The organism is Microcoleus sp. B4-C2, assembly GCF_036705265.1.
In the GTDB taxonomy this organism is placed as follows: Bacteria; Cyanobacteriota; Cyanobacteriia; order Cyanobacteriales; family Microcoleaceae; genus Microcoleus.
Genome location: NZ_JAUBUB010000023.1, coordinates 1 through 57,671, shown reverse-complemented (window position 1 = coordinate 57,671; position 57,671 = coordinate 1). Strand labels below are relative to the sequence as shown.

At 46.6% G+C, this 57,671-nt stretch carries 50 protein-coding genes (1 of these 50 running past the window's edge); 28 read left to right on the top strand and 22 right to left on the bottom strand.

What is annotated here, in order from left to right:
- The 5 genes from QUB20_RS10095 to QUB20_RS10075 all read right to left on the bottom strand — a co-directional run.
- A protein-coding gene (locus QUB20_RS10095; RefSeq protein ID WP_333245683.1) for a CHAT domain-containing tetratricopeptide repeat protein crosses the window boundary here: on the bottom strand, positions 1–90 show its beginning. It extends 4,668 nt beyond the left edge of the window; the window shows 90 of its 4,758 coding nt (coding positions 1–90); the start codon lies at positions 88–90; its stop codon lies beyond the left edge, outside the window.
- Between the two features lie 465 nt (positions 91–555).
- The gene (locus QUB20_RS10090; protein ID WP_333245686.1) at positions 556–1,398 is read right to left on the bottom strand and encodes a DUF1822 family protein; all 843 of its coding nucleotides are present in this window, start codon (positions 1,396–1,398) and stop codon (positions 556–558) included.
- Between the two features lie 3 nt (positions 1,399–1,401).
- Complete coding sequence (locus QUB20_RS10085; protein ID WP_333245689.1) at positions 1,402–2,100, bottom strand: hypothetical protein; 699 nt, start codon at positions 2,098–2,100, stop codon at positions 1,402–1,404.
- Between the two features lie 371 nt (positions 2,101–2,471).
- Positions 2,472–3,776 (bottom strand): precorrin-6y C5,15-methyltransferase (decarboxylating) subunit CbiE, encoded by a 1,305-nt coding sequence (cbiE, locus tag QUB20_RS10080; protein WP_333245692.1) that lies wholly within the window; start codon positions 3,774–3,776, stop codon positions 2,472–2,474.
- A gap of 407 nt (positions 3,777–4,183) precedes the next feature.
- Complete coding sequence (locus QUB20_RS10075; RefSeq protein WP_333241767.1) at positions 4,184–4,924, bottom strand: DUF1868 domain-containing protein; 741 nt, start codon at positions 4,922–4,924, stop codon at positions 4,184–4,186.
- Positions 4,925–5,097: 173 nt separating this feature from the next.
- Between QUB20_RS10075 and holA the strand changes: the two genes are divergently transcribed.
- Both holA and QUB20_RS10065 read left to right on the top strand, forming a co-directional pair.
- On the top strand, positions 5,098–6,075 hold the full coding sequence (holA, locus tag QUB20_RS10070; protein WP_333245695.1) for a DNA polymerase III subunit delta: 978 nt from the start codon (positions 5,098–5,100) through the stop codon (positions 6,073–6,075).
- A gap of 229 nt (positions 6,076–6,304) precedes the next feature.
- Positions 6,305–7,294, top strand: coding sequence for a hypothetical protein (locus QUB20_RS10065; protein WP_333241751.1), 990 nt, complete (start codon positions 6,305–6,307; stop codon positions 7,292–7,294).
- Between the two features lie 195 nt (positions 7,295–7,489).
- Here QUB20_RS10065 and QUB20_RS10060 read toward each other — a convergent pair whose 3' ends face one another.
- Both QUB20_RS10060 and QUB20_RS10055 read right to left on the bottom strand, forming a co-directional pair.
- Positions 7,490–8,524: a histidine kinase gene (locus QUB20_RS10060; protein WP_333245699.1), complete on the bottom strand. Its 1,035-nt coding sequence runs from the start codon at positions 8,522–8,524 to the stop codon at positions 7,490–7,492.
- A gap of 642 nt (positions 8,525–9,166) precedes the next feature.
- Entirely contained in the window at positions 9,167–10,567 is a 1,401-nt protein-coding gene (locus tag QUB20_RS10055; RefSeq protein ID WP_333245703.1) for an S-layer homology domain-containing protein, read from the bottom strand.
- A 69-nt stretch (positions 10,568–10,636) separates the two neighbouring features.
- Here QUB20_RS10055 and QUB20_RS10050 point away from each other — a divergent pair, with 69 nt between their 5' ends.
- The 6 genes from QUB20_RS10050 to QUB20_RS10025 all read left to right on the top strand — a co-directional run bounded on the left by QUB20_RS10050 (position 10,637) and on the right by QUB20_RS10025 (position 16,307).
- Entirely contained in the window at positions 10,637–11,191 is a 555-nt protein-coding gene (locus QUB20_RS10050; RefSeq protein ID WP_333245706.1) for a hypothetical protein, read from the top strand.
- Positions 11,192–11,671: 480 nt separating this feature from the next.
- A complete protein-coding gene (locus QUB20_RS10045; RefSeq protein WP_333052400.1) occupies positions 11,672–12,154 on the top strand; it encodes a BON domain-containing protein in 483 nt (160 codons plus the stop codon).
- Between the two features lie 391 nt (positions 12,155–12,545).
- Entirely contained in the window at positions 12,546–13,757 is a 1,212-nt protein-coding gene (locus QUB20_RS10040) for a histidine kinase (RefSeq protein ID WP_333241743.1), read from the top strand.
- Positions 13,758–14,203: 446 nt separating this feature from the next.
- Entirely contained in the window at positions 14,204–14,392 is a 189-nt protein-coding gene (locus QUB20_RS10035; protein WP_333208433.1) for a hypothetical protein, read from the top strand.
- 364 nt (positions 14,393–14,756) lie between these two features.
- A complete protein-coding gene (locus tag QUB20_RS10030; protein WP_333245709.1) occupies positions 14,757–14,897 on the top strand; it encodes a hypothetical protein in 141 nt (46 codons plus the stop codon).
- 348 nt (positions 14,898–15,245) lie between these two features.
- Positions 15,246–16,307, top strand: coding sequence for a pentapeptide repeat-containing protein (locus tag QUB20_RS10025; RefSeq protein ID WP_333052406.1), 1,062 nt, complete (start codon positions 15,246–15,248; stop codon positions 16,305–16,307).
- Positions 16,308–16,454: 147 nt separating this feature from the next.
- On the opposite strand, the gene QUB20_RS10020 is transcribed toward QUB20_RS10025, so the two are convergent.
- The gene (locus QUB20_RS10020) at positions 16,455–16,592 is read right to left on the bottom strand and encodes a hypothetical protein (RefSeq protein WP_333233245.1); all 138 of its coding nucleotides are present in this window, start codon (positions 16,590–16,592) and stop codon (positions 16,455–16,457) included.
- 107 nt (positions 16,593–16,699) lie between these two features.
- Here QUB20_RS10020 and speD point away from each other — a divergent pair, with 107 nt between their 5' ends.
- Positions 16,700–17,122, top strand: coding sequence for an adenosylmethionine decarboxylase (gene speD / locus QUB20_RS10015; protein ID WP_190743421.1), 423 nt, complete (start codon positions 16,700–16,702; stop codon positions 17,120–17,122).
- An 84-nt stretch (positions 17,123–17,206) separates the two neighbouring features.
- Here the strand turns inward: speD and QUB20_RS10010 are convergent, their stop codons facing one another.
- A complete protein-coding gene (locus tag QUB20_RS10010; RefSeq protein WP_333208431.1) occupies positions 17,207–17,803 on the bottom strand; it encodes a hypothetical protein in 597 nt (198 codons plus the stop codon).
- Between the two features lie 145 nt (positions 17,804–17,948).
- Here QUB20_RS10010 and queF point away from each other — a divergent pair, with 145 nt between their 5' ends.
- A complete protein-coding gene (gene queF / locus QUB20_RS10005; protein ID WP_333154950.1) occupies positions 17,949–18,368 on the top strand; it encodes a preQ(1) synthase in 420 nt (139 codons plus the stop codon).
- 37 nt (positions 18,369–18,405) lie between these two features.
- Here queF and QUB20_RS10000 read toward each other — a convergent pair whose 3' ends face one another.
- The 4 genes from QUB20_RS10000 to QUB20_RS09985 form a co-directional block, all read right to left on the bottom strand.
- Positions 18,406–18,567 (bottom strand): DUF2283 domain-containing protein, encoded by a 162-nt coding sequence (locus QUB20_RS10000; RefSeq protein WP_333245712.1) that lies wholly within the window; start codon positions 18,565–18,567, stop codon positions 18,406–18,408.
- Positions 18,568–19,071: 504 nt separating this feature from the next.
- Positions 19,072–20,484, bottom strand: a complete 1,413-nt coding sequence (locus QUB20_RS09995; RefSeq protein WP_333245715.1) for a cytochrome c biogenesis protein — start codon at positions 20,482–20,484, stop codon at positions 19,072–19,074.
- 340 nt (positions 20,485–20,824) lie between these two features.
- Positions 20,825–21,556, bottom strand: a complete 732-nt coding sequence (locus QUB20_RS09990; protein WP_333233091.1) for a cytochrome c biogenesis protein CcdA — start codon at positions 21,554–21,556, stop codon at positions 20,825–20,827.
- A gap of 582 nt (positions 21,557–22,138) precedes the next feature.
- Positions 22,139–22,843, bottom strand: coding sequence for a pentapeptide repeat-containing protein (locus QUB20_RS09985; protein ID WP_445299389.1), 705 nt, complete (start codon positions 22,841–22,843; stop codon positions 22,139–22,141).
- Between the two features lie 179 nt (positions 22,844–23,022).
- Between QUB20_RS09985 and QUB20_RS09980 the strand changes: the two genes are divergently transcribed.
- Together QUB20_RS09980 and QUB20_RS09975 are read left to right on the top strand one after the other, a co-directional pair.
- A complete protein-coding gene (locus QUB20_RS09980) occupies positions 23,023–23,337 on the top strand; it encodes a hypothetical protein (protein ID WP_333245718.1) in 315 nt (104 codons plus the stop codon).
- An 81-nt stretch (positions 23,338–23,418) separates the two neighbouring features.
- Positions 23,419–24,093, top strand: a complete 675-nt coding sequence (locus QUB20_RS09975; RefSeq protein ID WP_333291321.1) for a tetratricopeptide repeat protein — start codon at positions 23,419–23,421, stop codon at positions 24,091–24,093.
- Positions 24,094–24,181: 88 nt separating this feature from the next.
- Here the strand turns inward: QUB20_RS09975 and QUB20_RS09970 are convergent, their stop codons facing one another.
- Positions 24,182–25,519 (bottom strand): peptidylprolyl isomerase, encoded by a 1,338-nt coding sequence (locus QUB20_RS09970; protein ID WP_333245724.1) that lies wholly within the window; start codon positions 25,517–25,519, stop codon positions 24,182–24,184.
- 120 nt (positions 25,520–25,639) lie between these two features.
- Between QUB20_RS09970 and QUB20_RS09965 the strand changes: the two genes are divergently transcribed.
- Positions 25,640–26,191: a peroxiredoxin gene (locus tag QUB20_RS09965; protein WP_333245727.1), complete on the top strand. Its 552-nt coding sequence runs from the start codon at positions 25,640–25,642 to the stop codon at positions 26,189–26,191.
- 366 nt (positions 26,192–26,557) lie between these two features.
- Here the strand turns inward: QUB20_RS09965 and QUB20_RS09960 are convergent, their stop codons facing one another.
- Positions 26,558–27,097: a phosphate-starvation-inducible PsiE family protein gene (locus QUB20_RS09960; RefSeq protein WP_333052434.1), complete on the bottom strand. Its 540-nt coding sequence runs from the start codon at positions 27,095–27,097 to the stop codon at positions 26,558–26,560.
- A gap of 381 nt (positions 27,098–27,478) precedes the next feature.
- Here QUB20_RS09960 and QUB20_RS09955 point away from each other — a divergent pair, with 381 nt between their 5' ends.
- A complete protein-coding gene (locus QUB20_RS09955) occupies positions 27,479–28,081 on the top strand; it encodes a superoxide dismutase (RefSeq protein WP_333052685.1) in 603 nt (200 codons plus the stop codon).
- Between the two features lie 102 nt (positions 28,082–28,183).
- Here QUB20_RS09955 and QUB20_RS09950 read toward each other — a convergent pair whose 3' ends face one another.
- Positions 28,184–30,904 (bottom strand): bifunctional acetate--CoA ligase family protein/GNAT family N-acetyltransferase, encoded by a 2,721-nt coding sequence (locus QUB20_RS09950; RefSeq protein WP_333245730.1) that lies wholly within the window; start codon positions 30,902–30,904, stop codon positions 28,184–28,186.
- Between the two features lie 429 nt (positions 30,905–31,333).
- On the opposite strand from QUB20_RS09950, the gene pflB reads away from it, so the two are divergent.
- The 4 genes from pflB to clpS all read left to right on the top strand — a co-directional run bounded on the left by pflB (position 31,334) and on the right by clpS (position 37,967).
- Positions 31,334–33,562, top strand: a complete 2,229-nt coding sequence (gene pflB, locus QUB20_RS09945) for a formate C-acetyltransferase (protein WP_333245733.1) — start codon at positions 31,334–31,336, stop codon at positions 33,560–33,562.
- A 384-nt stretch (positions 33,563–33,946) separates the two neighbouring features.
- Positions 33,947–34,687, top strand: a complete 741-nt coding sequence (pflA, locus tag QUB20_RS09940) for a pyruvate formate-lyase-activating protein (RefSeq protein WP_333245735.1) — start codon at positions 33,947–33,949, stop codon at positions 34,685–34,687.
- Between the two features lie 124 nt (positions 34,688–34,811).
- Positions 34,812–37,442, top strand: a complete 2,631-nt coding sequence (gene adhE / locus QUB20_RS09935) for a bifunctional acetaldehyde-CoA/alcohol dehydrogenase (RefSeq protein ID WP_333245739.1) — start codon at positions 34,812–34,814, stop codon at positions 37,440–37,442.
- 231 nt (positions 37,443–37,673) lie between these two features.
- A complete protein-coding gene (gene clpS / locus QUB20_RS09930; protein ID WP_006633998.1) occupies positions 37,674–37,967 on the top strand; it encodes an ATP-dependent Clp protease adapter ClpS in 294 nt (97 codons plus the stop codon).
- A gap of 70 nt (positions 37,968–38,037) precedes the next feature.
- Here the strand turns inward: clpS and QUB20_RS09925 are convergent, their stop codons facing one another.
- Positions 38,038–38,538, bottom strand: a complete 501-nt coding sequence (locus tag QUB20_RS09925) for a plastocyanin/azurin family copper-binding protein (RefSeq protein WP_333245742.1) — start codon at positions 38,536–38,538, stop codon at positions 38,038–38,040.
- Positions 38,539–38,662: 124 nt separating this feature from the next.
- The gene (locus QUB20_RS09920) at positions 38,663–39,781 is read right to left on the bottom strand and encodes a tocopherol cyclase family protein (RefSeq protein ID WP_333241710.1); all 1,119 of its coding nucleotides are present in this window, start codon (positions 39,779–39,781) and stop codon (positions 38,663–38,665) included.
- Positions 39,782–39,878: 97 nt separating this feature from the next.
- Here QUB20_RS09920 and QUB20_RS09915 point away from each other — a divergent pair, with 97 nt between their 5' ends.
- Complete coding sequence (locus QUB20_RS09915; protein ID WP_333241708.1) at positions 39,879–40,460, top strand: Npun_F5749 family FMN-dependent PPOX-type flavoprotein; 582 nt, start codon at positions 39,879–39,881, stop codon at positions 40,458–40,460.
- A gap of 189 nt (positions 40,461–40,649) precedes the next feature.
- Here QUB20_RS09915 and cysE read toward each other — a convergent pair whose 3' ends face one another.
- Positions 40,650–41,456 carry a serine O-acetyltransferase gene (cysE, locus tag QUB20_RS09910; protein ID WP_333241706.1) on the bottom strand — a complete coding sequence of 269 codons (807 nt, stop codon included), beginning with the start codon at positions 41,454–41,456 and terminating at the stop codon, positions 40,650–40,652.
- A gap of 180 nt (positions 41,457–41,636) precedes the next feature.
- The gene (locus tag QUB20_RS09905; RefSeq protein WP_333052459.1) at positions 41,637–42,119 is read right to left on the bottom strand and encodes a hypothetical protein; all 483 of its coding nucleotides are present in this window, start codon (positions 42,117–42,119) and stop codon (positions 41,637–41,639) included.
- 550 nt (positions 42,120–42,669) lie between these two features.
- Between QUB20_RS09905 and mrdA the strand changes: the two genes are divergently transcribed.
- Positions 42,670–44,496 carry a penicillin-binding protein 2 gene (mrdA, locus tag QUB20_RS09900; RefSeq protein ID WP_333245746.1) on the top strand — a complete coding sequence of 609 codons (1,827 nt, stop codon included), beginning with the start codon at positions 42,670–42,672 and terminating at the stop codon, positions 44,494–44,496.
- A gap of 137 nt (positions 44,497–44,633) precedes the next feature.
- Here mrdA and QUB20_RS09895 read toward each other — a convergent pair whose 3' ends face one another.
- A complete protein-coding gene (locus tag QUB20_RS09895) occupies positions 44,634–46,388 on the bottom strand; it encodes a DUF3352 domain-containing protein (protein ID WP_333291319.1) in 1,755 nt (584 codons plus the stop codon).
- Between the two features lie 115 nt (positions 46,389–46,503).
- Between QUB20_RS09895 and QUB20_RS09890 the strand changes: the two genes are divergently transcribed.
- On the top strand, positions 46,504–47,130 hold the full coding sequence (locus QUB20_RS09890; RefSeq protein WP_333245752.1) for a Uma2 family endonuclease: 627 nt from the start codon (positions 46,504–46,506) through the stop codon (positions 47,128–47,130).
- Positions 47,131–47,299: 169 nt separating this feature from the next.
- Here QUB20_RS09890 and QUB20_RS09885 read toward each other — a convergent pair whose 3' ends face one another.
- Entirely contained in the window at positions 47,300–47,905 is a 606-nt protein-coding gene (locus QUB20_RS09885) for a pentapeptide repeat-containing protein (protein WP_333245755.1), read from the bottom strand.
- A 135-nt stretch (positions 47,906–48,040) separates the two neighbouring features.
- Here QUB20_RS09885 and purL point away from each other — a divergent pair, with 135 nt between their 5' ends.
- The 7 genes from purL (at position 48,041) to QUB20_RS09850 (ending at position 57,514) form a co-directional block, all read left to right on the top strand.
- Positions 48,041–50,602 carry a phosphoribosylformylglycinamidine synthase subunit PurL gene (purL, locus tag QUB20_RS09880; RefSeq protein ID WP_333245759.1) on the top strand — a complete coding sequence of 854 codons (2,562 nt, stop codon included), beginning with the start codon at positions 48,041–48,043 and terminating at the stop codon, positions 50,600–50,602.
- A gap of 227 nt (positions 50,603–50,829) precedes the next feature.
- Complete coding sequence (locus tag QUB20_RS09875) at positions 50,830–52,866, top strand: bifunctional serine/threonine-protein kinase/formylglycine-generating enzyme family protein (RefSeq protein WP_333245762.1); 2,037 nt, start codon at positions 50,830–50,832, stop codon at positions 52,864–52,866.
- Positions 52,867–53,109: 243 nt separating this feature from the next.
- A complete protein-coding gene (locus QUB20_RS09870) occupies positions 53,110–53,358 on the top strand; it encodes a type II toxin-antitoxin system ParD family antitoxin (RefSeq protein WP_333245765.1) in 249 nt (82 codons plus the stop codon).
- Complete coding sequence (locus QUB20_RS09865) at positions 53,355–53,681, top strand: type II toxin-antitoxin system RelE/ParE family toxin (RefSeq protein ID WP_333052477.1); 327 nt, start codon at positions 53,355–53,357, stop codon at positions 53,679–53,681. The genes QUB20_RS09870 and QUB20_RS09865 overlap by 4 nt, the downstream gene beginning before the upstream one ends.
- Positions 53,682–53,813: 132 nt before the next feature.
- Positions 53,814–54,089 (top strand): hypothetical protein, encoded by a 276-nt coding sequence (locus QUB20_RS09860; protein ID WP_333245769.1) that lies wholly within the window; start codon positions 53,814–53,816, stop codon positions 54,087–54,089.
- Positions 54,090–54,228: 139 nt separating this feature from the next.
- Positions 54,229–55,695 (top strand): amidophosphoribosyltransferase, encoded by a 1,467-nt coding sequence (purF, locus tag QUB20_RS09855; protein WP_333233350.1) that lies wholly within the window; start codon positions 54,229–54,231, stop codon positions 55,693–55,695.
- 733 nt (positions 55,696–56,428) lie between these two features.
- A complete protein-coding gene (locus QUB20_RS09850) occupies positions 56,429–57,514 on the top strand; it encodes a DUF3474 domain-containing protein (protein ID WP_333203554.1) in 1,086 nt (361 codons plus the stop codon).
- Positions 57,515–57,671: the final 157 nt, after the last annotated feature.

Here is a 57,671-nt window from a genome sequence, read left to right as displayed (position 1 = left end):
GTCATCCAAAATATCTCGTTCTTCACCATCAGGACAGGTACGTAGCATTTCAATTAGGTGACGATAAGCAGAGTTGAGCTGTTCTTTCATGCTACATTTTTTGGCTTAATATCAGTTTTGGTTTTATATCAAGTTTGGTTGCACCAGCGACATGATATAGAGGAGACAGCAATCCTGTTTCCCTACCCGGATTAATTTTCGGGAGACGGGGCACTGCGCCGTGTCGAAAGCTGTGGGTAATATTAATTCCAAGGGTAGGGGATTTGAGATCACAGGAGTGCAAGTATCTGTATCGTTACAAATATAGCAATCCTAAATCAGTTTCAATAACTGGTTAACTGGTTCCCAAGCTCTGCCTGGGAACCGATGTCCAGAGGCTCTGCCTCGGCTGCGACAAGGGAGGCAGAGCCTCCGGATATGCGTTACCAGGCAGAGCCTGGTAACGAGTATAATCATTTAGGATTGCTATATATAGGCAAGCGAGCATGATACTCACATTCCTAAAAAACGCTTTTTACAAAATGGGTATGTTCTCAGTTTTTTGAAAAAAAACATTTAAGTTTTTGTTTCAACTTCCCAAATTCCTGCTAATTTATTTAGCATTTTTTGGGCTAACTGTTGGAGGTGGAAATCTGCGGAGATAACTTTTTCTTCTCGACCAATTTCTCCCATAAAAGCCTGTTGTTCAGCAGAAGACTCAACTATTTGATGATGAGGATTAATAGGAAGACTAGCGACTAATACATCTGCTCCTGCATAGCGCCATTTAATGGGCTTAGTAGTTCGGTAAATGCGCTCTAATTGAGCGATAATTTCTGAAAAATTTTGTGTTTCTAAGAGTTGTCGCACTTCTACGGCTACTGGATCGTCACTTGTCAAAAACTGATTTCCTAATTCCAGACGATAGAGATGATCGATGAGAGCATCTAAGTTTTGGAGTTGGGCAATCTGGATCTGGCTTGGCAACGGAGAATTATCCAGTGATGGGGTAAATCCTAGCAGTTTCCCTGAGTCTAAATTTTCCCCAAATTCAACTATTACATAGCCGATTCTGTCTTCTATGGCTGCTGGTGGAATTACGATCGCACTTTCTCCAAACCAAACCGGGCGGCATTCTAATTTACCCATCCCTGGTAACACCAAATCAGCAATATCCCACTGGGCACGGACGACTGGATGCCAACTATCGCCTTGAATTAAATCGGGTTCGTAAGCTTGCCATTTGAGGTAACTATAGACAACATAAACTGCTAAAGTATTCACATAAACTCGTTTGGCAGCCTCATGCTTTGTCAATTCAGGAGCGAGTTGCAGAGTCTCGGCCGCAAATTTTCGAGCGGTGCGGTGAGCCTCAGTACCTAGTGGAACTGTCAATAGCGTTGGGTTTGTGCTTTGCATAATTTAATCCTCTCTTGTGTATCCTAGCTCTAATGCGATCGCTTGGAGCAAGGGGCGACAGTTCCTTTCCCAGTGTGATTTTAGAGTTTGGTAGTTGATGTTAAATTCTTTGGCGATCGCAGTAAACTTGTCAGGGGTGGTTTTAAACAGCACCTTTAATGTGAGAACTTGACAGTTACACTCTGGATGATTTTTAGGATGACAGGAGCGAAATTTCCCATCGGGGTCTTCTTGGACGTATTGTTCTAGCTGTTGAATAATATTCTGATAATTTTCTTGTTCTAAAAGTGCGATATAGCCATCCAAACCACTGCGGGTAGGAGGGGAAAAACTTGTTTCTGAAAGCACATCCAGCAACGCGGTTGTAGTATCTGAGCCTCCTATGAGGGCATCTAAACTGTAGGTGGGCGGTTGAGAAGGTAAATTCAAATCCTTAATGCGCCACTCTAGGTAACTATTTATCCATTGTCGCAGTCGTCTTGACACATTCGGATCGCTAAGCTTGAAGTTCGAGCAAATGCTTTTGTTCACCCATACCCAGGTTTTATTTAAGGCGTCTAAATAATCGGGATGTGCAGATCGCAGTAGTCCGGGAAGTTCCTGTAGTTCGGCGAGCAATCGGTTCATCGCTTTGCGCCTTTGGGAGCTGTTTTGGGGATACTCGCATACCTCCTCAATTAGTTGGCGCAGCATTTGATCCATGGGTGTTAAATTAATTATTTGAGTTCTAAACTCATTGTTGCACCGCTTGGAGATTCTCCGCTAACCAGAGGATGCTCTGTGTTCTGCGTGCACCCGAAAGTTAGAGTTAGATCGTGTCCGATCGATTAACCATAATATCCCGGTCGGGGCGGGTTTTTGAGATTGTCCATTATTGGCAGGTATTGTTGGTGAACCCGCCCTTACAAAAATCCCGATCGCTCGACCGGACAGGATATTATATCAATTGCGGTTTTCACTCCTCATGACTGTTAATTGTTGATTCGGGGTCGCAAAACTGAATGATGGTTGAGTGTTGAATGTTGACTCGATTGTACGCCCGACGATGAAGCGCGAATATCACAGATTTCAGATTAATTCAAGTGTCGATCGATCGTCACAATCGAAACTGGCCGCAACGCATCAAAACGAGTTGAATTCCCCCCAGCCACAGAACGCGACAACTGCACTTGCACGATTCGGTAACTCCAGTGCGGTTCCCGGCGCACCCGATCGCCCATCCAGCTCAAAACAGTAGCAATATCCTCAAAAGCATCCAAAGCCAACACGATCGAGCCTCCAGGGAGCAGCCGCAGCGCGCAAACGCCCAAAATTTTAGTCAACCCTCCCCCACTACCGCCAATAAAAATCCGGTGCGGAGGACGCAAGCGGTGCAAGATTTCCGGGGCGGTTCCGTGAATCGAGAACACATTTTGCAGCCCAAAACGGCCATAGTTGAACTCGATCGCAGAAGTGCCAAAAACCGTTTTTTCGATCGCATAAACCTCAGACTGCGGGAATAAACGAGCAATCTCGATCGACACAGAACCGTTACCAGCACCCACATCCCAGACAACTTGTCCCGGTTGCAAAGCCAATTGTGCCAAAACCAACACCCGCACTTCCCGTTCAACCGTCAAACCCGGCTTATCTCCACAACCGATAAAAGCTGCATCCGGTATTCCCAACAAAGGCAACTTTTCCAAATCCAAAGGTTCCGTCCCCGGCGGGGGTTCCCGCAGCATCACCACCACGCTCAGCGGTGCAAAAGACTCTCCCAGCAAAGCTTCCAGAGACTTGGGGCTTACCCGTTCCTCGGCAGCCCCCAAATTTTCGCAAACCCAAAACTTGTAGCGTGTCGGCAAATCTAGAGCTTTCACCAAACTTGCCAGTAAAGCCGGAGTATGAGCTTCGTCCGCCAGCACCGCAATCTTCTCCACACCGAGCTTCAGCTTCGCCGTCAGCTCCTCAAAATAGCGTCCTTGAGAGCCTACACAATGAGCATCTTGCCAAGGGATTCTCAAGCGGTTAAAAGCCAACTGCACAGAACTGACATGGGGGTGAAAAGTCAATTTTTCTGCAGGCAATTGGGCAATTAACAACTTTCCCCAGCCGTAGAACAGCGGGTCGCCGGCCACTAAAATTACGATCGGTCGATCGCGGGGTTCCACCGTCCCTGCAGAGGGTTCTAATTCCGGTTCAGTCGCCCACCAGCGCCGAATTTCCAGAATTGCTTCGGTCAAATCTTCCAACGCCCAGCGCTCTCCGTCGTGCTGGGGAAAATAGCTCAAATGGCGATCGCTCCCTATGAGCAAAGCGGCCATTTCTACAACCTGCCGCGCCGATTCGCTCAGCCCCGCAGCTCCATCTAAACCTATACCAACAACGTGTACTGTCACTTTTTAAGCAAAAAGTAAAAAACCAGAATTACTGATTTTTCCTGGTTTTTCATAAATTGTTTCCTTGACTTTAATGTCAAACAAAAATAATTAAAGCATTTAGGATCGTCAATTAAATAATTTCCCTTTTTTCTTGTGGGATGGGCGTCCCGCCCGTCCCCGATAGACGGGCGGGACGCCCATCCCACAACAGTCATGAAAAGTGGATTTTATTTAATTCTGATCCCTTAATAGCCAATATCCTGACTATTGTCACAGGGGAGAGGGGGAGAGGGGGCGAAAGAGTGGGAGATGGGAAGAGTGGGAGATGGGAAGAGTGGGAGATGGGAAAAAATCTTCCTTCTTCCTTCTTCCCTCTTCCTTCTTCCTTCTTCCCTCTTCCTTCTTCCCTCTTCCTTCTTCCTTCGTTAAAACTCAAAAACAGGCCATTCCGGTTGCCGGAGATAGGTGGTCATGTCGTCAAACTTCCGCAGTTCCACTCGGTTTACGGACAGTTCTTGCGGCGTGTCCAGCCATTGCTCGTTTAACTCTGACAGCAAAGCGCACAAGCGAGCGCGGTCAAGGTTCGGCCCGATGTCCCCAAAATAACCCAGAGTAATGTGTGCCGTGAAATGATATTGCTGTTCAATTCCCAAAGCCATTAAATCGGGATTTTGATAGATCGATCGGCGAAACTCCAGAATTTGCTTGTAAGAGTTTTCGTCCGTCGGTGCCAAACAAACACCCACAGCTCTAGTCATCACCATCAACCCCAGCACTATCCAGCGAATGGGAGCGCCGCCCGCCAAGGGTTTACAGGCGGCAAAACGATCGGCCATGCGCGAGCGCAGTTGCTCCTCAAATTCGGGATTTTTATCAGAGGCATCTCGAAAAGCGCTGCTCCAAATCAAATCGGCTACGGTTAAATGGAAGGTATCAGGAGGCAGTGCCACGATCGCACCTTCCGCTATTTCCTGCAATAGCCGTTGTTGGATCGAGTGCAAATTACTATACAATGCAGCATTTTCTGCATCTTCCCCCGCAGGGGGCGTAATCACCGAATAACCTGGAAAAGGTACAGGATTTCTCCGGCCTGCTTCGTCGGGCTTAAATTTTGGAGATTCCTGAATGTGTTCCACCTGGGACTTGTAGGAGTCCAGCAGCGTCATTCGCGCCACCCGATTTACGTAAGCTTGATAAGTATCATCCAATCTTGATTTCCTCGCGGTGACATACTCCCACACCAAATTTTATATTATGGCGCGGGCTTCCAACAGCCCTATTCAGGATATGTTGGACAAGCCTCGCCTGCAACTCTGATTTTTTTGGCTAGTGAGCGTTTATGCAAATTTACCTGTTTTGGGGGGAAGACGACTTTGCGATGGCGCAGGCTGTGACAAGTTTGCGCCAAACAGTCCTCGACCCCAACTGGGCTAGTTTTAACTATGACAAAATTATTGCCGATTCCGCCGGATCTGTGGTCGAAGGGCTCGATCGAGCCTTAACGCCCCCCTTCGGTACCGGCAGCCGTTTTGTCTGGCTGGCAAATACGACTGTAACGCAGCAGTGCTCTCCTGAACTGTTAGCGCAATTTGAACGGACGCTGCCGGTGATTCCCCCTACCACCGTGCTGCTGCTGACATCCGTCAAAAAACCCGACAGCCGGCTCAAATCTACCAAGTTACTCTTCAAGTCCGCCCAAGTGCGGGAATTTTCACCGATTCCGCCTTGGAATGAGAAAGAATTAGCCCAGCGGGTGCGCCAAGTCGCCGGCGAAATGAATGTAAAATTGACCGCCACAGCGATCGAACTTTTGGCCGAATCCATCGGCAGCGATACCCGCCAGCTATACAGCGAACTCGAAAAATTGCTGCTGTTTGCGGGCAACCGCAGCCAACCTCTGAACCCGGAGGAAGTTGCGGCACTGGTGCACTGTCACGCCCAAAATACCTTCCAGCTAGCCGATGCGATTCGCGAGGGCAATACCTCCGCCGCTTTGGATTTATTGGCCGGCTTAACTGGCCGCAGCGAGCCTGGTTTGAGGATAGTGGCTGGCTTGACTGGTAAGTTTCGGATTTGGCTGTGGGTAAAGGCAATGATCCAAGCGGGCGATCGCGATGATAAAATTGCTCAAGCTCTAGAACTAGGCAATCCGAAACGAGTATACTATTTTCGTCAAGAAGTCAAGAACGCCAGCTTAGAAAAACTGCAAAAAAGTTTGCCCTTGCTGCTAGACTTAGAAGCTTCTTTAAAGCGGGGCCGGGAAGAAATCTCAACCCTGCAAACCAAAGTTATAGAACTTTCTAGCTTGTTTCGCTGATGCGCGACAGGGCACAGGAGCGACCCCTTACTGTAAATTTTTACAACAAATTTCGATAGTGGCTATGTGCTTGATGCCCGATCGCAGGCCAAAAGGTCAATAGATACTAGAAATACTCTCAGAATGCCAAAGTAGAAGTTAATGTGGTAAATAAATATTGTCCGCCGAATGCCGATCGGTTAATATTATTTGCCGGCTCTCCACCCCCCCCAAAAAAAGAGCGCTACCCATGACACAACAGAACCCGCGGGAACTGCTCAAGCAAGGCGATCCAAAAGCGATCGCATCTAGCATCAACCGTACACTCAAACCCAAAGGCATCAACGCCGATGTGACGCGGGACAACGGCTGCCTCCACATAATTCTGGAGGCAGACAAAGTACCGGATCAAATGGTATTGGTCGATTTCATCCGCACCGGCATGACGAAGCTGGGACTCGAATCAATTCACACTGTAAAGGTTTACGGGCGTCGAACAGGTGACGGTGAGCCTGCGTGGGAAGATGAAATTGATCTGATGCCTGCAAATTCCATGCCTTACCCCTTGGATAGTGGAATGCCTGACGACTCTGTAGGTTTAGGTGATGTCGAGCCCGAAGAAGAAGACTATTATCAAGAAGGAGAATTCGATCGAGATGACGACGAGGAAGACGAAGACGAATACGAAGATCAAGCCCCGCCTCCGAAAAAACAATTTCCCAAATGGGTAATACCTGTGGGTATCTTAGTACCTCTGGTGGCGATCGCAGGGCTTTTCTTTACTAAAACTTTCCCCTTCGGCGACTCTAACCCAGAACCCATCGCCCCCGAAGCTGCTTCCCCTTCCCCGAAACCCGCATCTCCCCCTTCTAAAGCCGCTGCATCCTCGACCGCCGCATCTCCGGGCACCCCACAGGCAGCCTCCCCTGCACCAAAACCCGATCCCACTGCTACAGCGCCAGCAAGCCCAGCTCCAGCCTCACCTGCACCAAAAGCCGCCGCGCCTAAGCCTGACTCTTGGAGAGAAGCCGTTAACACAGCTCAGAAGGCAGCAATTTCGGCCCAGACGGCTCAGTCTCAAAATGAGTGGATCGCAGTAGCAAGCCAGTGGCAACAAGCGGTTAAGCTCATGAGAGCCGTACCGTCAACCAGCCCTAACTATCAAAAGGCTCAGCAAAAAGCGGCAGAATATCAGGCTAACCTGATTGTTGCCAACCGCAGGGCAGCAGCAGCGCCTTAAGAGTTTTGAGTTTTGAGTTGAATACTCGATGTGCTAAAAGTCAAAAGTCAAAAGCCAAAAGTAAAAAAACTTGTTTTTACTGAAAGCTTTCTTACTTTTGACTTTTTTCAATTTTATTAAAATTTCATTTAACTTTACCTATTGCTCTGACGGGGTTACAACCCCGTCAGCCTGGTTGCTAACACAGAGCTTAGTTTAAATTTGTTCTTCCCCTTGATTAAAACGCTGAATTCCTTGATTTTTATCTACGCGCACAATAGCATCTTTGGGAATATTGAGGATGCCTGTAAATGAATTTTGGCTTACTTTGAAAGCTTCTTCCTTATTTTTGTACTCGGCAATTTCGCGCTGTAAATTGTCAATTGTCTCTTGAAACCGAGCGGCTTGTCTGAGCATTTCTTGTTCTGAAAAGTCCAGCAATTGAATCAGATCAGCCACCTGATATTCAAGTAATTGGGTTTCGGCAAGATTGTTATTAGTAACAAAAATTTTAGAATTTTCTGAATAGTCAAAAACACTTTTTTTTTCGGGCATGGATAATGCGGTTTTGACACTAAGTGCCAAATCTTTAAACATTTCAGCCGTGCTTTGGGGAATTTTAACTTTGAGGAACATCACTACCGCAAACACACTTCCTGACGGCAGAAGTCCCCCAAATGCCAAGACAGACTTGACGTGGTAGGGGATAATTAAAGAATTTTGCTCAGGAATAAAGGGGCTGCCTTTTGCCTCTGATACGTGAAAAATATTTAATACTGCGGGTTCTAATTGCAGGAACCTTTCTCGCTCTATTCCGAGGAATGTAGGAATGTCTAAACCAAACTGCCGGATTATTTCCGAAATCGCCGGCATTTGAGCCACTAATCTTGTGCTAACTAATGGAATAGCTGTATTGTCTGCTGCGGTGTGCCGAGAATTCCACTGCGGTTCTGTGCCTGCGGCTGCTAGCAGAGTCCAACATTTCATGTCGGCGGCGGGGGAATTGCCCTTCATCAAGCGGCGCGCGGATTGTTGCAATGAGTCTTCTAACTCCCCGTAGGGATGAGTTTTGAACAAACGCACTAAAGCACAGGTATTTTCTCCAGTTTGCGAATCGCAAAAATGTCGGTAAATATAGTTAACAATCTTCTGGCTGCTGGCTTCCATACTAGCAGTATTTCTACCGAACTGGCGCAGGACTAAGCTGCATTTCGCCATGTCTTGCGGGGTAAATAAGGTAATATCGTACATTAAAAAATGCTCTCCAAGAGCTCAAACACTGTATTTCATTTATCGTTAAGGCCGCTAAGCCATCCGGAATCCTACTGAGAGTTTTGAACAACGTGTTATATCAAATCCGGTAGCATCGGAATTATTCCTCTCTGTATTCTCTCCCTCTGCGTTCTCTGCGCCCTCTGCGGTTAAATCATTCCGATACAACCGGAAACGATATTAGTTAAAATATGTAGAAAATTTGCCCGCCAAATGCAGCGGTTGTATGCCAGGATACAGAAATTAAGATTTAAAAAAAATCTATCCCCTAGGGTAGGCCACAAGGACAGAAAAGCCGATGTATAATTTATGGAATAAGTTTTGACGATGACTCGCCCATAGAAATTAAAAAAACAAGGTTTTTCAGCGGATATGCCTCGCGTTGTATTGGGCATTTTCGTAGATAAAAGTCGGTTTCTGGGTCAGCCATATTCACAGAAATCCTAGAAACTCAAGCTGCAATTTTTGTGGGGGGCGATCGCACGCCGATTAATCAAAAATTGGTACAATTTCGTCAGTCTTGGACGCAGAAGCCGGGTTTGCTTACAGAGAAAAAACCCGGTTTCTTGGGTATTGGTAAGTAGATGCTGTGTTCAAAACTTTTAACCACGCCAAACAACTCTACTCAGCAGGTGGAGACTTTGCTTCTAGGGCATCTTTAGCAGACAATCCCTGATCTTGAACGCCAAAATACCACAAACTAGCAGCAGCTTCGGCGCGAGTCACTGATTTCTTAGGCTGAAACAGAGTAGTAAAACCAAAGACGCGGCGAATATTCGCCAAATCTCCATTGTTAAAATCAGCTAAAACTGCCCGCGACGCCTGGGAATCAATCTTAGAAGCATCTTGAAAACCCCACTTTTCTTTCACCCCGTCAATGTTAGCTGTCGGTAAAACTTGACGACTATCTAAAGGCACTTTCCAGAGAATCATTGTTTCGCGAGTTAAAGGTGCATCCGGGCGAAATTTCACATCTTTAGTTTCTCCAGAAAGCGAACTCGGAATTACACCGGCTTCTGCTAAACCTTGAATTGCTGAAAAATCCGGGTCAGTTTTGGGTACGTCAGAAAAGGCTGGTTCGCTAGAGTCTACTGCTAATCTAATTTGTTTGGCTTGACGGCTAGCATAAATCTGGTTGTTAGCTGCTACTAACCAGCGGGCGTATTCGCGGCGAGTGACAATTTTGTTGGGTTTGGGTAAACTGCTGGCAGTTTCTAAATTAGCGCTTTCTGTAGTTCGCACTTTTAGCACTTCCAACTGACTTAAATCTGCCACAAACTGCCGCAACTGTTGAGGAATTTGGGTGTCTAGTTGGCTAACTTGTGCTGATTTTGGCGATGCAGATGGTGTTGGAGTAGTTCCCTCTGAATTAGAGGGAGTTGGTGAAGCGGATGGAGATGCGCTAGACTCGGAATTATTAGGTTGGGGACTGGCTGCAATTTCGGGGCTTTCTTTGCTGTAGTCGATCGCAAATTCTGTAGAACCCCCTACTTTCTGAGTAGGAGAAAGCGACACTGTTACCCGTAAATTATCTCGCGTTGCTACCAAAGAACCTTGTCCCTCGGCGGTGGGGCGGCTGACTATTTCCCAGTTGCGACGCCCAAACTCTGTAGAGTAAAAGTTCCCAACGGAATTAACAGGATCTGTGCTTTCCCAGCGCAGCCGCACATTTTTTTGCGACGGATCGGTTTGCCCACTAACTTCGATTAACTCAGCATTAGGATAGAGTGGAATCTCTGTCGGGAAATCGGGAGGAAGTTTGGCGATAGAGTTTGTCTCAATTGTTGTCGCTGGTGGCGGGGAAGAGAAAACCACTGGATTTTGTTTTAATTTCGGATCGGCGGCTAAAGATTCTTCAAGTGCCTTGCTGTTGGGGCTGTTTGCACAACCTGTGACAGCAGCCAGCAGACACACAGCCAGCCAAGTATTTACAGCAGCGAGTATATTAGTTTTATTGGTTTTAGTGATTTTAGAGCGTCCTTGAGAGTTGCCTCGCCGTTGAGTAAATATAATATTCAGCATAAATCCCCCCTTTGCGGATATATTTCTAGGCTAGCGCAGATCGATCGGGCAAATATATTTATTACCCAAATGAAATTTCTGTATTTACTTCTAGTTACTGCTACATTACTTTCATACCCTGTCAAGTTTGCCCGTCCTGCTGCATCTCAACCAGCCCCGCTGCGGACAGCCATTCAGATGCCAGAGTGGCAGCCATTTTGCTCAGCGATGGGTCAGTTTGCGATCGATATGCCGGCAAATCCCAAAATTAATTATGAAATTTTTTCAAATCAAATTATTGCTCATACATACCGATCGAACTTAAAAAACAAAGAAACTTATTTGCTTCAATACTTTGACCTAGATTTTCGCCTGACTAACAATAATATCAATAATATCAGAATCACTTTAAATAGTGCAGTTGATTTTTTCGTCGTAGGGGCGAATGCTAAAGTCTTGCAAGTGCGGGATATTTCCCTCGGAGGCTATCCGGGAAAAGAGTTTGAGTTTCAGCCACTTTCCCCTACTGAACCTGTAGGTGTAGGTCAAGTTTTTTTGGTAGAAACGCGCGTTTATGGGCTGGTAGCCAGTACCTCAGAACCCGAAAATGCTCAAAAATTTCTCGACTCTTTTCGTTTATTTTGAAGCAGGAAGTTGGGTAATGGGTAGTGTACGATATTTAACGGATTTAACGGAGAAATGTTGAAGGAATAAGTCACAGATTCCAGGAAAGAGAGAAAAACGAGTGGGGAGCGGTTATCTAATTTATTAATAAAACTTATGCTTGGCAACTGGGTGTTCAGGAAAATCTTGACTTGGGCAACAAAAAAGATTCCCATCAACCGCGTTTTTGAGGAAGAATGTAGTCAGAACTAAATTACGCTAAATTTGACTTAATACCTTATGGTATTTTTTGTACTCTATCTAACGACATAGATAAATTTTACACCCGTGGAGCGATGTAGATACTTGCTCAAGTTTATATATTTGATATAAGGATTTTTAAATTGCAGAAAGCACAAACCAGAAAGCACAAACAAAGATGCTGTCTTGCTCCATCTCGCTCCCATCTGGCTCAACTAAGTCAGCCTCATAGAAAGCTTACCCGGAGGGTATTAACCTATTATGAACAAATTAACACCAATTCTCCTCAGCGGCATCCTATTATTTGGAGGTGCTGCTTGCAGCGACGTGGCTAAAACGAGCGCTGATGCTCCTAATTCGGCCACAGGAAATACCACTAGCCCGCCCCCAGCCGAGACAGTTCAAAAAACTCAGGGTGACGCCACTAGCCAGATTCGCCAAAACCAAGCAAATTCTGATATTAGGGCCAGAGAACAGCGCAACAATGTGACGGGAGGCGATGCCATAAGAGCCGATGGCGACCTCCAAAGTGAAGTGCGCTCCAAGTTAGAAGTAAACATCACTAAAGGTCAGCTAACTGTGGAGGCCAAAGACGGGCTTGTCACCGTAGGTGGCACAGTTCCCAATCAAACTGATCTAGCTAAAATTGAGCCGCTAGCTAAAGAGATTAAGGGTGTCAAAGATGTGAATGTTACGGCTGTTGTCGCCCCTGCTGCACCCGCATCGCCTAGCAGCAATCAATAAATGAGCCGGAAGAAGTCCGAGGGAAAGATATAGTTATCTAGTAGGAGAGAAGTCTGAGGGAAGAGGGTAAAGTTTGGCATTGTAAGATTGCTTGCGGAGCAGATTACAAGGCTTAGGTGACTCTCTAGGGAGAGCTGGGTTTTAAAGTGAAAGAGTTTAAATTGAATTTTAAATTCACCCATTCAAAACTCACGCAATACCTGCAACTTCCCCTTCCCAATTTCCGATTTCCCATCCCGGACAATTAGTGGGAAACCAACCTGAAGATAGAGTGGGAAGTTATTCCCAGCGACCGATGAAAATTGTTGGGAAAAAATGACTAAATGTGATTGATGGCAGAGCATAAATTCTGTGGTTGTGTAAAAGTAGTATATTTTTCAGGAGAAAAAAAATGGCTTTAGGTCAACACAAGCGAGCTGTAGGAGCATTTTCTAATTACCGAGATACGGAACTAGCCCTGATGGAGCTGCAAAGTACCGGGTTTCCGATGAATAAAGTTTCGGTAGTTGGGGAAAAGCTAGATAACAGCGAAATTGCGGGCGCTAGCGCTGGTAAGAGTACCGACGAGAAAGTCGGTGGTGGCGCCAAAGCAGGGGCGACAGCGGGAGTAGTGACGGGCGGTTTGATTGGGTTACTCGGAAGCATTGGAGCGCTAGCGATTCCGGGAGTTGGCCCGGTGATGGCGGGGGGTGCGATCGCAACTCTGCTGGCAGATACTGTAGTCGGAGGCGCGATTGGGGCTGCAGCAGGCGGTTTGGTCGGCGGTTTGGTCGGTTTGGGAGTTCCCGAAGATAAAGCTAAAGCTTATAACGATCGCGTCTCGCGCGGAGAATATTTGGTATTCGTAGAAGGAACAGATGCCGAACTTGCCACAGCCGAAGGAATTATGACTGTGCGGGGCATTCAGGATTGGGGCATTTACGATGTGCCAGCAGACACCGGCCGCAGAGCTTCGGGTCGCCAGAAGCGCGCCGTGGGAGTATTTTCCACCCGCCGCGAGACGGAACACGCACTGGGAGAACTGAGAACTGCCGGTTTCGACATGAATCGGGTTTCGGTCATCGCTAAGGATGCTGACTCCAAGGGCGACATCGCAGGCATTGACGTGCACGACAGCACGGACAACAAGGCCGATGAAGGGGCCACAAAAGGCGCCCTCACAGGTGGCACTTTGGGCGGTTTGACAGGCTTGTTGGTAGGTCTGGGCCTAGTGGCAATTCCGGGCATCGGGCCGATTATGCTGGCAGGAGCCTCAGCTACGGCGATCGCCACTACACTTGCCGGTACAGCTTTGGGTGCGGCAGCAGGGGGCTTGATCGGAGCTTTAGTCGGTATGGGAATTCCCGAAGAGGAAGCTAAAGTATACAACGATCGCGTGGCGAAAGGAGATTACTTGGTACTGGTTGACGGCAGCGAAGCAGAAGTCGCTAAAGCCGAAAGCATTCTGAGCCGCGGAGGTATTCAACATTGGAACACCTACGACTATAATCCCAGCGTCGATAGTGCTCGGGCTGATTACGGCGCACCGGGCACTCCAGGGGTTGATACTACGCCTGGTATTTACGATCCCAATCAGGGCGTTACGGGCAACCGTCGGATTTAATCATTCAGACTTTGTTTGGGTATGGTTTCTACTTTCTGCAGGGTAGTCGCACTCGCGCACTCGGATTGTAGAAAGCGATCCAAGCAACAGTGGCGAGCTAGCGGTTTTACGCTTCGTCGGTAAAATTATCTCAAAAGTCGGCTTTTTCTCTGAAAGCTGGCTTTTGTTTTGTTCTGGAAAGTTAAAAAAGCTCCCTGTCAAAAGTTTAATTTGGATTAGGGGCTCAATCCGTGAGCTGGGCTTTGCGCCGGAGGAGCGATGGGCTCCCTTAATTTTTATAGCCTAAATCAGCAGCAGTTTTTTACTCTGTAACACTCACTACAGCTCGATTGCCAACCCCGCAGTATTATCAAATTTGATGACATAAATTACAGCAGATATTGCCCAGTTAGTCAAAGAGCGACTATCTTTAATTATGGGGTGGCTAATTTCACCAACTTATACAGGTGAAGTACCCAGTCCCGCGCGCCCAGAAATGCCTGCGGTGGTCGGCAAATATTAGAATAGTAATAATTGTCGGAGGCTTCGGGCAAGACTTAGGCTGGTCATTAGTTAGCTGTAGCAGCAGAATTGCCGTTGGCAATACCTGCTACAGGAATACAGTTTTTCTGGGAATGCCTCACCGAAACATTTGAGAAGCCCAGAAACAGCTTTTATGTCCGGGAGCGCGTCAGGTGTCGGGTGTTCTGTAAATTAGAACCGCAAGCGCTCATGGATCGAGTAAACATTAACAGCAAGCACAGCAGCGCGGGAGCACAATGGCTCGCGGCTAATTTTTTCGCGAAATCTCAGGCTCAGCGCAGCGTATTGTTTGCTTTGCCTGCTGCTCGCTCAGCACTCCGAGGGAAACAGCCTTCCTGTTGGGTTTCACGCTGCGCGCAGCACAGTGGGGGGAGGTGAAACTAGCTGAGCTGACCGAGCTCTGCTTTCAGGGGCGATCGAAGATAGAAGGCACTTATGTAGAAGGCATTTGGGGTTGAAGCTCCGATATCTTGTTTCTTGATTGCACTAATAAATTCGATCGCCAGTACCAGCAATTTTTCCGGTCAGAATGCGGCGCGGATGCCGCCAGCAATACCCCAAATATTCGATCTATCTTTACAAGAGCGATCGACAACTTCTCGGTATTTTGGTAATTAGTTAGCAGGTAATATTAGTGGTTAGCAGTTAGTATAAATACAACTAACAATTAACAACTAACATCAACGGCTAAATAATTACTAGCCGAATAATACTTACAGGACTTACAGGCGGCGAGAAACGCGATTTTTTCATAACTTCCGCGCTAGCCAACCTCAGATTATACCAGAACCCGGTTTATTTTCGTAAATTATAACTATGAGAGCAGGGTGATGGTAGGAATCAAGCAGTTTTGACAATTGTTAATGTGGCCGTATTAGTTTAAAAAACTGACTGGCAAACACGATAGTACAAACTTTCACACAACATAGAACATCGAGAAATTAAGGAAACTCACTCAATTTTTTTATGAATTTCACTGAACTTTTAAGTGCCGATGAACTTTTAATTAGACATAGAAACGGGGAACGAGATTTTCGAGGAGCTAACCTCATTGCAGCTCATTTGAGTGAAGCTAATCTCAGTCGAACAAATTTGAGCAACGCTAATTTGAAAGGTGCCAACTTAATTAGAAGCAAACTGATTGGAGCTAATTTAAACGCCGCCGACTTGAGCGGAGCTAATTTGTCTAAGGCGAAATTAATTGAAGCCAACCTGGGAAGTTCTAGTTTCACTGGAACTGTGGCGATCTCCGCAGATTTTAGCGGCGCCAATCTCAGCGGAGCAATATTGTCTCAGGCTGACTTGAGCAAAGCGGTTATGACGGGAGCGAGTTTAGTAGGAGCTTGTTTGCTAAGCGGCTCAAAACTAACTGAGGCTAATTTGAGCGGGGCGACGCTGAGCCGAGCAATTATGAGCGGGGTTGACTTAAGCAGAGCAAATTTGACGAGAGCCATTCTCAGCGAGGTAGACTTGACCGGGGCGAACCTGAGCGGAGCAACTTTAACTCGGGCTTATCTCAATCGCGGAAATCTCAGCGGCGTCAATTTGGTTGGGGCTTGTTTGAGCGAAGCAAGTCTGCGGGAGGCTTCTATTAGCGCTGCTAATTTGAGCGGTGCTGACTTGAGCGGTGCTGATTTGCAATCGGCCAATCTAAATGGCTCTAATTTGAGCGGGGCTGACTTGCAGGGAGCTAATTTAAGTAAAGCTAATTTAAATGGTTTGATTCTGCACAATGCTGATTTGAGGGCTGCGAATTTGAACAAAGCTTCTTTACGGGGAGCTAACTTGAGCGGTGCGAATTTGGCAGGTGCTAGCTTGCTGGAAGCGGATTTGCGGGGGGCGAATTTGAGTCACGCCAATTTGTCGGGAGCGGGTTTGCTCCTAAGTTCTCTGACAGGGGCGAATTTGACAGGAACTAATTTGTCGGAGGCTAATTTGATTGGGGCAAGCTTGAATGTTGATAATTTGAATGAAGCAGCTTTGGGCGGGGCAATTTTGCCGAATGGAGCTACTCACAGCCGGGATTGATGAGTTGATTAACCATAATTAAGTAGGTCAATCTCAACAAAACCGAACACCGAGAAACCCGATTTTTGTATGGGCGGTGCCCAGAGTGCCGGCCCTTCCGGGTTTCTCGCCTCTCCATCGCCCGGAGCTGATTAAGGCGGTTGAGCTTTAACCCCATTCTACGGAAAGCCGATTTTGGCCGGAAATGCACGAAACATCGATCGCCCCGATCGAACTCCAATCGAACTCAACTTGCACTCGGTCAGGGCCCAAGCGCCCCAAAAAATCCGGTATCCTCGCGCTCATCGCTATTGGGGAAATATTTTGGGAATTTACTTGCAAAATTTATGGACACCGTGCTATGGTTAAAAGGTTTGAGACTTAAAAAATCAATAGAGGTAAAACCCCGCAGAATGAAACAATTGGGAACCCATCTGGTCGCTGATGCTTGGCAGTCTCCTGGAGACCTGCTCAACGATCCTGAACGTATCCGCCGCGCTATTCTCGATGCGATCGAAGCCGGAGGAGCTACTCTCATCGATTTGTGCGTACACCAGTTTAGTCCTCACGGAGTGACAGCTACTGCTACTTTGGCAGAGTCCCATATAGCAATCCATACTTGGCCTGAACACGGTTATTTTGCTGCAGACTTATTTTTCTGCGGAGCCGGCGACCCTCACCGAGCCATGAAGGTGCTACAGACAGCTTTGGAAGCTAAACAGGTAAAACTCACTGAGTTCACGCGCGGTTTCGAGCCCGGGGTGGGAATCGTAGGTTCTGCTTGTGAAGAGCAGTATGCCCCTCGTTCAGTAGAAACGATTGCCGCCAGAGGATGATGGCCAATTAGCGTAACTTTGAACATTTTATGCTAGGTTTTGTTTAAAATCCCACGGCTTGAGCCGTGGGATTCTTGTTGGAATTTACTTTTTCATTAATAAAGGGCGGACAACTAAATAACCTGCACCGAAAGCTGCAATCACAATCAGAAAAATCGCGATCGCCAACCACAATCCACTTAAGTCTGAGGTTTTTTTGAGTTGCGATCGCACACGGTAAGGAGTTTCCGGCACCTCTGTAAATAATTTTTCGGGAAGTGGCTGCGGCATCGAGGCGGCTGTTGGCTCCGGTTCCGGTAGTGGGAAGGGGAAAGCCACTGTCTGAGGTGGTTGAGGTATGGCAGAGTTAGTCTGCGAGGTTACAGGTGGTGGGGGCGGAGGTTCAACGCTGAAATTGAATTTGACTGACGGCATTTGAGGCATCCCTGTCTGGGTGATGCTCTGAGCCGAGTTGACTACTTGCTGTAACTGTTGGGATACTTGAACTACTGTTTCTACTTCTCGCCGCAGTTGTTGATTTTGTTGGACTAATTGCTGATTGTGGGTTTTGAGGGAGTCCACCATCGCTTGGGCTGCTTGGAGCTCTGCCGTGACTTCTCGATAGAGGGAAATTGGTACTGATGGAGAGTAACTATTTGAGTTTTCAGGGGAAGTATTGTCAGATAAGGTAGTATTTTGCATAATTGTAGATGGCGAGGGTGAACTTGTTTTAGTTTAGCCTGAGAGTATTTGCAATTAGATCGATCGCAACACAATTCGTCAAGATATTTGTTACAGATATTGAACGTAAAATTAATTTAATGTTACAAGTTTTTAGTCGATCGCTATGAACAACCACGCACCGGAACAAACTATGTCGCAAAAGTCAAGCACCGAGGAAATGAAATACGGCGAACGCCAGATTTTGGAAGGGGAGTTAATTACTTTTCCGAATCCGCGAGTCGGGCGGCGGTACTCGATTAACATTACGTTGCCGGAGTTTACTTGCAAGTGTCCGTTTTCTGGCTATCCCGATTTTGCGACAATTCACGTTACTTACGTGCCAGACGAGCGGGTGGTAGAGTTAAAGGCTCTGAAACTGTACGTTAACAGTTATCGCGATCGCTACATTTCTCACGAAGAATCGATCAATCAAATTTTAGACGATTTTGTGGCAGCTTGCGCGCCGCTGGAAGCGACGATTAAGGGCGATTTTTCGCCGCGGGGGAACGTCCACACCGTGATTGAGGTGTCGCATCAGAAGTAGGTGCAGTCCCTGTGAGTGTCCGCCCGCTTGAACTGCTTTAGCGGGTAGGTATCTCATCGGAGAGAGATTCTAATGACATAAATTGTTTGACATTTAATATTTCAATCAACACCAGTTCTCCGCTGCTAGAATAGTGCAGAATCATGTTTCCTTCATCTTCGGCATAGGCGATCGGGCAATCAGAAATTTCGATCAGCATCGCATCTACATCTTGGGCTATATCTAATCTTTTTCATATCTTGACATCTTACCAGGATAAGCAGTAATTACTAAAATTTTATCATCATATTCTTGGTAAACTACTCTTAGGACAAGTCCATTCAATCTCTGTTGACAAATAAACTTTCCTTCACCACTTGCTTCTAACTTATACCAATTTAATGTGAACTTGCACATATCTCGATCCCCCTAAATCCCCCTTAAGAAGGGGAGTAGGGGTTGACTTTGAGAAGAATCTTGTCCCCCCCTTATTAAGGGGGGCTAGGGGGGATCGGATTCTATGCAACCTCATAAAAAATTGGTATTACTAGGGGTTCTGATAGTTTCCGAAATCAAATCTGTTGATATTGTAACCCCGTGACTTTCTAGAATCTCTCTTTTTAGTAATGCGTGTTAACTGAACTCAATCCTTTTCATCACATTTATTTCCTGTTTAATTATCCGTTTTTTACCTGGTTTAAGGTGCGCCTAGCGCACCCTACGGTTAGCTTCGACTAGCTAGAGAAGTCGGCGCTATTTCGCTCTTTTTTTCCTCTTGTTTCGATTCTGCCAACTTGTCCAAAATCTCCACAACTTCTCTTTCAAAAGTCACCTGAGCGCGATTTGTGCGCCCGCCGACGTATAGTTTGCCGTCCTTTTCCAAAGCCCAAATCTGCGAGTGAGACAGATAGCTCATCAGCACACTAAGCATTAGCAACCCGAAGCCAGTATAAACGATCGGAATACCAGGATCGGCTTTAATTTGCAATCCCGTACTGCCTACAACTTCGTCAATTGTCAGCATGACTCCGTTAACTTCTACCGCCGTGCCTGCGCGAACTGTAGTTAACAATTTGCCATCCGTACCGTACACTAACATCGTTCCTTGCAAGTCTTTTGCTAGCAGAGAAACTCCCGCACTCAAATCTGGTTTTGTGGGAATCCAAGCACCCCAAATTCGGCCTTTACCTTGGGTGTCTAACTGAGCCATTGGCAGTTGTAAAACCGGGCTTTTGTTGAGGCGAACTCGCACGGCGGCTATTGCCCAATCTGCTTGATAAAATGTGACTCCCCGATATCTGAGGGGCTCGTTAACGTGAATGGTTTTACGATCGACCTCTTGGCCTGTTTTGTCCAAAACTGACAGGTCAGAGTAAAATTGGTCGATCGCACCGCTCGGACTATAATCAATCCAGAACCGATTAACTCGCATCGACCAATCCTTCGGTATTTGCGGCCCCGCCCAAGGCCCCGCATCCAAGATATTCTGCACCTGAAATGTTTCGCCGCTGGCAACCATTTCTTGACCTAGAAATCCCGTCATTGCGCCCCATATCGACCCAGCTAAAATAATTAGCATACTGGCGTGAACAATAATCGGGCCGATTTTGCCAATTATTCCCTTGCGGGCATAAACTTTTTCCCCTTCTCGAAATATGCGGTAGTTTTTTTGCTGCAAAAGTGGTTCTAACGAAGTTAAAGCAACTGTTTCTAATTCCGCACTGAGAGCTAATTTTTCAAACTGCTTTGGTTCTTCATAAAATTTCCAGCGACGGGCGGCTTTTAGTGCGGGAAATTGTCGGGTAAATGTACAAGCTGTTAAGCTGCTGCCGAACAAAATTAGGATTGACAAAAACCACCAAGTGCGGTATACGTGGTCTAGTCCTGCAATTAGCACAACTTTCCAAGTTAGGAAGCCGAACAAAGCCGGGTGTTCTGGATAGTTAGATTGGTAAAAGGGTACTGATTGGCCTTGTTCGATGACGGTGCCGGAAATGCTGAAAAATGCGATCGTCAGCAGCAAGATAATTGCCAACCGCAAATCTGCGAGCACCGGCAAGATTTCTCGCTTGAAAAACTTTTGAGGGGCAGTCGCCCAGTTTGAGAGTTTTGATAGAAATACTTCTTTTGATGTCATTGGTAATTATGAAGAAAGTTCGGCAACGGATTTTGTAACGGATGTAACGGATGTCAGCAAGTTCGGCAACGGATTGTGTAACGGATGTAACGGATGGCACAAGGGAGAAGGAAGAAAAAAGAGGGAAAAACAAAAGATGAACAAAATATTATTATGTTTATTGAAAAAGTCTCAATCAATTTTGAATTCTTTCTCTTTTCTTTCTTTCTTCCTTCGTGTTCTAGCGCTTACGCGCGGCTTCGCCTAACGCGTCTTCGCGGTTCGTTAAAAAAACTTAATTCACGCATTCCGTAGTGATTGCTATATCTTTCAATAAGGGCTGAAGTCCTTACAACGAAACTTACGCGGGAAGGATGCGGGAAAGCAGAGAGAAAACGCCAAATCCTACTAGCAAAACGCCACTAACAGGCGTAATCCAACTCGACCACCGACGTAATTCTAACAGCTTTTTTATGCTAGCAGTGAAAGTACCTGCTATGATTAGCGGAGCGACGTAGCCAGCAGCGTAAAACAGCAGTAACACACCACCTAAAACTGTATCTCCCGTTTTGGAAACCCAAGCTAAGAGTGTAGCTAAAACCGGAGTGCTGCAGGGAGAGGCTACTAAACCAAAAGTTAAGCCCAATAAGTACGATCGCACACCCGCCGGCAAATCTTTCGGAACCCACCCCACAGCGTCGAAAGACGGCATTTGTAAGGGTAAAGCTTCGAGTAAATTCAGCCCCATTAGAATAGCAATAATGCTGACAAGAATTGGCAAACCCAGGCCAATTTTGCCGTAAACTTGTCCGGCAAATGATGCTACAATACCTAAACCCGCAAGGGTGGTGGCTAATCCCAGGGAAAACCACGCCGACTGGGCGGCGGCTTGCAGGCGACTTTTTGCTTCGTATCCACCGATGTAGCCGATCGTGATCGGCAACATTGAAAGCATACAGGGCGTTAAGCTTGTTAGCAACCCTGCCAGAAAGATGACTCCGACGCTGACTAAACTGAGGTTTGTCAGTTGAGTATTTACTAAGTTATTAGCAAATTGTGCGAGTTCGTAAAGTTGAGTTTGCAGGGTTTCCATCAGTCGATTTTAGATTTTAGATTTTAGATTTTAGATTTTAAATTTTAGATTGAGTCCACAGCCCATCGATTTTAGATTTTAGAGAGACTCTACAGATGAATTTGGGAGTTTAAACTAAATATCTAATATTTTTGTTATTCACGACTCCTGTCGGGGGCTGGTATCCCTAGGCAGGCGACTTCAGGTTCGGGGCTGTTCTGGCTTTGTTGAAAATTGTAACAGATGCGCGCAGGTTCGGTTTGAGATTTAAGATTTTAGCGAGATTTACTGGTTGGGAGTTAAAAGGTCGATCGCACCCTGGTTTAAATTGATATCTTGACCGCAAGCATCCAGGATACCCGCCACGTGATTCATTCCTTCGGAGACTCAGGAGGGAGAAATAAAAACCTGTATCCGATGAAACTTGCCGAACGTATTTATCCGTGGGGTCAAGGCTTCAATCTAAAATCTAAAATCTAAAATCTAAAATCGATTGACAGCATCCTCAACAAGCTGTTGGCAATGGGCGCAGCTACACCCGATAATGCGAAATCAGCCCGAAAGCCTGTTGTTGAAATTATTCAAGCAGACTTTAATTTTACTCTACTGTAAATTAAAGCCACTTTCTTCATTAATAGACCCGTCCGGCATTATTGCCCCTGCCAGCACCGCACCTCTGAGATTTGCTCCCGTTAAAGTAGCGCCTTCTAAATTAGCATTGCTCAAATTTGTGACTTGTTTGGAACCTCGGAAAAAGAAGCTGTGCAAGTCAGCACCTGTTAAATTAGTGTCTGCCAAATTAGCATATTGCAAGTCAGCACCGTGCAGCGTCGCATCCGTTAAGTTAGCTTGGGTAAGATTGCTTCCCCAAAGTCGAGAATCTAAGACATTAGCATCTTGTAAATTGGCGCGGCTCAGATTTGCCAAAGTCAGATTAGCATCCCACAACTTCGTACCGTTGAAATTAGCTTCTGTCAAATTGGCTCGACTGAGATCCGTGCCTAGAATATCAGCATTTGCTAAATTAGCGCCGGTGAGGTCTGCGCCAGAAAGGTCAGCATTTTTTAAGTTAGCACCGGACAAATTAGCGCCGCTCAAATTAGCGCCGCTCAAATTGGCTTCTTGGAGATTAGCGCCCCGCAAATCGACAGCGCTCAAATCGCATTGCTTCCACAGAAAGCTGACGCACCAATTATCCTTTAATAGGTGACTCAAATCCTCCCCATTCGCTGCCATCACAGGAGGAGTTAAGTAGAGAGTGAACAGGACGATCGCCAACAATGCAGCGAAGAAAATTTTCAACCTCATAACTTTTTTCATTGACACTAATTTGTGCCATAAATTATTGATGTCTAATCAAAGCATAGCAAATAATCGGCAACTTTCCTCAGCAATATTACTCAAAAATATTAGTAATTTGTGGAACAGGCCGTCGGGCCTGTTAAGCGAGAAGGGTGCTCGGGGCGTGAGTAAAAACCGGGTTTAAGATGGCCGTGTTCGATGGACAAATCCCGATCGAATATCGCTACAAAGTAATACTTGCTGCCGACAGTTGCGATCGCTCTCCCAGGGGCATACCTGCCAATAATCCCGGTAGAAACTGCTCAGTATGGGAAGAAAGAAACCGCCAATCTAGGCGGAAAACCTTATATTTAAAGGGTTCTAGACGCATTTGTTCTGAAGTGCGATCGGCATCACTAACTAAGCCGAACTTTCATCACACAAGTCAATGCCCCAGCATCACCAAATCTCATCAAACTTATCACGTTCCTGACACTACGGATATCACTGTCAGTAGCTGAAGTATGGAGGAAAATAAGAGCATACAGTTGAACAGCACTTCTCCCATGCCTACTATCCCCCTTCTCTCAACCCAATTAGTTGTGACAACTATTTTCAATTCTATCGAATCTTTGGGATTCACTAATATTGCTGGCGTATTTTCGGGGGAGCAAGCTGAATCCCGACAAGAGACAAATTTAAAAGTTATTACCAAAAAGTTTTACATTCAGGGTTTAACAAATCTCAAAAAACAAGACTTGCACGGCGCTATTAAAAATTTTACTGCCACAATTAACCTTAATCCGCAATTCGCTTCAGCTTACAACGATCGCGGTGTGGCCCGCTACAAATTAGGCTATAAGCAATCGGCGATCGAAGATTTAACTACAGCCATCGAACTCAATCCTTACCGAGCCAAGTATTACAGCAATCGGGGGTTTATGCTGACTCGTTTAAAACATTATACTGCGGCGATCGCAGATTACAACTCGGCACTCCTGCTCAACCCTAATCTAGCTCAATCTTACTTTGACCGAGGTGCTATCCGCCTGCAAATGGAGAATTCCCTAGCAGCACTAGCTGATTTTGAGTCAGCAATTCGCCTCAATAACGATTTTGCTAAAGCTTACTTTAACCGAGGAGTGATTAGATATAAATTGAGAGAGGTTCATGGAGCATTTGAGGATTTCCAGAAGGCAGCAGGGCTTTTTAAGCAGCAGGGGAGAATGGATTCTTATCAAGATGCGGTTTCTAAAATTAGTCAGCTATGGTATTAGTTGAATTTGGAAATTGGGAATTGATAATCAGGTAAGGTGCACCGAAGAGCACCCTACACCTATAATTAGGGCGTGAGTCTTGTTAAAGTTAGCCAACTCTCAAGGCGGCGTCTCCGGGGGGCAAGTTATCGACAAGGAAAGCAGTAGAAAAGTTAATTGCAAAAGCAGCATTTTGAACTGCTGCAGGGGCGGCATTTTGAACCACAGCCAAAGTCACTCCTCCAAATTGAATGAGTGTGTTGCTGCCTGATTGGGTGAATGAGGTGTTGGATAAAGGGCTGGTTAAGCCAATACGATCGCCATCTCCCGGCCTAAAATCAAGAATTATATCGCTCGCCCCATCCAACTCCAGATTTTCACCCGTAACCAGAACAAACGTATCAGTACCGCCACCACCAGTGAGAGTATCGCTGCCAGTATCGCCAATCAAAAAATCGTTACCATCGCCACCGATTAAAACATCGTTTCCTCTGCCGCCTCGCAAAAAGTCGTTACCAGCATCGGCATTGATAATATCGTCGCCGAGATTTCCGTTGATAATATCGTCGCCAACACCTCCGCTAATGGAGTCGTTACCTTTGCCGCCTCTAAGAAAGTCGTCACCCGCTTCGCCCGTGATAGTATCGTTGCCTTGGCTGCCGTTAATTGCATCATCAGTCGGTGAACCGATGATGCGATCGTTTGCGCTACCTCCCAGTACACCGCTGGGATTTTGCTGAGAGTCTTGGGAAGTGACTTGATAGTTGTTGGGGGTGTTTGGCAATCTGAGCGCTCCCAAAGATAGATTTACGAAATTGGTACTATTGATTAAAGCGTTGAGCGCATTAACATCGCTAACTATGCTAGAAACCCGGCTGGGAACGATTCCTTGAACGACTTTTGCAGTTGAAATGCGATCGCCCTGCTGCACCGCATTCACCGTTTCAAAACCTTGAATAACGTTGCCAAAAACAGCATAACTACCATCCAAAAATGGCAAATCATCCAAAGCAAAATAAAACTGCGAAGAAGCTGAATCCAAAGCATTAGAACGAGCCATTGCCACAGCCCCTCGATTATGCTGTAACTGCGGCGTCTGGGTTACAACTTGGCTGTAAACAGGTTGCGCGGCTCCTTGCGGCTTAATTTCCAAAGGAATAAAACGCCCCTGATTTGTCTCCGGGTCAATAAAATTACCCGTTCCCAATTGACTTGCGGGAATTGTAGTATCTCTGCTGCGCGGATCGCCTCCTTGCACTACAAAAGGCTCTGGCTGGCGCACAACTCGGTGAAACATCACCCCGTCGTAAATGCCTCGTTCAACTAAGTCAACAAAATTGCCAGCGGTAATAGGGGCATTAGTGCCATCGACTTCGATCGTAACGGGTTGACCGTTAATTATCTGGACTACTATAGCTTTGCCTGTTAACGGGAGTGCAGCGCTCATGGGTAAATTGCTATTGGAGTGAGTGATATTTGGGTTTTAGAAGCAATCCGCGAATTGCCCTTACCCATTTAATCAGAAAACTGTAAACTTGTCTTAAGTACAGTTCTACTTCTAAAATTTATGATGTCCCGTCGCAAGTTTTTTAGCACTTTATTTGCAATTTGTCTAGTTTTTCTAAGTTTCAATTTTGCCACACCTGCATTGGCTCTCGGTGGCAAGCTTCCGGCGGTGAATCAACCAGCGCCGGATTTTAGTTTGCCAACAAACAGCGGCGACGGACAAGTGTCCCTGTCCGATTATCGCGGTAAGTGGCTGGTAGTCTATTTTTATCCGAAAGACTTTACTTCGGGATGTACGATCGAAGCGCGTCGATTTCAGGAAGACTTGCCGAAATACTTGGCAAAGAATACTCAAATTATCGGTATTAGCGCTGATGATGTCAACTCCCACGCGGAATTTTGCGATTCGGAAGGTTTGAAGTTTCCACTGTTAGCTGATACCGACGGTAAAGTGAGTAAAGCTTACGGTTCTTGGATGAGTTTTATCTCCGCGCGACACAGTTTTATTATTGACCCTGAAGGAATTTTGCGCGAAACTTTTGTGAAGATTAATCCGGCGATTCATTCTAAAGAAGTGTTTGCCCGGTTGCAGGAATTGCAGGCTAACGGGTAATACCATTTTAGATTTTAGATTTTAGATTTTAGATTTGAATAATTGGGAATGACTGATGAACCTTGTCTTGGTAGTGAAGACTACATTCCTCTGAAAATACAGAGGAATGTAGTCTTCACTGCCAACGTTATCAGGTTGATTTGAACTCACATCTTGCACCATTCTCAATAATTCTTTTTTGGGTGGATTCTCCTGCCCAACCCCTACTCCCCACAAGAAAATCTACTCTTTGTGGAACGGGCCCCAGATCCCGTTCTTGACAATGGTGCAAAATCTCAGTTTTACGCGAAATGATAGCTGTAACGTGACAAGCGATAAAAGACTAAATCTAAAATCTAAAATCTAAAATCGCCTGTCATGACATATTCAATGAGAATTAAACTTGCTATTGACTGCAACAGATGCGACAGAAGATTCATTGTCTGAAAAATTTTTCTTTCTGCTAGCCATGCGACGTTCCGGGTCAATTCCCTCGAAGGTTGGCGGCAACCAAACTCGGACTACCAACAACACTGCCAAAACCAGCAAAAATGCGCCTGTTGATAATATTTGAACCGAGGGAGTTTCCAGCACTCCCCGCACTATCACTTCTCGCAAAACTGATACAATACAAACTTCCACAGCTACGCCGATCGAAACTCTTTTTTCTTGCAAGTAAATAATTAGCAGCCGAAATAATTCCACTAAAACTAATAGAAATAAAATATCTGCCGTGACTTCCTGGAAATTCAAAGGAGGTAGCAGCGAGAAGAACATTTCTCGCAGTTCTAGCACCATGAAACAAAACAAACCAATACATAGGGAAATTACAATTAAGTCTTGGACTGTTTCCAGACCGGTGACGATTAATTGCAAATTCAACCATTGAGGGGGGTTACTCGACGAGTTGTTTAAACGCTTTTCCATTGACATATGCTGCAACTTGTTTGGCTTTCTTACAGCTTAATTGAACTTAGGTTAATCTATGGCAATTTACAGGTTTAATCTCTTTATCAGTCTCATAAAATTTCGATTGGTTGACAATTTCACACACACTTTTATTTGCCACCCAGGTGGCTTGACATTTAGTGATAGTTTATGCTATGTGAATGCTGCAATAAGTAGCTTTGATATCTAAAAAATACAAGTCTGAATGCTGAAATGCCCCAACTGCTATAAAATATGAAAATTGTAAAGAATTATTTACCACAGCTTGATAAACTCAAGCTAGGGACTCTCGGCTTTAATCATACAAAAGCCGGAAAGTTAGCCCAAAAACCAAAAGTAATCCAGAGAGGATTGAACACAATGGCATTTGAACTTGCACCGTTACCCTTCGCCGCTGACGCCCTAGAGCCAGCTCATATGTCGGCCAACACTTTTTCGTTCCACCACGACAAGCACCACGCTGCTTACGTGACCAATCTGAATAAACTGATTGAAGGAACTGAAATGGCGAGCAAATCCCTTGAAGAAATTGTCAAGGAATCTGCTAAAGACCCATCCAAAGCCGGCATTTTCAACAATGCAGGTCAAGTTTGGAACCACAATTTTTTCTGGAATTCCCTCGCACCGGGCGGCGGTGGCACTCCGACAGGAGCTTTAGCTGAGAAAATCAACGCCGACTTCGGCAGCTTCGACAAATTCAAAGAAGAATTCAAGACTGCTGCGACAACTCAGTTCGGTAGCGGCTGGGCTTGGCTGGTTTTGGACAACGGCACTTTGAAAGTTACCAAAACTGCTAACGCTGACACCCCGGTAGCACACGGCCAAACTCCGTTGCTGACTTTGGATGTGTGGGAACACGCTTATTATTTGGATTTCCAAAACCGCCGTCCCGACTACATTACTAATTTCTTGGATAATTTGGCTAACTGGGAGTTTGCAGCAGCAAATTTGGCTGCGGCTTAGTAGCATCTTAGTTTGAGGACTAAAGTCCTCACTACAAACTTTATAGGTTTGTAGTGAGGACTTTAGTCATGATGAATGAGAATTATTTAACCAAACTTGCTATTAGCAGACAAAAACAGCTTTCAACATTCCTTCGTCTCGGTCTGGTTGGAGTTCAAATCCTAGTTTTTTACAGAGGCTCTGCATCTGGTAGTTGCTATTGAGAATGTAGCCAACGATCGCCTCTAATTTCTCTTCCTGACCAATTTGCAACATCCGCCTCAATAATTCTGTTCCCAAACCGCGCTGCTGATAGCTATCGCTAACGATGAGGGCAAATTCGGCTTGGTTTGTGCCGTGGAGTTTGCTCAGACGCGCTACTCCCAAAATCCGGTGTTCTGAGGTTTCCGGGTCTTGACGATCGGCTACTAACACCATTTCGCTATCGTAGTCAATAAAACAAATCCGGGTCAAACGTTCGTGAGCTATGCGGTGCTTTAACTTTACCATGTGAGCGTAGCGCAAATACACGCTCTCTTCGGAAAGTTCTTTGTGGAAGAGCACCATCAGCGGCTCATCTTCTGGGCGAATCGGACGGATGGTGATGGGACGATCGCCCTCCGTTGACCATTTTTGAACGTATTGCGTAGGATAGGGGCGAATCGCCGTTGAAATGGGGTTTTCCGTTGTTTGCAGAACAACACGGGCATCAAGAGCGATCGCACCTTCAGGAGAAACCAACAGCGGATTAATATCAATCTCGGCAATTTGAGGTTGCTCTACAATCAGTTGACTGAAACGAACTAATAACTGTTCGAGTTGTACCAGGTCAATTGCCGATCTGCCGCGCACTCCTTGCAAAGCTTTATAGATGCGAGTTTGCTCCATCATCCGCCGCGCTAAGGTGGTATTTAAAGGCGGAAGTGCGAGCGATCGATCTTGAAAGACTTCCACTAATTGTCCGCCGGAACCAAACAGCATCACCGGCCCAAATTGTGGGTCAATACTGCTACCCAAAATTAGTTCATAGCCTTCCAAATGCACCATCTGCTGCACGGTTACGCCAAGAAACGCTGCAGGATCGATCGCCCGTACCCGCTGGGCGATCGCCTCAAAGGCACTAATTACAGCCTTAGCATCGCCTAAATTTAGTTGGACGCCCCCCACATCGGTTTTGTGAGTAATCGTCTCAGAATGGAGTTTTAGCACCACTGGATAACCGAGGCTCTCGGCAATTTCCACAGCTTCGGCCGCACTCGCTGCAATTTCTGTCGCTACGGTGGGAATCCCGTAAGCTGCTAGCAACTGTTTTGATTCGTACTCGGTTAATAGAGTGCGATTGTTTTGACGGGCGGCAGTCAAAATCTTCGCAGCAGTAGCACACCCGGAAGTATCGAGTTCGCAATCAGCGGGGAGAGATGGCGTTTCGTAGATAGCGCGCAGGTTGTATGTGTACCGCCACATATAGTTGAATAACCTGACGGCGGTATCGGGATAAGGGAAAGTCGGAATATTTGCCTGATTGAGAATTTGCGTTCCCGCTGACACTTCCACACCGCCCATCCAGCTTGCTAATAAGGGCTTTCCGAGTTTGCTGTAAGACTTGAGTTTTTCTGCGGTTTGGGTGGGATTTGTCATCGCTTGTGGCGTCAGGATGACCAGCAATCCGTCACTATTGGGATCGGGAGCGACAACTTCTAGAGTTTTGGCGTAAAGATCGCTACTAGCATCGCCCAAAATATCGATCGGGTTGTGATGACTCCACTGAGGTGGCAAAAACTCATCAAGCCGCTGCAGCGTCTCCGGTGCCAAATCTGCCAGGGCACCGCCGTCGCTAATTAAGGCATCAGTGGCGATCGCCCCTGGGCCTCCTGCATTAGTGACGATCGATAGGCGGTTGCCCTGCGGTCGCGGTTGCTTGGCGAGAATTTCTGCCATGTCGAACAAATCGGAAATCGTATGTACCCGCAACGCGCCACAGCGGCGGAAAGCAGCGTTAAGCACGTCATCGCTGCCGGTCAAAGCTCCCGTATGGGAAGCGGCGGCTTGCGCGGCGGCGGCGGTACGTCCTACCTTGAGAATGATGATCGGTTTGTCGATCGCCACTGGGCGGGCGGCGGACAGGAACGAACGAGCATCACCCATAGATTCCATGTACAAAACGATACTGTGAGTATGGGGATCGTCCCCGAAATACTCGATCAGATCGCCCCAACCGACATCGAGCATAGAGCCGATCGATACAAAGGCGCTAAAACCGACATTTTCCCCCAAACTCCAGTCGAGAATCGAAGTACAGAGGGCGCCGCTTTGACTGATGAAGGCGACATTACCTGGACGGGCGATCGTACCTGCAAAAGTAGCATTGAGCCCAAGCACAGGATTCATCACCCCGAGGCAATTTGGGCCGATAATCCGCATTCCGCCCCGACGCGCCTCGGCCATAACTTGCTGTTCTAAAGCCTCCCCAGCCGCGCCAATTTCTTTAAAGCCTGCAGAAACAATAATTGCCCCTTTCACCCCAGCAGCGATACATTCGCGGATCACTTGCGGCACCCCAGCAGCCGGCGTAGCAATCACCGCCAGATCCACTACTTCCGGGACGCTAGCAATGTCAGGATAAGACTTGAGCCCCAAGACGCTGTGGCGCTGCGGATTCACTGGAAAAACTGTGCCGCCAAACGGATTCCGAATCAAGTTCCACAGGAGAGTTCGTCCAACGCTTCCTTCTCTCTCTGTTGCGCCGATTACAGCCACGGAGCGAGGCCGAAAAATCCGATCGAGCGGATGACGCTGTTCTTTCCAAATATCGTGAGCCCGATCGCTCGCAGTGCTTTGATTCATTGAATTTATCTGCATAGTACCCTACTTCAATTAATCAGCAATTAATATTGCTCTGCTTTCGATAACTATCACCGAATCAAATCCGAACTCTTTTTCTGCTTTTTTTCTGCTTTTTCTTCATCTTCTTCGGGTGTTCGCGGTTCCTGAAAAAAAAAATCTCATTGCCCGTTTCCGACACGCCCGCCCTTAAACAACATTTGGGTTGTCTAAGTGTTAGTTCGGGAACCCCTTTGGTCAGAGCTTCCTCAACAATTCACGAGGAGGTTCTGCCTACTATCTATCTTAATTCTTCCCACCAAATTAGCAAGTCAACTTTTGTAACAAATAGCGAACCGGGTATTTAAAATATTGAAATTAAATATATACTAGATGTAGTGGTCGAAGCAAAAAAGATCGATCGCTAATAAAAAATTGAGGTGAAAGCAAGCTATGTTTGCAGAATGGCACGGCTTTACTGAAGGCAACTGGACAAACGAAGTCAACGTCAGAGACTTCATCCAAAAGAATTACACCCCCTACGAAGGGAATGCAGAATTTCTCACAGCACCAACCGAAAAAACCCAGCAACTTTGGCAAAAAGTTCTGGAATTAATGAAGCAAGAGCGCGAAAAAGGTGTATTGGATGTTGATACAAAAGTTCCCACATCGATCACGGCTCATGCAGCAGGATACATCGATCGCGACTTAGAACAAATAGTAGGTTTGCAAACAGATCGACCTTTGAAACGCGCGATTATGCCCTTGGGCGGGATTCGCGTTGTCAAGGCCGGTTTAGAAGCTTACGGCTATCAGCTCGATCCGCAAACAGAAGAAATATTTACGAAATATCGCAAAACTCATAACGATGGTGTATTCGATGCTTACACGCGCTCGATGCGTCTGGCGAGACGTTCTGGTATCATCACAGGTTTGCCAGATGCCTATGGACGCGGGCGGATCATCGGTGACTATCGGCGCGTTGCTTTGTACGGTGTCGATCGCCTAATTGAGGATAAAAAAACACAGCAAGAATCACTCGAACTAGACGCGATGGACGAGGGAACAATTCGCTTGCGCGAAGAGTTATCCGAGCAAATTCGGGCATTGTTTGAGTTAAAAGAAATGGCTGCTAGCTACGGCTTTGATATTAGCCGTCCGGCGGCAAACGCACGAGAAGCTGTCCAGTGGGTGTATTTTGGCTACTTGGGAGCAGTGAAAGAACAAAACGGGGCAGCGATGTCTCTGGGCCGCGTATCGACGTTTTTAGACATTTATTTCGAGCGCGATTTGCAAAGTGGCGCGAGTTCCGAAGTGGAATTGCAAGAACTGATCGACCATTTTGTAATGAAACTCCGCATGGTGCGGTTTTTGCGAACTCCCGACTATAACGCTCTGTTTTCTGGCGATCCAACTTGGGTAACAGAGGCGATCGGCGGTATCAGCGATGACGGTAGAACATTGGTAACTCGTAACAGTTTCCGATTCTTGCACACCCTGTCAAACCTCGGTACTGCACCCGAACCAAATCTCACCGTTTTGTGGTCGGAAAACTTGCCGGAAAACTTCAAAGAATTCTGTGCGAAGGTATCCAGCGACACAAGTTCTATTCAGTACGAAAACGACGATTTGATGCGTCCTCAATACGGCGATGATTACGCGATCGCCTGTTGTGTTTCCGCCATGCGAATTGGCAAGCAAATGCAGTTTTTCGGCGCGCGAGTTAACTTAGCTAAGACTTTGCTCTATGCGATTAACGGCGGTAAAGATGAGAAGTCCGGCGACCAAATCGCGCCGCAGTTCCCACCGATTACTACCGAATATCTCGATTATGACGAGGTAAGAGCCAGGTTCCGCGACATGATGGCGTGGTTGGCAAAAACGTATATCAATACGTTGAATGTCATTCACTATATGCACGACAAATACTGCTACGAACGCCTGGAAATGGCACTGCACGATCGCGATGTTTACCGGACAATGGCCTGCGGAATTGCCGGATTGTCGGTGGTGGCGGACTCCCTGTCGGCGATTAAAAACGCTAAAGTTAAGGTGATTCGCAACGAGCAAGGTTTGGCAGTGGATTACTCGATCGAAGGAGAATATCCCAAATATGGCAATAATGACGATCGCGTAGACAGTATAGCCATCGAACTTGTGCAAAGCTTCATGAACGAAATTCGCCAGCACAAAACCTACCGCGGCGCTGTAGCGACTCAATCGGTACTCACAATTACCTCTAACGTAGTTTACGGCAAAAAAACTGGTAGCACTCCCGACGGACGTAAAGCCGGCGAACCCTTTGCTCCGGGCGCTAACCCGATGCACGGCCGAGATTCCTGTGGGGCGATCGCATCCTTATCTTCTGTAGCCAAACTGCCTTACAGTGATTGTCAAGATGGCATATCGAATACTTTTTCGATTCTACCGCAGGCCTTGGGCAGAATGGAGAGCGATCGGACTAACAACCTAGTTAGTCTTATAGACGGTTACTTCCACGATGGCGGCCATCACATCAATGTTAACGCCCTCGATCGGCAAACATTACTAGATGCGATGGAACATCCAGAAAACTATCCCCAGCTAACAATTCGCGTCTCCGGTTATGCGGTTAATTTCATCAAACTTACCCGCGAACAGCAATTAGATGTGATTAAACGGACTTTCCACGAACGCGTCTAAATCCCAGCAGAAAAAACTCGGCGATTGAAACCGCTCCTTGTCAAACGAAGTCCGAGCTGAGGGGGACTCAAGAAGCGCCTACATAATTGGTTCTGCATAAGTCTTTTTTCGTCTAGTTTCGCTGTTAAACCATGAGGCCAGATCCCCCCTAACCCCCCTTAAGAAGGGGGGAACAAGAGTATTCTTGAATTCCCCAGACTATCTGGGGATTCAAGGGGAACCGTCCACTTCTCAAAGTCAACCCCTACTCCCCTTCTTAAGGGGGATTTAGGGGGATCGAGCCTCAGCAACCAAACGAAAAATACGCAAGTTTCCAGGCTTAAGTTAGCACCGAGATTCCCTCATCCCTACTCTCAAAATCCTTACCAACAAACAGCAAATTAAATGTCTGGAATTGGTCGCATTCACTCAATCGAAACATTTGGTACAGTAGACGGCCCCGGAATCCGGTTTATCGTCTTCACCCAAGGCTGTCCGTTACGCTGTCTGTACTGTCACAATCCCGACTGTCGCAATTCCCACGATGGTAAAGAAGTAACCGTCGATTATTTAATCGAGCAAATTATAAAATGTAAATCCTACCTACGGAAAGGAGGCGTTACCGTCAGCGGCGGCGAACCATTGATGCAGCCGGATTTTGTCAAAGAAATCTTTACCCGCTGTCATCAAATGGGTTTGCATACAGCGCTGGACACATCAGGCTTCTGTGTTTTAGACGTTGCTAAACCGGTTCTGGAAATGACCGATATGGTTTTGTTGGACATCAAATCCTACATTCCCGAACTCTATTACAAAGTCACCAATGTTTCCATCGAGCCTACTTTAGCAATGGCCAAATATCTCAGCGAAATTGGCAAACCGACGTGGATTCGCTTCGTTCTAGTTCCTCACCTCACCGATCACATCGAAAACGTAGAAAAATTAGCGGAGTTTATTGCCAATCTGAACAATGTGGAAAAAGTCGAAGTATTACCATTTCATAAAATGGGAGAATACAAATGGGAGCAATTAAAATTGGATTACGAACTCAAGGATACACCTCCAGCTTCACCGGAACTCGTGCAACAAACAGTTGATATTTTTCGCAGTCGCGGGGTCAATGCGATCGGAGCTAGCGGTATATAATAATTAAAAGGCCACGTTCACAAGTCACCCACAATCTTGAAATTATCTGCGTCGATCTGCAGGTTCCCTACCAATCAAAGATTGAGGCAATAATTTTTCCGAAATCCACATCACGAAAAATCACATGAAAGTTACCAATTTAGAAGAATTAGAAGTCCTAATTCAAAAAGTAAAAGCAGCCCAAGCTGAGTTTGCCACCTACACTCAAGAACAAGTCGATCGCATATTCAAGCAAGTAGCTTTAGCCGCTAATGCCGCCCGCATTCCCTTAGCCAAAGCAGCAGTCAAAGAATCGGGAATGGGAGTCATCGAAGATAAGGCAATCAAAAATCATTTTGCCTCGGAAATGATTTACAACAAATATAAAAACGACAAGACTTGTGGTATCATCGAGTCCGATCGGCATTTTGGCTACGAACGCATTGCCGAGCCCGTGGGATTGCTAGCGGGAATCGTTCCTGTAACTAACCCGACTTCCACCACCATCTTTAAGTCATTAATCGTGCTCAAGACGAGAAATGGCATTATATTTTCGCCCCATCCCCGCGCCAAATCCTGCACGGCTGCGGCGGCAAAAATCCTCCTCGATGCTGCTGTAGCAGCCGGCGCACCACCGGATATTATTGGGTGGATTGATGAGCCAACTGTGCCACTTTCCCAAGCTTTGATGCAGCACCCCGATATCAAACTAATTTTGGCAACTGGCGGGCCGGGAATGGTAAAAGCTGCCTACTCTTCAGGACATCCCTCCCTCGGTGTCGGCGCTGGAAATACTCCCGCCATCATCGATGAAACCGCTCACATCCAAATGGCTGTCAGCTCAATTTTGCTCAGCAAAACTTTCGACAACGGCACGATTTGTGCTTCGGAACAATCGGTAGTTGTTGTGGATGAGGTGTACGATGCCGTGCAACTGGAATTTATCAAGCGCGGTGCTTATTTCCTGAATGCTGAAGAACGAGAAAAAGTGCGGCGGGTAATCTTAATTGATGGTCGATTGAATGCCGAAATAGTCGGACAATCGGTGCAAAAGGTGGCGCAGATTGCGGGTTTTGTAGTGCCGTCAAACATCAGGGTTTTGATTGGAGAAGTGGATACGATAGGTAAAGAAGAACCCTTTGCTTGTGAAAAACTTTCGCCGATTCTCGCCATGTATCGCGCCAAGGACTTTACTGAAGCAGTAGACAAAGCTGAAGCGCTGATAATTTTTGGCGGACACGGACATACTTCTGTACTCTACACCGCTCCGCACAATCAGAACCACATTCGTTATTTTGAAAGCAAACTAGAGACTTCGCGGGTGCTGATTAATACGCCTTCTTCTCAAGGTGCGATCGGCGATTTGTACAATTTCCGCCTCGATCCCTCCCTTACCCTCGGTTGCGGTAGCTGGGGCGATAATTCGATTTCTGTCAACGTGACACCCCATCACCTGCTCAATATCAAAACCGTAGCAGAGCGACGCGAGAATATGCTCTGGTTCCGCATTCCTCCCAAGATTTATTTTAAGTCGGGTTGTCTTCCTGTAGCTTTGAGGGATCTTGCAGGTAAGAAACGTGCTTTGATTGTGACGGATAAACCATTGTTTGAATTGGGATTGACTAAGGAAGTCACAGAGAGTTTGGAAGAAATCGGCATCGATCACTACACATTTTACGATGTGGAACCCGATCCTTCGCTGGCTACTGTTCGCAAAGGTTTAGAAATCTGCAATAGTTTCCATCCAGATGTGATTATTGCTTTTGGTGGTGGCTCGCCGATGGATGCTGCTAAAGTAATGTGGCTGATGTATGAGCATCCAGAAATTGAGTTTGAAGGATTGGCGATGCGGTTTATGGATATCCGCAAGCGGGTATACGAACTGCCACCTTTGGGTTCAAAGGCAATTATGGTGGCAATTCCAACTACTTCGGGAACGGGTTCGGAAGTCACGCCTTTTGCGGTTGTTACGGATGAACGATCGGGGATTAAGTATCCGCTGGCAGATTATGCTCTGACTCCGAGTATGGCGATCGTCGATCCAGAACTTACGCTGAATATGCCCCGAAAACTGACTGCTTACGGCGGCATTGATGCGCTAACCCACGCTTTAGAAGCTTATGTTTCTGTGTTGGCTTCTGAGTATACAAATGGTTTGGCTTTAGAAGCGATTCGTTTGCTGTTTAAATACCTGCCCAGCGCTTACAAAAATGGTGCCAACGATCCGAAAGCGCGGGAGAAAGTACATTATGCTGCTACGATCGCCGGCATGGCATTTGCCAACTCTTTTCTGGGGGTTTGTCACTCAGTAGCTCACCAATTAGGTGCAACTTGCCACGTCCCTCACGGTTTAGCGAATGCGCTGATGATTTCCCATGTAATTCGCTACAATGCAACGGATGTTCCGTTCAAACAAGCGATTTTTTCTCAAAATAAGTATCCTAACAGCAAGTGGCGTTATGCTCGAATTGCAGACTATCTGAATTTGGGCGGCGATACCGAAGATGAAAAAGTTGAGAAGTTGATCGCAGCGGTGGAAGCTCTGAAGCGTGAGGTAGATATTCCTAGCACGATTCAGGAGGCGATCGCCAGTCAGGGAATGAGTGATGATTTCTTCTTTGCTCGCGTTGAGGAAATGGCCGATCGAGCTTTTGACGATCAGTGTACCGGAGCGAACCCCCGCTATCCGCTGATTGAAGATTTAAAGCAACTTCTGGTGCAAGCGTATTCTGACGGCGACACGTCCGATCTCAATCGAGTGTTAACTTTAGTGTAATCGGCGCGGTGCCATAGATTTCTCCTCAAAAGCCTGTCAATGGGGGGCAGGATACCTAACTCCTTCTCCCCCACAAGATTTTTTGGAGAAATCTAACGCAGGGCCCGGTGGTGAAAATAAACCCCGAAGCGGATCAAAATACCAAGTAGGGGTTAAAAAAATCTGAAATTGTGTTATAATTTTAGAGGTAACTATTTTACGAATTTTGTAGTTTTAGTGGCTGTTCGCGCGATGACCTCTTCACCAACCATAGCACCCGTTCGATCGAGTCAAGTTACCCGCAAACCTTATCCCAACTATCGGGTAATAGTCCTCAACGACGATTTCAACACATTTCAGCACGTTGTGGAATGTTTGACGAAATACATTCCAGGGATGACGAGCGATCAAGCTTGGAAACTCGCCAACCAAATCCACCACGAAGGCCAGGCCACCGTCTGGGTTGGCCCGCAAGAGCAAGCAGAACTTTATCATATGCAATTGAGCCGTGCTGGACTGACAATGGCTCCGCTAGAGTCTACTTGAAAAGTGTCTAGAGGGCCGAAAGTTCGATGAATTTTCGGTAATTAATCTGAAATTGAACGCAGATTGGGATTTAAGAGGCGATCGTGATTTTGCCAATCATCCCCGCCTCTGTATGTCCGGCTACCGTACAGCGCAGGTTGTAGGTTCCCGATTTCATCGGCACAAACACCCATTCTGCCATAGCGCCCGGTTTAAGTTCTAGTTCGTGAATCGCTCCTTTAATTTCCACTTTCCCAGCTTCAACTTTTTGAGTCCAACTCGCATCACCAAAGTTTTTAGCAGTGAAATAATGTTTCTGCGAACTGGGATTTTTTAGCACTAATTTATAGCGCTTGCCCGATTCAAATTCTAGCAGATTGGGAAAAAATTTGAGTTCCCCAGCTTCGTTACCCAAACTAACAGTAATTTCGGTGACAGGTTGGCGAGACAAATCACCGGCAGCACTAGCAATTGTCGCTGGCATCAAGATTGTGCTCAAACATAAAATTAGTCCCAAAATCACCTTGAAAGTTTTTTGTAACCCCTGGCTGCGGTAGAATTTGCCTAATTGCCAACCGAGTAAATTGATCATGGCTGTTCTGACTACTGTTAACTATTAACTGACTAATGACTAATGACTACGGACTACTGACTACTGACTACTGACTACTGACAACTGACTACTGACTACTGACTACTGACTACTGACTAATGACTTAATTCGATCGCCAAACTTCATCCCAAGGCCCGCCCCCAACTTCCAAACCCGATAAAGAGCTTTGAGCCTCTAAGATAATTCTAGAACGCTGCTTGCCATTTTTTTCCACATTTCCCCCCAACAACTCTCGCAGTTGCAAGCGCAATTCACCGTGCGTCGTATCCCGGCAGCAAAAAGCCATGCCTTTTTCGGTAGGAGTTCGCACATAACTACCAGGAATGTTTGTAGTGCCAATCAACTCAACTTCAAACTGACTGTTTCTAGCCTGCATTTTCCAGCTTCCCCAAGGTTCAATAGTCCAACTAACTTGCGAATTCCAAGGCACAAATTCGTAAAATTTGCCTCGGTAATGCAGACCAATCATTGCTACCGATTCCATCCACCACAGCACGCCCCGCTTGCCACCACCTGCGGTTAAAGCTAAATCATTTTCGCCTTGAAAACAATTGCAATTAATCCAAAACCACTTTTGCGGAAAAGCACCGCCCCAGTTTTTTTCGCTGTAAGCGGGAGCATCTTTAAATTCGTAGCGATCGCCATTCCAATCGATCCAGCCCGTGGCTAAACCGTGAGCCATTAAAATTTGCCATCCAGGCTCAAATACGGGCAGTAAAGATAGCATTCCTGCGGTAGATTTCTGGATTTCTTCAGAGTTTCCCCAGCCATAGATAGGTTGAATTTCGTACTGCCAAAAACAGTGGCTGCCGCTTCCCGGATCGTGCAAATAACCTTGATTTAAAGTAGCAGTAGCTTGATAGCCTTCTTCGACGCTGCTGTCGAATACTGGCGGCTCTAAATATTGGGGTTTAATTTGTAAATCTGTTTTGCCCCAATGTCCGAAACCTAAGCTTTCTCTGTGCGCCCAAAACTTATTTACATCTGGAAAGGTGCGACACAAATAGCTATCTTTCGGGCCGAGAATCTGAGCTGCACCGCCACTGTAAGGTTGACCGCCTCTGGGGTCTTCGATGGAATACATGAATGCAAAGGATTGTCCGTGAATCGGTAATGTTATTCGGTAGTACCAGCCTTCAAAAAAGCGGCGTGAACTACCGTCCCAGTGGTAGCCACTGTGGGGAGTTTCAAGAGTTTTGAGTTTTGAGAGTGAATTTGACATAGAATTACCAATAGCATGACAGGGAATTCACGGATAACTGTTTCTTCCTTCTTCCTTCTTCCTTCTTCCTTCTTCCTTCTTCCTTCTTCCTTCCTTTATGTCTCTAGCACTTTGGCGATCGCCCTTAGCTCGTGCCCTCCACCGCAACCGCAGTCTTGCTTTTGCCCGTTACTTGCAACTAGCAACTGTTCGGGCTACCGGGCGTCCGGCTAACCGCACTGTGGTGTTTCGAGGCTTTTTAGCAGATACTAATCAGTTAAAGTTTATTACAGATATTCGCAGTCAAAAGGCAGAGGAGATTAATCTCTATCCTTGGGGGGAAATTTGCTGGTATTTCCCGAAAACTCGCGAACAATTTCGGATTGCTGGAAAGCTAGTTTTGGTAGGGGCAGATTATCCAGAGGCCCAGTTGTTCTCATCGCGGTGTACAACTTGGCAGGAGCTTTCTGAGGCGGCTAGATCGCAGTTTGCTTGGCCTCATCCGGGGGATGACAAAGCCGAGGCTAGTGCTTTTGATTCTGCTTCCCCAGATGCGATCGAGCCGCTGCCTAATTTTTGCTTGCTGTTGTTGGAACCGGAAACGGTGGATTTGTTGGAGTTGCGGGGGGAACCGCAAAACCGATCGCTTTATCGGCGCGACGGGGAGGGAAATTGGTCTGTGCGATCGGTTAATCCTTGAAAAAGAAGTCAACCGATTTTAGATTTTAGATTTTAGTTAGATTTTAGATTGAAGAAAGCGACTCCACTGATAAATCTGGGTAGTCATTAGTCAGTGATTATTGGTTATTGGTTATTTGTTACCAATAACCTTCCAGGCCCCATTGCCAATTCCCTGTTTTGCCAATTCCCTGTTTTGCCCATTCAAATTTTAGATGCCGGTGCCGTCTAAAAATTCTTGAATTGCTTTATCTTTTAACTTGCAGCTAGGGGTTGTAACTAGCTGTGTTTTTTCGGCTACGGCTACATTGCTGGCTTGGTTTAAAGCTTCTGATACTGAGTGGAAATTGTGGGAAGTGGGATCAGAAGTTAAGGAGACAGATGGTTGAGGAACCAAACTTTTTACTTGCTGTTCGAGGGATTCGATACGATCGAGCAAAGAGCGAATTACCACAGCTTCCGAATCCGGCAAACTGCCGTGTTCTAGGGGATTGACGCGCACTCCCGATCGATAGACGATGCGGCCGGGAATCCCTACCACTGTGCAGTCAGATGGTACGTCGCGGAGTACGACGGAACCGGCGCCGATGCGGACGTTATTGCCAATTTGCAGATTGCCGAGTACCTTGGCGCCGGCACCGACAACTACGTTTTCGCCGACTGTAGGGTGACGCTTGCCGCTTTGTTTGCCAGTACCGCCTAGGGTGACACCTTGGTAAATTAGGGCAAAATCGCCGATAATCGCTGTTTCGCCGATCACAACCCCCATACCGTGGTCGATGAATACGCTTTTGCCGATGGTTGCCCCTGGGTGGATTTCAATTCCGGTCAAAAAGCGAGCCATGTGGGAAATCAAGCGGGGGATGAAGGGAAGTCCCAACACATAAAGCCAGTGTGCGAGGCGGTGCAGCACTAGGGCTTGAAGACCGGGGTAGCAAAACAAAACTTCCAGCCAGTTGCGAGCTGCAGGGTCGCGATCGAAAATTATACTGAAGTCAGCTCTAAGAGTCTTTAGCACTTTCGGAGTTACCTATTTTGGTTAAACACGCCACTTTCGATTTTACATTTTACTGGATGGGGAAGTGAGCGGTCGATCGGGAGATTGGGGGATATGACGGAGTGGAACCGTGGGAGAGTGGGAGATTGGGGGAGAATTTGATGATATTTTATTGTCTCCATCCAACAGCGCCGCTGCGTTCTATTCCTGTACTGAGATTGTATAGTTAGACTTGACTCCGGGTTCGACAGTACCTACCCAAATCCTGTAAGAGCCTGCTTGCCAGTCAGAATCAAGTATGCCAGCATCTTTATTCTGACCTATATCGTCTCCGCAGCGCACCGCATTACCGGGGCCTTGTACGAGTAAGGTTGTGTCCTTGCCTCCGCTGTTGATTTGGAGTGTGAGTTTTGAAAAGTTTTGCTGCAAGACTATGATGTGGTCGGGAGTTGGGGTGGCAAAACCCAAACATTTGTTTTTGTGGCGATCGGCGTTGGCTATGGCAGATAGAGAGTAGGATCCGCCTGTGGAACCTCTCAAAACTGCTGTTGGGGCTGCAAAACCTCGCGATAAACTTAAAGTGCCGAAATTGGCTGTTTCTGCTAAAACTGGTAGGGCGACGATCGCCGCGATCGCACCCAAGAGCGCACCGTTTTTGAAATTGGCTCCCTGATTAAACAACATGGCCATACTCCTGGCGTCACAACTTAAAATCACAACTCAGAATTTACCCATCGCAGCCCCTGGAATACAAACTATGGAGGAAGAATAATTTTTTTTAAATTAGTTCAACACCTCCTGGCTTATCTTCCTTATGTCTATCAGGACAATCCCTCTACGATCGCGCTCGCTTGTGCCACTCGGATTTCTGCCACAGGCGATCCACTCATATCCGAAATTGTACGGTGTCAAGATGATAAATTTGATACTTCTAGCCTTGCTGTTGGCCCTCGGTTCCCTATTGACACAGGTCTTGGTATTGTTACCTATAGGTCTATCCGGCTGGCTCCACCTCCCTAATTGGCTGAGCCTTGCCTTGATTTTGCTGGCTATTTCTTGGTGCTTGGGGGATTAGTGAGCAGTCATGAGTTAATTAGTGATTAGTCAAAAGTTAACGATCAATCATTCCGCTTCCCCCAATGGTCAAGGCCCAAGCGTCCTCGGTTTGATGATGTATACTTCACAAGGGACAATTCAAGAATCTAAAATCTAGGATTTGACATCTACCTATAGAATGATGCAACGACAAGTTTATTCGATATCAGGATTTCACTCTTCTGACAAAAGCCTGGGGGAAACTCCTAAAAAACAGGATCGTCCGATACACCGGGCGATCGTTTTAATGCTGGTGGCAACAGGTTTGCTGGGCCTGCACGCTAGTCGGCTGGTGGAATTGCAACTGATACAAGGGAAGCAACACCGGGAACGAGCCGAAAACAATCGCGTTCGCCTAGTGCCCATGCCGGCGAATCGCGGACAAATTATCGATCGCAAAGGCAAGTTGCTAGCGGCAAACAATTTAGCTCGATCGGTATATTTGTGGCCGAAAGAACAAACGCCGGAACAGTGGAAAGCGACAGCAGAAAAGTTGAGTCCGCTGGTTAAGATTCCGGCAAAAGAAATTTTAAAAAAAATAAAAGAGGTCGATCCTCTATCCTACAGACCGGTGCGGATCAAGCAAGCAATGCCGCCAGAGGTGTTTGTGCCACTAGCAGAAGAGGTGGGACAAATGCGGGGAGTGGAAGTGCGGCCAGAAGCGAACCGCTACTATCCCGAAGGCAGTTTGGCAGCTCACGCGATCGGATATATCGGCGAAGCTACCGCAGCCGACTTGGAAGCTCATCCCGAATATCCGATGGGGATGATTGTCGGTCAAATGGGCATAGAAGCGAGCTCTAACCAGAAGATTGCGGGAGTGTGGGGCGATCGGCTGATCGAAGTAAATGCCCAAAATGAAGAATTGCGGCTGATGGGAGAGACACCGCCCAAACCCGGTGAGGCGGTGCAGCTAACCATAGACTTGTCCATGCAAAAAGCAGCCGAAAAAGCCCTGGGGAACCGCCGGGGAGCAGTAGTGGCGCTGGATGTCAACACCGGGGCGGTATTAGTTATGGCCAGCCACCCGACTTTTGACCCCAATCTGTTTACGCGAAAAATCACTAAGGATGAGTGGAAAACTCTTCAAGATCCGGAAAATCCATTTTTGAATCGGGCCACGCAGGGCTATCCCCCCGGTAGCACCTTTAAAATTGTGACTTCCGTCGCGGCCCTGGAGTCGGGCAAATTTTCGCCGGACTCAATTCTCGGTACTTCGTCTTACATTACTGTGGGGGGAATTGATTTTAACGAACACAGTGGCGGTTTCGGCGACATCGGCTTTCAGGATGCTTTGGCTTTCAGCAGCAATACGTTTTTTTATCAATTGGGGATTAGTACCGGGCCGGAGCAAATTTCTAAGTGGGGACAGCGCTTGGGAATTGGCAAGGAGACGGATTTGAATCTTTTGGGGCTAGGCGGTGGCGATTACGGTCAAATCCCGACGCCGGAGGAGAAGGAGAAACTTTATAAAGAACCTTGGTATGCGGGTGATACGGTAACGATGTCGATCGGGCAGGGGTTGGTGTTGATGACTCCTTTGGAGGGGGCGGTAATGGTGAGTTCGATCGCTAATGGGGGTTATCGCGTGAAGCCTCATCTTTTGACTTCTATGACCGGCACAGCGGAGACTCAACGGGTACATACGGGGATGAAACCTTCAACAGTTCAGGTGATTAAGGAAGGACTGATCGCGGTAGTTGCCGAGGGTACTGGACAGGGATTGAATGACGGTTCGATTCCGCTGACGGCGGGCAAAACAGGGACTTCGGAGGTCATCGGACAGGAGGATCACTCTTTGTATGTCGCCTTCGGGCCCGCCCAGAAACCGGAAATTGCGATCGCCGTGGTTGTGGAAAATGGCGGTTATGGTTCTGTTGCCGCCGCCCCGATCGCCAAAGAGGTATTTCAAGCTTATTTTGGGCCACAGAAAAATGTGAAGCAGCCAGTAGTTATTAGTCCTTAGTCCTTAGTCCTTAGTCAGTAGTCATTAGTCATTAGTCCTTAGTTATTGGGAATGGGGAATTGGGCATAGTGTCTTGTTTTTCTTCTGACTTCTGACTACTGACTAATGACTACTGACTAATGACTACTGACTACTAACTAATTGAGCCGCATAAATATAGTAGCTTTGCGAATTCCTGTTATTTCTCCCGTACTGGTGACAGTTAGCGATCGCAAGTGATCGAACAATGGTCTTGCCGAAAGTTCAATTAACCTCAACAGCGGGATTTGTTTTTCCCAAATTGCCCTGCTGGAGGGCCAGTCTAAATAAAAATAGCCGTCGTTAGAGGGCGGTAGCGGTTCAATGCTGGTTTGAAAATCTTGATTGGCAACTAAAGAGCCTGTTTCGGCTGCTTCTAGTGCTGCGTCCATTGCTTCTACTGAAGTGGTGAAAATTTCGTATTTGCCGACGGTGGCTCGGACTCCTTTTGCCTCGGTTTCGATCGCACTTTTTCTATTATTTTCTTTACCATAATTCTGGCTAGTTGTCAACTGGGTCCAAGCGGTAATTTTCTGGTTTCTCAGAGTGAAGCTGCCGATGCTGTACTCTTTGCTGCGGGCAATTTCATCGAGTTTGTCGATCGCCTGTTGGGAATCAGCAGATTTTTCGGCGGCAAAAATCCAGTCAGCACTCTTTGACGAATTCGGAAGCACTGCTAAAGCGTATTCTCCTTGTACCCAGTCAAATATATCCTGCGGCAGGTTGACGCCCCAAAGTTGCTGAATATCTCCCAGGGTGCGATCGACTAAATTTGACACTTCTGGATTAGTAGAAACCGCCGATGACAAATCAGCCCAAAAATTCCTTAAGTCGGTGCTGGCGACCGCGAAAGGACTCGCTGAGGGAATGTATTGCAAGGCTTGCACAGGTTCGGAAAGCGTTGGAGAAGCTGTGTTTTCTCGCGATGTCACTAAAGCAGTTTGAGCCAGCAATCCCCGTCGGTTGACTCCGACAGCAACTGCGAGGGAATTAAGAGAAACTTGGGGATTTTGCTCGGTTGCTGATTGCGGGAGATTGACAAATGCTAAAGCGATTCTGCCTTGATTTAGCTGCTGCAAAGCTTTTTGATATTCGGGGGTATTGTTGAGATTTAGGTTAGCTGATTCAACGTTATTAATTGCATCTCGAATCACAATCGGGCTATTGGAAAACAAAACAAAATTTTGCTCCTCCCCAGAATTAAAATTACCGCCGATGGCTGCTGTTGCGAAGCTGGATGGCAACTTTGAAGTCGGCAGAGAAAACGGGTTAAAAGGCGAAAGTAAAGCAGATTTTTTCTGGGCTCTTGGTGCTTGTTTATAATTAATTCTCACGCCTTTATATATTTCCGACTGCACTGTTTTATCGCCACGAGATTGTTGGCGCCAGTAGGAGTCAAGAAATTTTTGGCTGCGATCGACTTTTTGGGAGGAAACGGCCAGCAAAAACCCGGTTTGTTTGCCGTTGCTGCTGTCGCCATCGAAATCTGGGTTTGTGACGGCGAGGGTAATTTCGTCACCTATCCAAGGTTGGATATCTCGACTGTAATCCAGGCCTGTATTGCCGAGGAAACTTTTTTTGATTTGCTCAAATTCTGCGTGCGATCGACTTCTTTCTTCGGGAGTGGCAAAAACTTGTCGCAATGCTTCGAGGCGATCGGGATTTACCAGCATTGATGCTAACAAAGGTGCTTGTTTCGAGACAAACACAGCCGCAGCCGGAGTAGTTGTCGGCCCGCCAGCGAGCAAATTCAGGGGAGTGTGAGTTGTCAGCCAGTAAAAACCACCGGCACTCAAGCCTAAGAGTGCCAAGACGCCAGCAAGGAGGAAAGAAAAGAACGATCGCAACTTCATACAACAAGGACTAATGACCACAGTCTATTATTAACTAGAGTAGCGCATGACCGTAGCTGTCGGCAGATACTTTTTGTGCTGTTCGCAAAAAAAAAGAATCAATTAAAATATTCTCAAGCTCTAAAACTCAAGTAAAATGCTAACAATATCAACGCCCCCCGAACAGCGAGTTTTACTGCCAAATATCAGTTGGCAGTTATATGAAAGCCTGCTAGCGGAACTGGGCAACCAACGTTCCACCAGAATTGCTTATCATCAAGGTCAATTAGAAATTATGGTGCCGCTACCGGAACATGAAAATCGCAACAGGCTGATCGATCGCTTAATTGTAACTCTCATAGAAGAACTCAATCTAGAGTACAACCCCTTTGGCTCGATGACGATCAAAAAACGCAAAAAAGCAGCGGGTAAAGAACCAGATTCCTGTTATTATATCCAGAATGAAGCACTGGTCAGAGGGAGAACAGAATTAGACTTTGCTCAAGATCCGCCGCCCGATTTAGCACTGGAAATTGATATTACCAGCAGTTCCTTAAATCAATTCGATTTATATGCAGATTTAGGCGTACCCGAAATTTGGCGGTACGATGGACGAAGCATCAAGTTTTATCAATTGCAAAATGGCGAATATGCCGAGTGCAATTTTTCGCGGGATTTCCCGATGCTACCTACTGCAAAAGTTGAGGAATTTATCGATCGCACTCAAACTACAGGCGCAACCACAGCAGTGCGAGAATTACGGGAATGGGTCAATCGATTTTAGATTTTAGATTTTAGATTTTAGATTTTAGAATTGAAGCATTCACCCCACGAATAAATACGTTCGGCAAGTTTCATCGGATACAGGTTTTTTATTTTTCCACGGATGAATCCGGGGGCTTGTATCCTGGATGCTTTCGGTAAAAAATCAAAAAAATCAGTAATTGTGCAGTCTACCACGGCACTCCTCGCGCATCAGAAAAATCTGCATCTAGAACCACCCCCGCATCGAATACAGCATCAGTTAAATCAGCTTTTCTAAACGACGTTATCGACAATTTTTCTATCTGTTCAACAGCGATAAAAAAGCCGATCGCAGTTAACCCCAGAATTACCCCAGAAACCAAAAATAAGACAATTCCCCTGAGAGTATCTCCGCCCAAAAATGTCACAATACCGCTAGCCCCGATCGCAGCAGCAGCCCCAGCCACAGCCCCCGCCACAATTCCAGCCTCGCACCGAGTCGCAGCAATCGCCGTCGCAGCGGTTCCGGCCACCGCCACAGCCCCCGCATCCGCCCCGGCTATCAGTCCAGTCAAAGCCCCAGCCGTCGTCACTGTCACCGCCGTTACCCCAGCCCTAGCAATCAAATTTCTCACCCGCCTGCGGCTTTGTCCGGTTCTGACACCCTGAAAATTTGCCCCCCTCAAAATCGCCCCGGTGAAATTGCAGCCTCGAATGTCGGAACCGCTGAAATTCGCCCCTGACAAGTCAAGCCCTTTAAAAGAACGGTTCCGCAAGTTTTGGTTAGCAAAATTGAGATTTTGAGGTAAAGTCATTCGATTTTAGATTTTAGATTTTAGATTTTAGATTAACCAAGCAAGGATCTGGGTTTTTAGATTTTAGATTATAGATTTTAGATTAACCAAGCACAGGGCATTTAGAATAAAGCCTGTGGTTTATAACGAGTTTCCATGTCTCCCATCTCCGAATCCCCATTTTCCCCCGAACAAATTGCTGCTGAAAGACTCAAACCAGAAGAATATCAAGAAATCGTTCAGCGTCTAGGCCGCCATCCTAATAAAGCTGAATTGGGAATGTTCGGCGTTATGTGGAGCGAACACTGCTGTTACAAAAATTCGCGGCCACTATTAAAACAGTTTCCCACAGAGGGCGATCGAATTCTCGTCGGGCCCGGAGAAAATGCCGGCGTCGTAGACTTGGGAGAAGGCTTGCAACTCGCCTTCAAAATTGAATCCCACAACCACCCGTCAGCAGTCGAACCTTTCCAAGGTGCAGCAACCGGTGTCGGGGGGATTCTCCGCGATATCTTCACAATGGGTGCTCGCCCGATCGCACTTTTAAATTCCCTGCGTTTCGGCAACTTAGACGATGCTAAAACTCAGAGATTGTTCAAAGGCGTAGTATCGGGAATTTCCCATTATGGAAATTGCATCGGCGTGCCCACAGTTGGCGGCGAAGTTTACTTCGATCCTGCTTATTCCGGCAACCCATTAGTTAACGTCATGGCCTTGGGTTTAATGGAAACTCAAGAAATCGTCAAGTCTGGGGCATCGGGAATCGGAAATCCCGTGCTTTACGTCGGTTCAACTACTGGCAGAGATGGCATGGGAGGAGCAAGTTTTGCCAGTGCAGAATTGACCGACAAATCAATGGACGATCGCCCCGCCGTCCAAGTAGGAGATCCATTTTTAGAAAAATCCTTAATTGAAGCTTGTTTAGAAGCATTCAAAACCGGTGCAGTCGTCGCCGCCCAAGACATGGGTGCGGCGGGAATCACCTGTTCGACATCAGAAATGGCAGCCAAAGGCGGCGTCGGCATTGAATTCGATTTAGACAAAGTTCCCGTTCGAGAAAGCGGTATGGTTCCCTACGAATACCTGCTTTCGGAATCCCAAGAACGGATGTTATTTGTTGCCCAAAAAGGACGGGAACAGGAATTAATCGATATTTTCCACAGATGGGGATTGCACGCCGTAGTAGCGGGGACAGTCATCGAAGAGCCGATCGTCCGAATTCTCTTTAAAGGCGAAATCGCTGCCGAAATTACCGCAACTGCTTTGGCAGATAACACGCCAATTTATCACCGAGAACTGTTGACAGAACCGCCAGAATATGCTAAAAAAGCATGGGAATGGAAGGCGGATTCCCTGCCACAATCCACAGTTGCAGGTATCGAAATTAACGGCAATTTCCAAACTTGGAATCAGATTTTGCTGACGCTTTTAGATACTCCCACCATCGCTTCTAAACGCTGGGTTTATCGCCAATACGACCATCAAGTGCAAAACAATACTGTTGTTTTACCGGGAGGCGCTGATGCTGCGGTTGTCAGATTGCGTCCGCTAGAACCCTGCCACTCTTCTCTTGCTAACGGGTTAGAAGTACACCCCCTTGCTAAGGGGGATCTACAGAGAGAAAATGCTGTTTCTCTAGCTTCCGAAAGCAAACAGGAAGAAGAGGTAATTCCTTTATTTACAAAGGCACAAGGTAGGGAAACTCCAAAAGTTTCTCCCCCCCTTAGCAAGGAGGAAGCGCCGCAGGGGGCTATTCCCGGAGTTGCTGCAACGGTTGATTGCAATTCTCGTTATGTTTATCTCGATCCTTATGAAGGTGCAAAAGCAGTCGTAGCGGAAGCAGCGAGAAATTTGAGTTGTGTGGGTGCTGAACCTCTCGCAGTTACTGATAATTTGAATTTTGGCAGTCCTGAAAAGCCGATCGGATATTGGCAGTTAGCGTCAGCTTGTCGCGGGATTGCTGATGCTTGTCGGGAGTTGGGAACGCCTGTTACTGGCGGCAATGTTTCTCTTTACAATGAAACGGTTGATGCTGAGGGGAATCCTCAACCAATTTATCCGACTCCGGTAATCGGAATGGTGGGGTTAATTCCCGATTTGACCAAGATTTCGGGCCAAGCTTGGCTAAAGAAAGGTGATTTAATTTATGTGCTGGGAATTGGTGAATCATCCCAAAACTCAGAACTTCCATCTGACAGCTCAAAAATCGAAACTTCTCCTACTTTGGGAGGTTCGGAATATTTAGCAGCAATTCACGGGATTGTAGCTGGGAAACCGCCAAGGATAGATTTTGAGTTGGAAAGAAAAGTGCAATCGGTTTGTCGCGATGGAATTCGGCAAGGTTGGGTATGTTCTGCCCATGATTGTGCGGAAGGTGGAATTGCGATCGCCCTCGCGGAATGCTGTATTTCTGCTAAAATGGGTGCAGAAATTCATCTCAGTTTCAATTCGGCAAATGTCCGCCGCTGGGATGAAATTTTGTTTGGTGAAATGGGCAACTGCATTGTAGTTTCAGTCGCACCGAAAAATCAAGAGATTTGGGAGGCTTACCTGCAAGAACATTTGACCAAAATGTGGCATAAAATTGGTTTAGTTTGCTGTGCTGAATCACCTTTGCGGGTTGTGAGTGCTGACAATCAAGTGTTAATTGAGGTGGCGATGGGTGAGATGGGCGATCGATTCTATAATGCGATCGAGCGTCGGATTGGATCTGTTTGACAACGTGAAGTTTCGATCCCCCTAAATCCCTTAAAAAGGGGAGTAGGAGTTGACTTTTAATACTCTTGTCCCCCCTTTCTTAAGGGGGGCTAGGGGGGATCTCCGGGTTTAAAAACACGCCCAAGAACCCCGACTTCTTACAAAATTCACGATTCTTAGAAAAACCTATAACTGAAGTCCGGGTTCTTAGACACTATACAATATAAACAATATCATTCCTAAAATAAATGATTTGCTGTATCAATCCCGACTGCCCCAATCCTCAAAACCCGGACGGGCAAACATATTGCATCAGTTGTGGTCTTCAACTCGTACCCATCCTGCGAAATCGTTTCCGCATGATCAAACTCCTCGGTCAAGGTGGCTTCGGCAGAACCTATTTAGCAGAAGATATCGATCGACTAAATCAACGCTGTGTCGTTAAACAATTAGCACCCGATGTCCAGGGAACGTGGGCGATTAACAAAGCGGTAGAATTATTTCAGCTAGAAGCCCGACAACTGCAACAGCTAGGACAACATCCCCAAATTCCATCACTAGATGCCTACTTTGAAGACAACAAATATTTGTATCTCGTACAACAGTTTGTGGATGGGGATAATTTGTTGACGCTTTTCCAAAATCAGGGAATTTTGCCAGAAAGCCAAGTTAAGCAACTGTTACTAGAACTTCTACCTGTTCTCAAGTTTATTCACGAACAAAAAATTATTCACCGAGATATCAAGCCTGAGAATATTATGTGCCGTCGCAGCGACGGTGTGTTAGTGCTGATTGATTTCGGAGTTTCCAAACAGTTGTCGGGAACAGTGATATCGCGACAGGGAACGCAAATTGGTTCGCATGGTTATGCACCGCTTGAACAAATGCAAGGGGGTGAAGCTTATGCAGCAAGCGATTTGTTTAGCTTGGGGGCGACGGCTTTTCATCTACTGACGGGGGTACATCCTTATGGTTTGTGGACGGAACACGGTTATAGCTGGACTGGAAATTGGCAGCAACATTTGAAGAGTCCCATAGACAAGGAATTGGAATTGATTTTATCTAAGTTGTTGGCAAAAGATATCCAGCAGCGCTATCAATCAGCAGAGGAAGTTTTAAGAGATTTTCACGGTCAGTCAAGACAAACTCCCGCACCGATACCAACTCCCACAATTCCTGTGATTCCACAGCACTCTTTGCCGTTACAAACTAACACAACAAGGCGAGGTTTCTTGCAATTAGCGGGTTTTGCTGGGGGAGGATTTGCATTAGCTGTGCTGGGTCAAAGTTTGTTGAACAACAAAACTTCTTCATCTTCACCAAATCTTCCACCTTCATCCAACAAGGCGGCCCCATCTCCTAAATCCTCAGCTCAAAAATCATCTCCAAAAACTACAGCCAAAAGTTCATCGCCAAAACCATCTCCACAATCTGTAGCAGAAAGTCCATCGCCAAAACCCTCTCCAAAACCATCTCCAAAACCCGCAGCAGAAACTCCAAAACCTCAGCCATCTTCCAATGCTTTAAAAAGCTTTACTTTTGAAACAGTGGCAGTCAACTCAACCGGCCAAATCGCCAACCGCCGTCAAGGAAAAGCACAGGCTTTTATAGAAAATATGGGGAATGGTATTACTCTAGAGATGGTAGCAATTCCTGGCGGCAGTTTCGTGATGGGTTCGCCCGATACGGAAGTCGGACGAAGTAGTTATGAAGGGCCGCAGCGTACCGTGAATATCCCTGCTTTTTTTATTGGTAAATATGAGATAACTCAAGAACAATACCAAGCGGTGATGGGAAATAACCCTTCTGAGTTCAAAGGTGCGAAACTTCCTGTCGAAAAAGTAAGCTGGAATGACGCTGTGGAATTCTGCAAGCGGCTTTCTAAAAAAACAGGCAAGACTTATCGCTTACCTTCACAAGCGGAATGGGAATATGCTTGCCGCGCCGGAACTAAAACACCTTTCTATTTTGGCGAAACTATTACCCCAGATTTAGTTAATTATAATGGCAATAATCCCTACGCTGGGGCATCGAAGGGACTTTACCGCAAACAAACAACTGATGTCGGGAATTTTTCACCCAATGCTTTTGGACTTTATGATATGCACGGGAATGTTTGGGAATGGTGCAGTCATCCCGACAACGATCGAAGCGATCGCCGCGTGCGGTGTGGCGGTTCCTGGAAGGACGCTGCGGTGAATTGTCGCAGTGCGTATCGTCTTAGCAATGTGGCGGGCGATCGTTACTCGGACATCGGTTTTCGCGTGGCTTTGGTTTCCGCGTAGTCTCTGGTTTTCGGTTCTGTAAAGTAGTCTCCCGCGAGGACTTTTCTTTTAAGGCTTGGCGGTTTCAACGTGGTTTATAAATATAGTCCTGGAGGCATCAAAACCAAAGAAACCGGGTTTTTTGGGGTTTTTGCGGTCTGTAGCGCGTCTTCTGGGCAAAAAAACCCGGTTTCTGACCACCCGTGCATAAGTCCTATAATAGTTAAAATATGCCAAGGTCACACATTAGGAAGGATAAAAAATATGACCCTCAATCTTCCTCTTCCCGATTCAATTGAAAATTTTATTAACGAACAAGTGGCAATCGGAGGCTACAGTAATGCAGCGGAATACATCTTGCACCTAATTCGCCAAGAACAAGCAAGAGCCGCGCGGGTTGAGTCGTTATTGTTGGCTGGTTTGGATAGTGGCAATTCTATAGAGATTACCGATGATTGGTGGGAGCAAAAACGCGCTCAGTTGGTGCAGAAACTTGACCCACAGCAGCAATGACTAAACGGATTGTCATTACACCAAGAGCAAGTCAAGATTTAGACGAAAATTTTGCTTATATTGCTCAAAATAATCTTGATGCTGCATTGCGTTTTTTTGATGCAGCACGTCAGACATTTGCGAGATTGGCTCAAATGTCGGGAATGGGTCGCCTGTATCCGGTTAAAAATCCACGGTTGGAGGGTTTGCGAAGATTGTCAGTTAGGGGGTTTGAGAATTATCTGATTTTCTATCTGTCTTTTGATAACTATATTGAGGTAGTGAGAATTCTGCACGCAGCGAGAGATTTAGAGGAAGTTTTGTCAGGAGATGAAGCTGATTGACTTTGTAGAGTAGGAAAATTTTTCAGGCTGCCAAATCTCCATCCCACGGTTCACTCCTGTCGGTATTACTTAATACTCGATCGCCCCCAAAATGACATTACATGGCCGCACAGATTCCCATGATGATATAGTATGTCAATCTCACAGAAAAGTCAAGCTCGATCGCCCTTAAATTCTAATATTTCAAAAAGCTCATCAAGCAATTTCCTAATTTATTTTCCATTGCACGATCGCCAATCTCTTCAGTCTGGCGTTGCGCTGACTTCGTTTGACAATCGCCCCAGCCATCGCCCCAGCCATCGCCCCAGCCATCGCCCCAGCCCTCGCCCGCTGTTAATTAAGGTTAATATAGGATTTGGGGGCGATCGATACTACAATGCCATTAAACGCCGCATCGCTTCTGTCTGAAATGCTACACGATTTGGAAATAATGACAGATCCGTGGCAAGATTAAGGGAATGTTAAGTTATGCGACGCCTTCGCAAACAAGATTTCCCGCTGAAACTGTCCCCCTAACCCACCTTCCCCATTAGGAACCCACCCATCTATGATTCCCAACCATTCCTTCGCGGCTGACGAGCATTCTAGCAAACCCGACAAGCCCGAGGAAGCTTGTGGCGTTTTCGGTATCTACGCACCGGGTGAAGATGTCGCCAAGTTGACCTACTTCGGTTTGTATGCTTTGCAGCACCGCGGTCAGGAATCAGCAGGAATTGCCACCTTTGACGGTGAAAAAGTCCACCTGCACAAAGATATGGGACTGGTTTCCCAAGTCTTCAACGAATCGAGTTTAGGTCACTTGCCCGGTAACTTAGCCGTAGGGCACACTCGCTACTCTACTACCGGCTCCTCGCGCGTGGTCAACGCTCAGCCTGTGGTTGTCGAAACTCGTTTGGGAAGTCTGGCCCTAGCACATAACGGTAATCTTGTCAATACTAAAGAATTGCGCGAAGAATTGCTGTCTCGGAAGTGCGAATTTGTCAGCACGACGGATTCAGAGGCGATCGCAGTGGCGATCGGTTCCGAGGTAGACAAGGGCAAAGACTGGCTGGAAGCAGCGATCAGTGCCTTTGGTATGTGCCAAGGAGCCTTTAGTTTGACGATCGCCACCCCTAAAGGCGTGATGGGAGTCCGCGACCCCCAAGGCGTCCGCCCGTTGGTAATTGGCATCCTCCCCACAACTCCGGTACGATACGTTTTAGCATCGGAAACTTGCGGCTTGGATATTATCGGTGCTGAATTTTTGCGGGACGTAGAACCCGGGGAATTAGTTTGGATTACAGAGGAAGGTATGGCTTCCTTCCACTGGAGCCAGCAACAGAAGCGCAAACTTTGCATCTTTGAAATGATCTATTTTGCTCGCCCCGACAGCCAGATGGAAGGTGAAAGTTTGTACAGCTACCGACTGCGGATCGGGCGTTTGTTGGCAGCAGAATCTCCGGCTGATGCTGATATAGTTATCGGCGTTCCCGATTCTGGAATCCCGGCGGCGATCGGCTTTTCTCAAGCTTCCGGCATTCCTTACGCCGAAGGATTGATTAAAAATCGCTACGTCGGGCGCACTTTTATTCAACCGACTCAGACAATGCGTGAGTCAGGAATCCGCATGAAACTCAACCCTCTCAAAGATGTGTTGGAAGGGAAGCGGGTAATTATTATCGATGATTCGATCGTGCGCGGCACTACCAGTCGCAAAATCGTCAAAGCCTTGCGGGATGCTGGCGCAACAGCAGTTCACATGAGAATTTCCTCGCCACCGGTGACTCATCCGTGTTTCTACGGTATCGACACCGACAATCAAGATCAGTTGATTGCTGCTACTAAGTCAGTCGCAGAAATCGGCACCCAAATTGGGGTTGATTCCTTGGCTTTCTTGAGTTGGGATGGAATGCTGAGGGCGACTAACGAAGACCCGATGAGTTTTTGTTCGGCGTGTTTCACCGGTGATTATCCGATCGACGTTCCAGAAATGGTAAAACGGTCTAAGCTCATATTAGAAAAAGCTGGAACCTAGAAAATCCCAAAGCGAGAAAGCGATCGCCCGTCACTTTCCGCAATTTATGGATTTTCAAGTTTTTCTGGTAAGTCATTGCCAGAATGTGTGTAGAAATGTTACATTAACTTAGCTTTAGCAATTCTTGCAGAATTTGTGAACTGTAGTGAACAGTCGCTTGGGTAGAACTTGTGCGAAACCCAACCCTCGGATTGGAGATGGGAGATTGGAGATTTGAGATTTGTGCTTGAATCTAAAATCGGCAATCTAAAATCGATGGTTTTTCCCTACACTCTCGTTCACAATTCCTGCTCGAAACGCTGTATGCTACCTGCAGACTGGAGGTAGTTCCTCCAGATGTCCACTCTCAGATGGAAGTCGCATTTCGCACCAACAACGGGCACATGAGATTTTTTCAGATAACAGGGTCGATCGCACTAATTTTTCCGACACAAGTATTCGACAAGCCAACTTGCTTGAGAATCGCGGACGGGCTATTCATGCGAACTAAATAACTTTAGAAACCCTTGCAGAGTAAAAAGATGGCTCCTTGCAGGTTGAATGTTACCTCACCTGCATAGGGCATACAACCCCCCGACTCCTGTCCGGGAGAGCCAAAAATTTAGATATTAGTTTAAGCCCCCAGATTCATCTGTGGAGTGAATCTAAAATCTAAAATCTAAAATCTAAAATCGATTGACTGTTAAAAGAAGGCGGAATGCGGTTTCTCAAGTCAGCTTAAATCGGAAACTTCGTGCAATCAAATACTGTTCTCAATCAGCCGAGCAATCAAGGCTCATCCTCTCGTACAGCAGAGTTACCTTTTACTCTTCAAGATATCAAGGCAGCCATTCCAGCCCACTGTTTTGAGCCATCGGCATGGAAATCTCTGGCTTATTTCTTTTTAGATATTGGCATCATCGCAGGTTTGTATGCGATCGCCTACACCCTGGATTCCTGGCTCTTTTATCCAATCTTTTGGTTGATGCAGGGAACCATGTTTTGGGCATTGTTTGTAGTGGGTCACGACTGCGGACACGGTTCATTTTCTAAGAGCAAATGGCTCAACAACCTGATCGGACACCTGTCCCACGCTCCAATTCTCGTGCCCTTCCACGGTTGGCGGATTAGTCACAGAACCCACCACGCAAATACAGGCAGCTTAGATAACGATGAAAGCTGGTATCCGGTATCGGAAAGCAAATACAATCAAATGCCTTGGTACGAAAAGCTAGGACGCTTTTATTTGATGTTATTTGCCTATCCAATTTATCTATTTCGCCGATCGCCCGATCGGGTAGGTTCTCACTTCATGCCCGGTAGCCCGATTTTCCGTCCGTCCGAAAAATGGGATGTGTTGACAAGTTCCGCATCCTTGGTACTGATGGTAGGCTTTTTAGGCGCGCTAACCTATCAGTTTGGTTGGCTGTTTTTACTCAAGTTCTACTTGGTTCCCTATGTAGTGTTCGTGATGTGGCTGGATTTGGTAACATTCCTGCACCACACAGAAGCCGATATTCCTTGGTATCGCGGTAATGATTGGTCTTTCTTGAAAGGTGCATTGTCTACGATCGATCGCGACTACGGAATCATCAATTCCATCCATCACGATATCGGCACCCACGTAGCCCACCACATTTTCTCGACAATGCCGCACTATCACTTGAAGGAAGCAACGGAAGCAATTAAACCCGTGTTGGGCGATTATTATCGCAAGTCAACCGATCCAATTTGGAAGAGCTTTATTCGCTCTTACTGGGATTGTCATTTTGTCTCCGATACAGGTTCTGGAGTTTACTACGAATCACCTAACAGTCGGCGATCTGCTGAAGTTAAGTAGTTTAAATAAACAATAGAAGAGGTAAAAACTCGGCTTCTTTAAGAAACCGGGTTTTTCTTTTTTATGCGTGTTTGATAAGGATCGCGAATTAAATAACTTACAATTTTAATTGTTATTGTGGGATGGGCGTCGGGCCCGTCCTTTTTGGACGGGCCCG

Bases quoted from the DNA above. Each gene is read 5' to 3' on its own strand.
- QUB20_RS10090 (WP_333245686.1), bottom strand. From the start codon at position 1,398: ATGCAAAGCACAAACCCAACGCTATTGACAGTTCCACTAGGTACTGAG.
- QUB20_RS10085 (WP_333245689.1), bottom strand. From the start codon at position 2,100: ATGGATCAAATGCTGCGCCAACTAATTGAGGAGGTATGCGAGTATCCC.
- QUB20_RS10075 (WP_333241767.1), bottom strand. From the start codon at position 4,924: ATGACGCTGCTGGACTCCTACAAGTCCCAGGTGGAACACATTCAGGAA.
- holA (WP_333245695.1), top strand. From the start codon at position 5,098: ATGCAAATTTACCTGTTTTGGGGGGAAGACGACTTTGCGATGGCGCAG.
- QUB20_RS10065 (WP_333241751.1), top strand. From the start codon at position 6,305: ATGACACAACAGAACCCGCGGGAACTGCTCAAGCAAGGCGATCCAAAA.
- QUB20_RS10060 (WP_333245699.1), bottom strand. From the start codon at position 8,524: ATGTACGATATTACCTTATTTACCCCGCAAGACATGGCGAAATGCAGC.
- QUB20_RS10055 (WP_333245703.1), bottom strand. From the start codon at position 10,567: ATGCTGAATATTATATTTACTCAACGGCGAGGCAACTCTCAAGGACGC.
- QUB20_RS10050 (WP_333245706.1), top strand. From the start codon at position 10,637: ATGAAATTTCTGTATTTACTTCTAGTTACTGCTACATTACTTTCATAC.
- QUB20_RS10045 (WP_333052400.1), top strand. From the start codon at position 11,672: ATGAACAAATTAACACCAATTCTCCTCAGCGGCATCCTATTATTTGGA.
- QUB20_RS10040 (WP_333241743.1), top strand. From the start codon at position 12,546: ATGGCTTTAGGTCAACACAAGCGAGCTGTAGGAGCATTTTCTAATTAC.
- QUB20_RS10025 (WP_333052406.1), top strand. From the start codon at position 15,246: ATGAATTTCACTGAACTTTTAAGTGCCGATGAACTTTTAATTAGACAT.
- QUB20_RS10020 (WP_333233245.1), bottom strand. From the start codon at position 16,592: ATGAGCGCGAGGATACCGGATTTTTTGGGGCGCTTGGGCCCTGACCGA.
- speD (WP_190743421.1), top strand. From the start codon at position 16,700: ATGAAACAATTGGGAACCCATCTGGTCGCTGATGCTTGGCAGTCTCCT.
- QUB20_RS10010 (WP_333208431.1), bottom strand. From the start codon at position 17,803: ATGCAAAATACTACCTTATCTGACAATACTTCCCCTGAAAACTCAAAT.
- queF (WP_333154950.1), top strand. From the start codon at position 17,949: ATGAACAACCACGCACCGGAACAAACTATGTCGCAAAAGTCAAGCACC.
- QUB20_RS10000 (WP_333245712.1), bottom strand. From the start codon at position 18,567: ATGCTGATCGAAATTTCTGATTGCCCGATCGCCTATGCCGAAGATGAA.
- QUB20_RS09995 (WP_333245715.1), bottom strand. From the start codon at position 20,484: ATGACATCAAAAGAAGTATTTCTATCAAAACTCTCAAACTGGGCGACT.
- QUB20_RS09990 (WP_333233091.1), bottom strand. From the start codon at position 21,556: ATGGAAACCCTGCAAACTCAACTTTACGAACTCGCACAATTTGCTAAT.
- QUB20_RS09985 (WP_445299389.1), bottom strand. From the start codon at position 22,843: ATGAGGTTGAAAATTTTCTTCGCTGCATTGTTGGCGATCGTCCTGTTC.
- QUB20_RS09980 (WP_333245718.1), top strand. From the start codon at position 23,023: ATGGCCGTGTTCGATGGACAAATCCCGATCGAATATCGCTACAAAGTA.
- QUB20_RS09970 (WP_333245724.1), bottom strand. From the start codon at position 25,519: ATGAGCGCTGCACTCCCGTTAACAGGCAAAGCTATAGTAGTCCAGATA.
- QUB20_RS09965 (WP_333245727.1), top strand. From the start codon at position 25,640: ATGATGTCCCGTCGCAAGTTTTTTAGCACTTTATTTGCAATTTGTCTA.
- QUB20_RS09960 (WP_333052434.1), bottom strand. From the start codon at position 27,097: ATGGAAAAGCGTTTAAACAACTCGTCGAGTAACCCCCCTCAATGGTTG.
- QUB20_RS09955 (WP_333052685.1), top strand. From the start codon at position 27,479: ATGGCATTTGAACTTGCACCGTTACCCTTCGCCGCTGACGCCCTAGAG.
- QUB20_RS09950 (WP_333245730.1), bottom strand. From the start codon at position 30,904: ATGAATCAAAGCACTGCGAGCGATCGGGCTCACGATATTTGGAAAGAA.
- pflB (WP_333245733.1), top strand. From the start codon at position 31,334: ATGTTTGCAGAATGGCACGGCTTTACTGAAGGCAACTGGACAAACGAA.
- pflA (WP_333245735.1), top strand. From the start codon at position 33,947: ATGTCTGGAATTGGTCGCATTCACTCAATCGAAACATTTGGTACAGTA.
- adhE (WP_333245739.1), top strand. From the start codon at position 34,812: ATGAAAGTTACCAATTTAGAAGAATTAGAAGTCCTAATTCAAAAAGTA.
- clpS (WP_006633998.1), top strand. From the start codon at position 37,674: ATGACCTCTTCACCAACCATAGCACCCGTTCGATCGAGTCAAGTTACC.
- QUB20_RS09925 (WP_333245742.1), bottom strand. From the start codon at position 38,538: ATGATCAATTTACTCGGTTGGCAATTAGGCAAATTCTACCGCAGCCAG.
- QUB20_RS09920 (WP_333241710.1), bottom strand. From the start codon at position 39,781: ATGTCAAATTCACTCTCAAAACTCAAAACTCTTGAAACTCCCCACAGT.
- QUB20_RS09915 (WP_333241708.1), top strand. From the start codon at position 39,879: ATGTCTCTAGCACTTTGGCGATCGCCCTTAGCTCGTGCCCTCCACCGC.
- QUB20_RS09905 (WP_333052459.1), bottom strand. From the start codon at position 42,119: ATGTTGTTTAATCAGGGAGCCAATTTCAAAAACGGTGCGCTCTTGGGT.
- mrdA (WP_333245746.1), top strand. From the start codon at position 42,670: ATGATGCAACGACAAGTTTATTCGATATCAGGATTTCACTCTTCTGAC.
- QUB20_RS09890 (WP_333245752.1), top strand. From the start codon at position 46,504: ATGCTAACAATATCAACGCCCCCCGAACAGCGAGTTTTACTGCCAAAT.
- QUB20_RS09885 (WP_333245755.1), bottom strand. From the start codon at position 47,905: ATGACTTTACCTCAAAATCTCAATTTTGCTAACCAAAACTTGCGGAAC.
- purL (WP_333245759.1), top strand. From the start codon at position 48,041: ATGTCTCCCATCTCCGAATCCCCATTTTCCCCCGAACAAATTGCTGCT.
- QUB20_RS09875 (WP_333245762.1), top strand. From the start codon at position 50,830: ATGATTTGCTGTATCAATCCCGACTGCCCCAATCCTCAAAACCCGGAC.
- QUB20_RS09870 (WP_333245765.1), top strand. From the start codon at position 53,110: ATGACCCTCAATCTTCCTCTTCCCGATTCAATTGAAAATTTTATTAAC.
- QUB20_RS09865 (WP_333052477.1), top strand. From the start codon at position 53,355: ATGACTAAACGGATTGTCATTACACCAAGAGCAAGTCAAGATTTAGAC.
- QUB20_RS09860 (WP_333245769.1), top strand. From the start codon at position 53,814: ATGTCAATCTCACAGAAAAGTCAAGCTCGATCGCCCTTAAATTCTAAT.
- purF (WP_333233350.1), top strand. From the start codon at position 54,229: ATGATTCCCAACCATTCCTTCGCGGCTGACGAGCATTCTAGCAAACCC.